The following is a 52,903-nucleotide window of genomic DNA, read 5'->3' as shown; positions in this document are numbered from 1 at the left end:
TGGATTTAACGCGAGATCAGCAAAACCGGAGCCAACGCTCTTAACAAGGGGTTAACAGGCCTGAATCGCCTGTTAACCACGAATATTCAGATCACATTAACTTTGATGACCCCGACAGCCGGAGAAATGGCGGTTTTGACCCATTTTGGCACGCTTTTTGCTTCAACCAGCCACAGTCGGCGGATGGTGCGAACGCACTATTTATAACCGCGTTCACCAAAGTGAAAATGACGTTAACTCTAAGATTTAGGACCTTGTTTACACTTTGTTCAGGGTCGTTACCGCGCGCAGTAGCGGACTACCCGGCAAGACGCTAGGAAACGGCCATGACCAGCCCAGCCGTGACCCTGTGGACCGCCGCTCTTTGCAAGCAAGACCCCGGCTATGGCGGCTGGGCGTTCGTACGGAAGACCGACGGAGAGTCGGGCGCGGCCACGATAAAGGGCGCGGCGGGCGGCGAGCGTCGCACCTCGCCCGCCAGAATGAGTCTGTCGGCCGTCATTGAGGCGCTGACCAGCCTGTCGGACCTGCCGCCCGATACGCCCGTAACGCTGCGCTTCGCCGATCCGGCCCTGGCTGGTGAACTGGTGGCCAGCGACGGCGCCTACGCCACCGCCGAGCCAGAGGCCTGGGCTGCCGCCCGCGCCCTGGTCGCCGCCCGTCCGGTGCTGAACCTCGTCCCGCTGGCGACCAGCGCGCCGCAGACCGGCTTCCTGGCCGCCTGGGCCGAGTTCGGGCTCGACACCTCCAAGAGCCGCGGCAGCTTCAAGGCCGCGATCCCCAAGCCGAACCTGATGAAGTTCCCCGCCTGACGATCCCCCTGGAGGGGGATCTTGGCCCTACTGCAACCCGCGCACCACCAGCGTCGCCGTAGCCGTATTACAGGCGAACGGAATATCGGCCAGGGTCGCCAGGCGGATCAGCGCCTTGACGTCCACGTCGTGCGGCTGGGGCGACAGCGGGTCGACGAAGAAGATCAGCATGTCCAGGCGTCCCTCGGCGATCATCGCGCCCAGTTGCTGGTCGCCGCCCAGGGGTCCGCTCTTCAGACGGGTCAGTTGCAACTGGGGGAGAGCCTCCAGCACGCGGCCGCCGGTGGTGCCGGTGCCGTACAGCACGTTCTTCTCCAGGAAAGCCGCGTTCGCCTTGGCCCAGGCCACGAGGTCGGCCTTCTTGTCGTCGTGGGCCACGAGGCCGATGGCGAGCTGGCGGGTCATGCGGGAAAGGCTCCGGTTGCGAACGCCCCTCCTATAGCGGCTGGCGAAGCGACCGCCAGCCCGACCGCGCCTCTTCCCTTTTAGCGCGCATTGCCGCTAGGATATATATTGAAACTATATCCCAAATAATGAGATCGCTTGCCTGAGCGGTCCCTGGAGGAAGCCGCCGATGACCCTCGACCGCCGCGCCTTCGCTGCGGGCCTGACCGCCCTGCCCCTGCTTTCGGCCGCGCCGATGGCGCTGGCGGCGATGCCGGGCTCCCGTCCGGGCTCATTCCTGCTGGGCGCCGACATCACCTGGATCCCACAGGACGAGGCCGACGGCGCGCAGTTCTTCGCCAATGGCCGCCGGCAGGACATCCTGGCCATCCTGGGTGACGCCGGCTTCAACGCCATCAAGATCCGCGTCTTCGTCAATCCCGAGAACGGCTATTCCGAGCGCCGCAAGACCGACCCATGGGCAGGCCTGGCCCAGACCGTCGCCATGGCCAAGCGGATCAAGGCCGCCGGCATGCACCTGACGATCAGCTTCCACTACAGCGACACCTGGGCCGACCCCCAGAAGCAGGGCAAGCCCGCCGCCTGGAAGGACATGCCGTTCGACGCCCTGGTCAAGGCGGTCGGCGACCACACCGGCCAGGTGCTGGGCGCGCTGGTGAAGGCCGGCGCCAAGCCCGACATGGTGGTGATCGGCAACGAGATCACTTTCGGCATGCTGTGGCCCGACGGCCGCGTGCCCCTGCCCGTCCCCACCGGCAACCCGGCCACGGACGCGGTGCACCTGAACGTTCCCGACGCCGGCGGCTTCGACAAGCTGGCCAGGCTGCTCAGCGCGGGCCTGGACGCCTCGCGGGAGGCGGTCCCCGGCGTGAAGACCAGCCTGCACAACCACCTGGGCCGCCACTGGACCATCGTCAGCCACTGGATGGACAGCCTGCTGGCGCGCGGCGTGCGCTTCGACGCCACCGGCTTCTCCTGCTACCAGCAGGCGGCCGAGGGCGACTGGGCCAACACCTTCGCCCGCTTCGGCGAGCGCTATCGCGACCACGGCTTCTATGTGGCCGAATATTCCAGCCGCAAGCGCTACGTGAACGACCTGGTGTTCGACGCGCCCGGCCAGCGCGGCTGGGGCACGTTCATCTGGGAGCCGACCCGGCACCAGGAGGCGATCTTCGACCAGGACGGCAAGAACGCCGGCGAGGGCCCGCGCCCCAACCTGCTGTCGCAGGGCGTCAACGCCGCCGAAGCCCCGGGCGCGGTGATCGCCGGCGCGCCGGCGCCGCATCCGGAGAAGATCAACAACGGCGGCCGCTACGACGCCAACGCCTTCATGGAGCTCTACCGCCAGATGGCGCGGGACTACGGGCTGCGGCCCGCTTGACCTTAGATAATGCGCAGCCCCGCCAGCGGGGCCGAGCATCACGCGGCCAGCACAGTGGCCCTGGTGCGGCCCGAGCGCGCCTGGACCCCGTCTGCCTGGTGGTGAAGCTGGCCGCCTGGCTGCATGGGCCGGACCCATCCCCATCGAACAGGTGCTGGCCTGGGTGGGAACCGGCCTGACCGACCAGGCGCGCTGGCTGGGCGAGCACGACCACGACCGGCCGCTAAAGCTCGCACCAGACCCATTCGCCGGGACGACTGGAACAAAATCTAAGGGTGTGTAGACTGCAATACTCCCGGTAATGAGCAGTGCCAGGCGTTAGCGTATGCGTGGGCTTCCAAGGATCTGGACTGTAGGCGTCGCGGCCCTGGTCGTGCTTTCCATCGGCTTCATCGTTTGGAAGTCGGCGTCGCCCGAAAGCGATTGGATGGCCGAGCATCTCGCCGAATTTCTCGGCTCCGTGGCCAGCGCCGTCGCCTTGGGCTTCATCGCCTACGCCGCCAGCATCCAGGCGCGCCAGGCCCGCAGCCAGGAACTGCTGACCAGTTTCCAGCTGTCGCGTCCCGATCTGGGCGGTCTGGCGCGTCGTATCGCCATGACCGCGCGGCTGGTCGTCGATGAGCGCAAGGGCGGCGCGCCCGGGAAGCTGACCGAGTATCAGGCCGCCTACGAGCTGGGAGATCATGCCGTCTTCGCCTATCTGATCAGCAGCCCCAAGCGGATCCAGGCGGCGCTGGCGGGAAGCGACGGCGAGCAACTGCGTCACCAGACCTTGCGCTACATCCGCCTGTTCGACAGCGTGACCGCCCTGACCCAGGAACGAGAGCTGGAACGGATGCTGCTGCGCCTGCCCCTGGGACGCGCCTACTGCACCCTCAAGATCGCTATCGGCGAGGACGGCGACGGACGCCTGGCCAACTGCCTGGCTTTCGACGCTGAACCGGAGCTTGGCCGACCTTGAGTGAGATCCTGTTCGATGGAAGCCTGGTGCTTCGCTGGTTGAAGAGCGACAAAGCGGAGCTTTCGCTGATCGTCGGTTGCGATCTCGACGACGACGTCAGCGGCGAACTGGTGACGGTCGCCGGGGTCGATCGGGAGCGGCAAGTCGTAATCGGCGAACGCGGCCAGCGCATGCCCTTCGCCCGGCTAGGCAAGTGCCAGCTAATCGCCTCGCCCGATCATCCAGTGGTCCCAGCGATCAAAGCCTGCGTGTCGCCCCTGGATCGACGCGACGAAGACTTGCGCAAGGTGCTGGGTCCGATGTTTCCCAGCTCTATCGCGGCGTCGGACCTTCCCGCCATCCACGCAGCCGAGTTGTCCAGGCGCGAGAACCGTCTGCTGGACAAGGATCAGCGGTACAGGGCGTTTCGCGCCTTGCAGCACAATAAGCTTCACCTTCATGGTCTCGAGATCGTGCAGGTTTGGCGCGCCGAAGCCCAGGCCAGGGGCCTGCCTTGGGCGGACATCGCCTTCCAGCTCGCCACGTTCCTGCGTGACGGGTTTCACGCCGCCAAGGCCGCCGCCGCGCAGGAGGCGCTCGACGATCCTCGCGCTGGCGCCTCACCCGCCGAACGCGCCCGGCTGGCGACCGTTCAGGCCGGAGCCCTGATCGAGAAGTTCACGCGCCGAGGCGGAGAGCAAGCCGACCTGATCGCCGCCTGGAACGCCATCGGCCTGGCCTGGGCGATCGAGAAAGAGCGCGACCACCCCGAGGTCAGGGCGGTGTATCGCAAGTTGGAAACCTTCGGCCCCGACCCGCGCTGACCCCTACCCCCGTTCCTTCGTCCGCTCGAAGCGCACCTTCGGGTAGCGCTCGGCGACGTAGCCGATCTCCCAGGACGACTTGCCCAGGAACACCGGCTGCTCGTCGATATCGCGGCCCATGGCCGACTTGTGCTTGTTCTCGAAGTCCTCGACGTCGGCGCGCTCGCCGACCAGCCAGCGGGCCTCGGCATAGGGGCTGGCCTCGAAGATCACGTCCAGCTGGTACTCGTTGGCCAGACGGTCGGCCATGACTTCGAACTGCAGCTGGCCCACGGCGCCGACGATGAAGTCGCTGCCGATCATCGGGCGGAAGAGCTGGGTGACGCCTTCCTCGGCCAGGCCTTCCAGCGCCTTCTTCAGGTGCTTGGCCTTCAGCGGATCCTTCACGCGCACGCGGCGCAGGATTTCCGGGGCGAAGTTGGGCAGGCCCGCGAAGCGCAGGCTCCCGCTCTCCGACAGGCTGTCGCCCACCCGCAGCACGCCGTGGTTGGGGATGCCGATCACGTCGCCGGCGAAGGCGTCCTCGGCCAGCTCGCGATCGCTGGCGAAGAACATGATCGGCGCGTTGACGCTCATGGCCTTGCCGGTGTTCTGGGCCTTCAGCTTCATGCCGCGGGTGAAGCGGCCGCTGGTCAGGCGCAGGAAGGCGATGCGGTCGCGGTGATTGGGGTCCATGTTGGCCTGGACCTTGAAGACGAAGCCCGAGACCTCGCTATCGCCCGGAGCGACATGGGTCTCGGCCCCGGCCTTGCTGGCCTTGGCCGGCTTGGGCGCGGGCGCATAGGCGCCGATGCCGGCCAGCAGTTGGTCGACGCCGAAGTGGCGCAGGGCCGAGCCGAAGAACACCGGCGTCATGTGGCCTTCCAGGAACGACTGCACGTCGAACGGCTTGCCAGCCTCGGTGACCAGCATGGCGTTGTCTTCCAGCTCCGAGCGCTCGTCCGGGTCGAGGTACTGGACGATGGCGTTGCCGTTGAAGGCGACGTGGTCGGGGTGCCCCTCCTCGTCCGTCGAGCTCTTCTTGGCGTAGGGGATGAACTGCTGGCTGCGCAGGTCCAGCATGCCCTTGAAGCGCCCGCCCGAACCGGCCGGCCAGTAGAGCGGCGCGGGGTCCAGGGCCAGCTTCGAGGAAACCTCGTCGAGCAGTTCGAACGGGTCCTGGGCCTCGCGGTCCATCTTGTTGATGAAGGTGATGATCGGGATGTCGCGCAGGCGGCACACCTCGAACAGCTTCAGGGTCTGCGGCTCGATGCCCTTGGCGGCGTCCAGCACCATGACGGCCGCGTCGGCGGCGGTCAGGGTGCGGTAGGTGTCTTCCGAGAAGTCTTCGTGGCCCGGTGTGTCGAGCAGGTTGAACATCAGGCCGTCGTGGTCGAACGTCATCACCGACGCCGACACCGAGATCCCGCGTTCGCGCTCGATCTTCATCCAGTCCGACTGGGTGCGGCGGGCTTGGCCGCGCGCACGCACGGCCCCGGCCGCGCGGATCGCCCCGCCGGCCAGCAGCAGGTTTTCCGTCAGCGTCGTCTTGCCGGCGTCGGGGTGGCTGATGATGGCGAAGGTGCGCCGACGGGCGGCTTCAGCGGCGGGAGAGGTGCTCATCCCGCGCAGTTACCCCCCCGACGCGTCCTTGTCACCTTCCCCCGAGGCCGCGGCCGCCTTGGCGGGGGCCAGCGCCTCGCCGTCCACCTTGCCCTCCAGTGTGGACAGCAGTTGGGCGGCCCGCCTGGCTTGGGGCCCGCCATGCGGATTTCCGGCCACCGGCTCGAGCATCTCGCGGGCGATCTCGTACTGCTTGGCGCGGATGAACAGGCGGGCGGCGTTGGTGCGGATGACCGGGTTCTGCGGCGCGATCGACGCGGCCCGGTAGACGACGTTCAGCGTGTTCTGCGAGGGCTCGCGATCCATCGACTTGGTCTCGGCATAGCCGTAGAGCGTGAGGAAGTTGTCGCCGTCGACCTTGTGGGCGCGGCCCAGATAGACGGCCGCGTCGGCGTAGATCGCCTTGGCCTGCTCGCGGTCGGCCGGGTTGCGGGCCATCCGCCGCGCGGTCTCCAGCCGGCTGTAGGCCATGATCTGCAAGGCCTCCAGGTCGGCGGGACGCTCTTCCAGCAGCGTCTTGAGGATCGCTTCGCCCTTGGCCCGGTCGCCCAGGTCGATCTCGGCGCGGGCCAGGGCCAGCCGGCTGTAGAATTCGCCCGGACGCTTGGCGGCCCCCTCCTGGAACTTGGCCAGCAGGGCCGGCGCGTCGGCCTTGGGCACGCCCCCCTTCAGGCGCTGGATCTCCAGGATCAGGTCGTCGGCCCCAGCCGGCAGGCGCGTGAAGGCGATCTGCGGCGTCGGCGGCTCGCGCGTCAGGTTCATCGCCAGCAGCGGCTTGTTCATGTAGGTGCGCAGCGCCTTTTCCAGGGCCGGCCCGTCCTGGCCATAGACCTTGGTCCAGCTGGCCATGGGATCGCCGTGGTCGCGCACCATGTCGAGATAGGTCTGCAGCTTCCTGCGGCGCTCCCTGTCGCTCCAGACGTAGTGGGTCAGCAACCAGGACTGGGCGTAGAAGGTCAGGACGTCGTCGCGCTCGAACTGCGACGGGCGCTTGGACAACAGGTCCGAGACCGGCAGCCACTTGTCGTTCAGCAGCGAATGGGCTCGCCCGCGGCTGAAATCGCCGATCTGCACCTTCTTCATCTGCAGGTCGATGGTCTTGTAGTACTCGGCCAACCCCTCGACCAGCCAGCCCGGATAGGCGTCGGGAAAGTACTGCATCATGAAATGGTGCGTGTACTCATGCAGCACCGTGTCGTCGCCGTTGTTGCGATCGTACTGGTTGCTGTCGTCGCGGATGGCCAGGACGAAGATGTCTTCCATACCCGTCAGATAGACGCCCTGCAGCCGCTCGTCGGCGCCGGGCATGACCCGCCGCAACTGGCGGGAACCGGACAGCAGATACAGCGGCAGCTTGCGCGGGGTTTCCACGTCCGTCTTCCCGTGGATCCGCCGCAGAACGCCGTCGAAGTCCTCCAGCATCGTCACGTAGCGGCGAATGAGGTTTTCGCTGCGATCCGAATAGACGATGAAATGCTCGCTCTCGCCACGGATCCAGCGCCCGGCCGGATCGGCCTGGACGACGGGCGGGGGCGGCGTCGCGCCCTGCGCCCACGCCGAACCAACCGCTCCAAGCAGCGCCGCGGCGACCGCGACGCCAACGCCCACCATACGAACAGACAATGTTGCCCCCAACGCAATCCAACGTTGAGATTGGCTGAAGCCGTCGCGACGGGCAAGGCGTGGAATGCGCGCGAACGCCTTTTGCGCCACGCGGCGACGCGCTCCCGCGTCCCGTCAGTTCGCCGCCGCCGCCTTCGGCCGCGGCCTGTCGGTCTTGCCCTCCAGCTCCTTCAGCAGCGAAGCGGCCGCCTTGGCCCCGCCGCCGCCGTGCGGATCCCCGGCGATCGGCCCCAGCATAGACCGGGCGACGCCGTAGTCGCCCGCCTGGATGAACATCTGCGCCACGTAGAACCGGACATTGGGGTTTTGCGGCGCCAGTTCGGCGGCGCGATAGGCCACCTCAAGGGTGTTCTCGGACGGCTCTTCCAGCGAACGCGACCTGGCGTAGCCATACAGCGTGATGAAGTTCTCGGGATCGGCCTTGTTGGCCTTGATGAACACACGCCCGGCCTCCTTGTAGGCGGCTTTCAGCGCGTCATGGCTCAGCTTGTCGTCCTTGTCGGCCCCGGCGAGCAGGCTGAAACCCAGGATCTGCAGGACCTCGGCGTCGTCGGGCCGTTCGACCAGCAGCGCCCTGAGCAGCTTTTCACCCGCGGCGCGGTCGCCGATCTCGCACTCGGCCCTGGCCAGGGCCACCCGGCTGTAACGCTCGTCCGGACGCTTGGCCGCGGCCGCGCGGATGACCGACAGCAGCGCCTCGGCGTCCTTGCCATCGACGCCGTTCTTCAGTTGCTGGATCTCGAGGATCAGGTCGTCGGCGCCGGCGGGCATGCGGCTGACGGTCATCGCGGGCGGCGGCGGCGGCTGGCGGGTGATGCCCTTGCCCGGCAGCCGCGAACGCAGGTAGTCGCGCAGGATCTTCTCCAGGCCCGCGGCGTCGTCGCCATAGACCTTGGTCCAGCCGGTCATCGGGTCCTCGCCGGCATGGAGCAGCTTCATGTACTCCGTCAGCTTGGCCGTGCGGCCCGGATCGCTCCAGACATAGTGGGTCAGCAGCCAGGACTGGGCGTAGAACGCGCCGACCTGCTCGCGGTCCAGCGCCGACGGCCGCTTGCCCAGCAGGTCGGACATCGAGATCCAGCGGCTGTTGAGCAGCGAATAGCTGCGCCCCTGGTTCGGCATGCCGACCACCACCTTCCTGGGCGTGATGTCGGTCAGGGCGTAGTACTCGGCCGCCCCTTCCACCAGCCAGCTGGGATAGGCGTTGGGAAAGTACTGCAGCATGAAGTGGTGCACGTACTCGTGCTGCAGCACGCCGTCGTAGACGCCCCCGTCGCGATTGGCGTCCGAGCGCATGGCCACCGCGAAGATGTCGTCGCCGTAGTGGGCGTAGAAGCCGCCCAGCTGCTCGCCCGCGGTGGGATAGGCGCGGCGCATCTGGATGGTGTTCTTGACCATGTAGACCGGCAGCTTGCGCGGGGTCTCGGTTCCGGCGCCCGGCAGCATCAGCCGCAGGATGCCGTCGAAATCCTCCAGCGTGGTCACGTACTGGCGAAGCTCGACCTCGAGCCGGTCGGAATAGACGACGAAATGGTCGCTTTCGGCCCGCAGCCAGCGTCCCGGCGCATCGGCCGGGGGAGAGGCGGCCGGAGGCGCGGCGGCCGCCGGAGCCGCCTGCCGGGCGAGGCCGGCGGACGGCAAGGCGCAGGCGATCAGCGCGGCGGCGCCGACGAACAAAAGCTTATGCGGCGACACGAAAACCCCCAGCTCAACCCCAAATGGAGGTTCGCCAATATCCTGCTGCGATGCAAGAGATCCGTCCCCGGCGCAAAAGACCCTAGGCGCCCTATGGGATTGGAGTCATGCTCACCTTGTCGCCGACGTTCGGCCCCCGAGAGCCGTCGGGGCGACGGAGGAAACGACATGGCCCTGGCCGAAGACCCTCGCGATCATATCCGTCGGCGTCCCCTGGGGCAGAGCGCGCTCTGCCTGGGCACGGTGCTGGCCGGCCTGGTGGTGATCGCCCTCGTCCTGAACATCGTGGCCGGCCTGCTGTTGTAGCGGGCAGCCGGCGCCGTCAGGCCGCCAGCCGACGCCAGACCTGGCGATCGGCTTCCAGATTGGTCAGTTGGCCGGCCTTCTGACGCTGATGCAGCGCGCCCATGACCTCGAGGCCGATCTGGGCGTAGCGCACCTGCACCTGCTCGATCAGGCAACCGCGCGCCGGCGCGATGAACAGCACCGCATTGATCTCCGGCGCCTTTGCGATGATCAGGGCCGCCAGGCGCTTGGCCTTCTCCACCTGCTTGTGATGCAGCAAGGGTTCCTCGGCGTAGAGCTCCTTGCCCAGTTCGGCGACGAAGTTCAGCGACAGGGCCGCGAAACGGTCGCGCGTCATCGGCGGCGACAGTTCGGCGGCGTCCAGGCTGAGCACGACGTCGTTCATCAGGAAGAGCATGGGCGGATGACGGGGGCTGCTTTGGAGACCTGCGACATCCTGCCGCGCTCTACTTTAGGTCTGGTTTAGCGGCAGGGTTAATGCTGTGGATCGTTGCAGGCGCGCCATGCGGCCTGTCGCCCCGGCGCCCGCTCAGCCCTCGACCGCCTCGGTGAGGAAGTGCCGGCCCTCGCGGTCCTCGATCTCCACCACCCAGACATCGGGATCGATGCGCGCCGCGCGCTCGGCATAGGCGTCCAGGTCCGGTTCGAAATCCGACTTGGTCGGCTGCATCCACACCCGCTCGCCGTCGCCGCGCGTGGCCTCGCTGTAGAGCCGCACCGTGCCGGCCTTGCGGTCGACCACCTTGACCAGCACCGCGCCCGCCCGGGCGTCGCCCTTGCGCACGACCATGGCGAAGGCCCCGCCCAGCTCGGCGCGGCGGATCAGCGCGCCCACCCAAAGATCCGTCGAAAGAAGCATTGCTAACCGAACCGCAACCAGGAGCGGCTAAGGTCCGCTCGAACATCCTCTCTCGCAGAATACGAGAAAATGGCCACCGTGAAGACCTCCGCCCCGCGAAAGCGGCGCCTGGCGGCGACGCTCGTCGCCACAGCCGTGCTCGGCGCGGCCCAGACGGCTACGGCCACCCCCTCCGACGTCTTCTACGAACGCAGCCTGATGAGCGCCGCCGGCGCCCGCTGCGGCCTGTTCAGTCCTTCGCTGTCGGGGGCCCTCGACGCCGGCCGGGCCCAGGCCCGGGGCGCGGCCCTGCGCGCCGGCGCCAGCGCCGATCAGCTCGACGGCGTGCAGCAGCGCGCCCACGCCAGGGCGGCGTCCGTACCATGCGCCTCCAAGGACCTGTCCACCGCCGCCGGCCGCGTGCGCAAGGCCTTCGAAGGCTACGCCCTGCTGCAGCGGATGAACTATCCGGGCGACCGCGCCAGTTGGCAGGCCGACCGCGCCAGCTCGGCGACCATCCCGTTCTGGCGGCTGTCGCAGACCGCCGGCTTCGGCGGCGACCGCCTGGTGTTCGGCCTGGCCGGACGCAACAACGAACTGCTGGCCGTGGCGACCTTCGCCGACGGCGCTCGGCCCTATACCGCCCGTCTGGCCATGCGCGATCCGGGCCGCACCCAGGGTCCCTACCTGAAAGCCCGTAACGGCGGCGGCCTGGCCGACAACGCCGCTCCACGAGCCGCCAGTCGGGTGTTCGGGGCCGAGACCCGCGACGCCGCCCCCGCTCCCACCCTGCTGCCGACCGGCGCCAAGACCGGCATGAGCTTCCGCTTCCCGCGCGAGGCCGGCGACGTCATCGCCCGCCTCGATCCGCGCGAGGCCATGACGGTGGAGTTCGTCTTCCAGGGGCGCGACGGCCGCGAGACCGTCCGGCGGGCCTATGTCGAGGTCGGCGACTTCGCCGCCGGCCGGGCTTTCCTGCGAGTCAGCTGACAGGTTTGGGCGCCGGGGCGTTTGGCCGACAGGCCGCATGGGCCCATATTCGGTGCACGCCCCGCATCCGCGTCATCGACCTGGAAACCGCCGGCTACGGACCGCAGGACGTCTGCGAGATCGGCTGGCAAGACGTCGTCCAGACGCCGGACGGCCGCTGGCGCGTCAACGAGGATCGCGGCGCGATGCTGGTCAATCCCGGCCGCCCGATCTCGCCGGAAACCATGGCCGTTCACCACATCCTCGACGCCGAGGTCGCTGGCGCGCCGTTCTGGAAGGAGGCCGCGCCAGGCGTGCTGAGGCCGGAAGGCGGGGTCGCGGCCTTGGCGGCGCATCGAGCCTCGTTTGAACAGCGCTACTGCACGCCGAGCCTGGCGGGCGGTGCGGCATGGATCTGCACCTGGAAGTGCGCCCTGCGCCTTTGGCCGCATCTGGCCAGCTTCTCCAACCAGATGCTGCGCTACCAGCGCATGCCGCAGGGGCTGGTCCACGCGCTCGGCCTGCCAGCCCACCGCGCCCTGCCCGACGCCTATGTGACCGCCCACCACCTGCGCGACATGCTCAACGAGGCCTCGCTGGAGCAGCTTCTGGCCTGGAGCGCCGAGCCTGGCCTGCTGCCGCGCGCGCCCAAGGGGCCCGAACGCGGCAAGGCCTGGAGTCTGCTGGGCGAGGAGGCCTTGCGAGCCCTGGCCCAGGACCGCGACCCCGACGTCCGCTTCAGCGCCGAGACCGAGCAACGCCGCCGCGGCGAGACGACGTCGGCGGGGCCGACCGAACCGTCACAGCACACGTTGCTTTAGCCGTCGCCTCTACTTTCCGGCGTCCGACGGGGCCATGCACTCCACCGGCTTGGCGCTGGCGACGTCCTCGCCATCCTTCAGCGGAGCCACCAGGCCTTCGGTCATGCCCTTGGTCCACCACTGCAAGCCCTCGCCCACATAGCGCGCGCCGCTGGCCGACATGGCCACGGTCAGGGTGCGGGTCTTGTCGCCGTATTCGACCACGGCGGTCTTCTCGTCGGGATAGGTCGCCTTCAGCACGCTCCCATCGGCGCAGGCATAGACGATCTGCTTAGCCACTGGCGCGGCGGGCGTCGCGGGCGGCGGGGTCTGGGCCAGATTGTCAGGCGTCGGCGCGGGCTTGGGCGCCTCGGTCTTCTTCTCGCAGGCGGCCAGGGCCAGGACGGCCAGGCCAGCGACGAACAGTGGGCGGATCATCGGCGAGCTCCCCGAAAAGCGAAGGTTCGGAGAGCCTATAACGTCGGCTGGCCGACGTCGTTGCCGATCATTCCCCGTCGCGATCGGCCTTCAGGCGCGCGCTCTCGGCCTTCAGCGGCCGGGAGACCGGGCAGACCTCCTGCACGAACTCGGTGAGCGTGTTGACCAGGCTGTCGCGCACCAGGCTGTAGTGGACGTACTGGCCGCGCTTGTCGCTGCTGACCAGACCCGCCGCCTCCAGGATCGAGAGGTGCTGCGACACCGCCGGCTTGGAGATCTCGAAGCGAGAGGCGATCTCGCCCGCCGTCAGGTCGGCATGGGCCAGATAGGCCAGGATCTTGCGCCGGACCGCCGACGACAGGGCTTCGAATACGCGTTGCATGGACGGGACATTTAAGCGCTTCGCTAACCGCTTGCAAATTAGCAGCGAGGTATTTAAGGAATAACTTATTCAATAAGCGGAGATCGCCATGGACCCGTCGCCACGCAATGCCCAGCCGACAAAGGGCGACGTCGCCACGGCCCTGGCGCTCGGCGTCGTGACCGGCGCCCTTCTGACGACGGCGATGGCCTTCGCCATGTCGGTGTCGACCAGCGGAAGCCTGGCCTTCTTCGTGGCCTTAGTCGCCTTCGTCGCCTCCGTCCCCGCCTGGCTGGTCGGCCTCTGCCTGCTCGGCGGCCCCCTCTGGTGGTGGCTGCATCGGCGCGGAGTGCGCTCGCCAAAGGCGGGCGCGGCGGCCGGCGCCGTGCTAACGGGCCTGGCGCTGGCGGCTGCCTTGCCATCCCACGGTCACCTCCTGCGCGCCGACATTGTGACGTCGCCCTGGGCCTTCCTCGCGGGCCTGGTCGCCATCGGCGCCCTGGTCGGCCTCCAGACCATCGCCTTCGCCTACCGGGCCAGGGCGTGAGCGGCCGGCCCCGCACCAATGGCGGCCAGGTCGTCGCCGCCGTGATCGTCGGCGCCGCGACCGGGTCGACCCTCGTGTTCGGCTGGCTGTTCATCGCGATCCTGACCGGGAAGCTTCCCGAACTGGCGCGGGTGATCGCCACGGCCGGCTTCGTCTTCGCCGTACCCCTCTGGGGCGGCGGACTGGTGCTGGTCGGCCTGCCCGTCGGGACGATCCTGCATCTCTGCGGCGCCCGCTCGCGCTCGATCGGCGCGGCGACTGGCGCGGTCCTGTCCACCCCCGCCCTCCTCACGCTCGCCTCCGCCTTGCATCCAACGATCCTGGACGACGCCTTCAGACTGACCGTCGCGCTCGCCGGCCAGGCGCTCGTCGGCGGCGCTGTCGGCTGGGTCGTCGTTCACGTCGCCTACGACCGCCAAGGAGCCCTGGCATGAACAGCCATCACGACGATCCCTACGCCGTCCATTCCATCGGCCCGGACGCCGACGGCGACGCCGTGGCGGGGCGCGTGGTCTGGGCGCCGGCGACCTCGCTGTGGCAGGGCGCGATGCTGGCCGGGACCTTGGCCGCGCCGTTCTTCTTCAGTTGGAGCGCCCTGGCCGTCTTCATCGCCCTAACCGGCGCAACCCTGCTGGTCGGACACTCGGTCGGCTTTCACCGCCGGCTGATCCACGGCAGCTTCGAGAGCCCGCGCTGGCTCGACTATCTGATGATGTGGCTGGGCACGCTGGTGGGCATGAGCGGTCCACTCGCGATGATCACCGCCCATGACCTGCGCGACTGGGGCCAGCGGCAGGCCGCCTGCCACCCCTACCTGTCCAACCGCGCCGGTTTCTGGACCGACTACGTCTGGAACCTGCACGGCCGGCTGGCGCTCGACACGCCGCCCAGCCAGGTGCTGCCGCCCCGCGTCGCCAAGGACCGCTTCTACCGCTTCCTGGAGCGCACCTGGATGCTGCAGCAGGCGCCCGTCGCCATGGCGCTCTTCGCCATGGGCGGCTGGTCCTGGCTGCTATGGGGCGTCGCCGCCCGGGTCTGCGTCTCGGTGACCGGCCACTGGTATGTCGGACGCCTGGCCCACCGCACCGGGCCGCAGAGCTGGCTGGTCGAGACCTCGGGCGTCCAGGCCCATGACGTGCCGTGGGCCGCGATCCCGACCATGGGCGAGGCCTGGCACAACAACCATCACGCCTGGCCCGGCTCGGCCCGTATCGGCCTCTATCCCGGCCAGGCCGACTGGGGCTTCGCGCTGATCCGCCTGCTGGAACGGCTGGGGCTGGCCTGGAACGTGCGCACGCCCGAGAGCCTGCCGCCCAGGCCAGAATTGGCGCGGCCGACCGCGGCATGAAGCCCCTCATGTCCACGGCGGCCGTTCTGTGGCTCATGGCCGGCTGCAGCCCGGCCGCACAGCCCGCCAGCACTCGCACCGTCGCGGCGATCGAAATTCCTTTGAAGACTAACCGGGACCACGACGACCTAGTGGCCATGCTCCACCGTCATGCGGCCGCAGATGGGCAGGACGGCATCCACGTTGATGACCGCACCGATGAATGGCTGGATCTCCAGCCCCAAGTCGAAGCCATGGCGCCCGAGGAGCGCGGCACGATAGCCGTCGCCGTCTGGCGCGGCGCCGACGACGCGTCGCTCGAGGTCCTCGTCCAAGACTGGTCTCATCCTGGTCGCGCCTGGCTGACTTTCGCACGAGGCGAACCGGCGGAACGCTCGACCCGCCTACGCGAGGGACTACTGGCCGACATCCACGCTCGCTGGCCAGACGCACAACCTCTTCCCCTGGAGAATGGGGTGATCCCATTGCCAGGAGACCTAGAGGCCGTTGATGGCGCCTACCGGACAATCCCGTCCGAGGCCGCGAAGTACGTGCGGTGAGCGCCAAGGGTCAGCGCCCAGCCGCCCCGATCGCCTTCCACACCGACAGGGCCTGGCTCATCTCGCGCACGTCGTGGACGCGAACGGCCTCCACGCCGCAGGCCGCGCCGTGCAGGTGGACGGCCAGAGATCCGCCCAGCCGGTCGCGGGCGTCCTGGGCGCGAGGGTCGATGGCGGCGATGAAGCGCTTTCGGCTGGCGCCCAGCAGGACGCGGTAGCCCAGGGCGTTCAAACGCGGCAGGGCGGCCAGCAGGGCGAGATTGTGCTCCAGCGTCTTGCCAAAGCCGATGCCGGGGTCGAGCCAGATCTTCTCGCGCTCGACCCCGGCGGCCATGGCGGTCAGGGCGCGGGCCAGCAGGAAGGCCTCGACCTCGGCCACCACGTCGTCGTAGCGCGGCTCGTCCTGCATGGTGCCCGGCTCGCCGCGCATGTGCATCAGGATCACCTCGCAGCCGAGCTCGGCGGCGACTTCCGGGGCGTCGGGCGCGAAGCGCAGGGCCGCCACGTCGTTCCAGATATGGGCCCCCGCCTCGACGGCGGCGCGCGCCACGCCCGGCTTCATGGTGTCGATCGAGATTGTCACCTCGCTCTCGGCCCGGAGGGCGCGGATCAGCGGCACGACGCGGGCGATCTCGTCGGTCTCCGACACCGGGTCGGCGCCGGGTCGGGTGCTCTCGCCGCCGATGTCCAGGATGGACGCGCCGTCGTCGATCAGCCGGTGGGCGTGGGACAGGGCGGCGGCGGGGTCGAAGAACCGGCCGCCGTCCGAGAAGCTGTCGGGCGTGACGTTGACCACGCCCATGACGCTTGGAACGGCTTGGATCATGGGGGCGGGTTTACCCCCGTGATCCCACCCCGTCACCAGCCGATGAACGTGGTGAAGTCGTCGATCATCGAGGTCCAGACGCTGAAGTCGTCGTCCAGCACCTCGATCGTCCGGCCGGCGTTGAGGTTGACGTCGTACTGGACGTAGGGGTCGCCATCGTCGTCGACATAGGCCTTCAGGTAGCGGTTGTCGCGGTTCCACTCGTTGATCTTGCCCGCCGACAGCGGCGTCTTCAGGTCGAAGCCGGCCGAGAACTGGATCGCCTTGCAGCGCGGCTTGGCCGTGCAGTCGTAGAAGTAGATGTCGAAATTGACGCCGTTGGCGGCGCTCTTGATGTGCGGGTCGCCGGTCTTGTCGGTCAGCAGCTCGGCCTTGTAGCCAGCGTCCTGCAACCACTTGACCACCTCGGGACCGGTCATGCCGTCGACGTGGATCGGCTTGGGGGCGGCGAGCGCGGCGGCGGGCGCGAGCGCCAGGGCGGCTGCGAGGAGGAGCGGCATCGACGTCTTCATCGACTTCCCTTTCGTTCAACTTCGAAGGGAAGCTCTACCGACCTTCGCCAAGGAAGGCCAGAACGGCGGCGTTGAACCGCTCGGTGCGCTCCAGATGCAGCAGATGGCCGGCGTCGAAGGCCTCGACCCGGGCGTTCTTCATGGTCGGCGCCAGGGCCTGGGCGCGGGCCAGCACGTGGCCGAACTTCGGCTTGTCCTCGGGTCGGGCGTAGCCCTTGCCCGGCGCCGTGCCGTCGCGGTCGCCGGCCAGGATCAGCACCGGGACCGACACCTTGGGCAGGTCCTGCAGGTAGGGCTGGTCGCGGATGGCGACGGCGCTGGCGGCGAAGCTGCGGGCGTAGCGCGGCCACTCGCCCGACCGCTTGAGGCCCTCGCGCAGCTCGACATAGGGCGCCATGGCCTCGCGCGGCAGGGTCAGTCCGTAGCTGGTCATCAGCTCGTTCAGATAGGCGTCCGGCCCCTTGGCCTCGTCGTCGGCGACCAGCCTGGCCAGCGGTACGGCGGGCGTGTAGAGGCGATAGTCCTCCAGCCCGACGGGGCCGTACATCACCAGACGTCCAGTGCGATCCGGATAGGCCAGGGTCCAGCGCACGCCCACATGATTGCCCATCGAATGGGCCACGACGTCGACCTTGTCGATCTTCAGGTGATCCAGCAGGGCGGCGGTGTCTTCGACCATGCGATCGAAGCTGACCGGAACATCGTCAAGCTTGGACGACTTGCCGAACTGGATCTGGTCGGGAGCGACGACGCGATAGCCGGCGGCGCTGAGGGCCTTGATCGTCGGCGCCCAATAGCCGGCCGGGAAATTGCGGCCGTGCAGCAGCAGCACCGTACGGCCGTTGGCGGCGCCGGTCGGGGAGACGTCCATATAGGCCATGCGCACCGCGTGCCCGCCGTGCTCCAGCGGCAGGAAAGCCACGGGGTGCGGATAGGCGTAGTTTTCCAGGGCGATGCCCACGGCGGCGGGCTCGGCCGCCTTCACGGCGATCGGAAACGACAAGGCCAGCATGGCGGCGACAAGAGCGGTCTTCATGGAGCTACCTAACGCGCAAAACAAAAGCCGGACCCGCGATGCGGATCCGGCTTTCGCATTATTAGCCGAGGTGATCGACCTTTAGGCCGTGACGCCCGGGGTCGAGACCGGAACCGAAGCGACCGGACCGGTCGGCTTCTTCTCCTCGGGCTCGTCGCGCTTGGGCACGACGCCCTTGGTGACGCCGATGATCTCCTCGCCGCTCAGGGTCTCGAACTCCAGCAGGGCTTTCGCCACCGAGTGCAGGTCTTCCAGCTTCTCGGTCAGGATCCGGCGGGCCTCGTCCTCGCCGCCCTTCACCAGGCGACGGATCTCGCTGTCGATCTTGATCATGGTCTCGGGGGAGACGTTCTGGGTGCGGGCGACCGAATGGCCCAGGAACACCTCTTCCTGGTTGTCGCCATAGGCCACTGTGCCCAAGTCGTCGGAGAAGCCCCAGCGGGTGACCATGTTGCGGGCCAGGTTGGTGGCCGCGCTGATGTCGCTCGACGCGCCCGAGGTGATCTTCTCCTTGCCGAAGATCAGTTCCTCGGCCACCCGGCCGGCCATCATGATGGCGAGACGCGAGGTCATCTGGTCGAAGCTCATCGAGTAGCGGTCGCCTTCCGGCAGCTGCATGACCATGCCAAGGGCGCGGCCGCGCGGCACGATGGTGGCCTTGTGGACCGGGTCGGCGACCGGGACGTTCAGGGCCACCAGGGCGTGGCCACCCTCGTGATAGGCCGTCAGCTTCTTCTCGTCCTCGCTCATGGCCATCGAGCGACGCTCGGCGCCCATCATGACCTTGTCCTTGGCGTGCTCGAAGTCGTGCATGGTGACCATGCGACGGTTCTTGCGCGCTGCGGTCAGGGCCGCCTCGTTGACCAGATTGGCCAGGTCCGCGCCCGAGAAGCCGGGGGTGCCGCGAGCCAGCGTCTTGACGTCGACGTCGGCGGCGAGCGGAACGTTCTTCATGTGGACGCGCAGGATCTTCTCGCGGCCGGCGACGTCGGGGTTGGGCACCACGACTTGGCGGTCGAAGCGGCCCGGACGCAGCAGCGCGGGGTCCAGCACGTCGGGACGGTTGGTGGCGGCGATCAGGATGATGCCTTCGTTGGCCTCGAAGCCGTCCATCTCGACCAGCAGTTGGTTGAGGGTCTGCTCGCGCTCGTCGTTGCCGCCGCCGAGACCGGCGCCGCGGTGACGGCCGACCGCGTCGATTTCGTCGATGAAGATGATGCAGGGAGCGTTCTTCTTGGCCTGTTCGAACATGTCGCGCACGCGGCTGGCGCCGACGCCGACGAACATCTCGACGAAGTCCGAACCGGAGATGGTGAAGAACGGCACGCCGGCCTCGCCCGCAACGGCGCGGGCGATCAGCGTCTTACCCGTACCGGGAGGGCCGACCAGCAGGGCGCCCTTGGGGATCTTGCCGCCCAGGCGCTGGAACTTGGCCGGGTCCTTCAGGAAGTCGACGACCTCCTGCAGTTCTTCCTTGGCCTCGTCCACGCCGGCGACGTCGTCGAACAGCACGCGGTTCTTGTTTTCGGTCAGCAGGCGGGCCTTGGACTTGCCAAAGCCCATCGCCCCCTTCGTGCCGCCCTGCATCTGGCGCATGAAGAAGATCCACACGCCGATCAGCAGAAGGATCGGCAGCATGTTCAGCAGCAGGTTGACCAGGCTGAAGCGACCGCCGTCCTGGATCTTGATCTCGGCGTTGCGCGCTTCCAGGCGCTTGATCAGGTCTTCGCTGTTGGGCGGCGCATTGACGTTGGTCGTCTTGCCGTCAGGCGCGGTGACCTTGACCTGCTGGCCGTTGATCTCGGCCGACTTGACCTGACCCGCGTCGATGTTCTTGAGCAGCTGCGAATAGCTGATCTCGCCGGCGCGCCCGGTCGGGCCGCCCTGGCGCAGGACGCTGTAGGCCATGATGAGGACGAAAACGACCCCAAGCCAGATGGCGACATTCCTCAGATTCATACGCGTCGTCTTCCCAAAGATAGCGCTCGTCGACCCAAGATAGGACGGCGGAAGGCTTTTCGCCACGCGCGCGATGTCATGTCGCGGGTTCTTGATCGATAAAGCCGGTCGCGGCCTCGAACCTTTCCCGGATCAGCACGCGCGCGCGGATCGCCCGATCCCCTGCAAGGATCGGGCTAGAGATCGCTCCGGCGGCGTCGATCGCCCCCGGCAGCACGGGGCGCACGGGGGCGGGAAACCGTTTCAGGGCCGCCGTTTCGTCCGCCGGCAGACGTCTGGCGAGGCCTGCGAGGGCGCGGATGGCGATCGCGGCCTGCGCGGTGATTTCATAGCGGCCGTCCCAGACCCCGGTCTCGCCGGCGGCCAAGGTCAGCGGCGCAAGACCGCCGCGTCCGCCCTCTCCGGCTTCGCGCACGAAAAGCGCGCCGGCCGCATCGGCGACGATCCGAGCGCCAGCCAGGGTGGCGGTGAAGGCGTCCCCCGAGCGCAGGCGGGTTACGAGGCGCTCCAGCCGGTCGCCCCGCGGCGGGGCGGTCGTGCCGGCCGCGCACAGGCAGGCGGCGGCGACCTGGGCGGCCGAAGCGTCGCGCGGCAGGCGCAGGGCGTGCTCGCCCTCAACGGCGAGGGGCGGCGAAGGATCGAGCGGGATCGGCGGAACGGCGGGATCTTCGCTCGCCAGAGCCGCCCGCGCCCGAGCGCGGGCGGAGCCAAGGTCGGCGTTGGCCGGATCCTCCAGCCAGGTCTCGCCGCGCTCAGTCAGCCAGTCGCGCAGGGCCTGGCGACGCACCGCCAGCAGCGGCCGTAGCAGGAAGACGCTCCGCCCCTCCGGCCAGGCCGGCGACGGCGCCCATTGGCGCGGATCGGAGGTGGTCGAGCCTTCGGCCCGCATCCGCGCGGCTTCCAGCCGGTCATCGGCAGTGTGACCCAGCAGCAGGACCCTGGCGCCGGCCTCGCGGGCGGCGGTCGCCAGCAAGGCGTGCCGCGCCGCCCGGGCGGCCGCCGAAAGGCCTGTCGCGGGCTTGTCGCCGGTCCAGCGCAGCGCTCGGGCGTCCGCCCCCAGGTCCCGGGCCTTGGCCAGGGCGTCGGCGGTCCAGCCCTGGCTGGCGGGATTGAGCCCGTGGTCGACGGTCAGGGCCAGCACCGGCCGGCCGCGCGCGGCGGCCCAGTCCAGGGTCAGACGCAGCAGCGCCAGGCTGTCGCCGCCGCCCGAAAAGCCGACGGCCAGGGGCGTCGTCGCCCCTGGCCGCAGTCGCCGTTGCAGGACGGCGTGAAAGTCCTCGATCAGGCCGCGCACTTGGCCTGGGTGCGGGTCGCCTTGGCCTTGGTCGTCACGTCGGCCGGCGCCTTGGGATAGCGCTTTGCCAGCTCGTCCAGCGTGCGGCAGGCGTCGGCGGGCTTCTTCAACGCCACCAGCGAGCGCGACAGCTTCAACACCGCGTTGGGCGCCCAGTTGGTCTGCGGCCAGCCGCGCACCGCGCCCAGATAGGAGCCGGCGGCGTCGCCATAGGCTTCGCGCACGAACTGGGTCTCGCCCAGCCAGTAGCGGGCCTCGGGCGCCTTGGCGTCGTCCGGATAGGCGGCGACGAAGCCGCCGAAGGCGTTCTCGGCGCCGGCGTAGTCACCGTCCAGCAGCAGCTGGCGGGCCTGCTTGAACGCCGTGGCCGGATCGGCCGGAGCGGCCGGCGGCGCGGGGATCTGGGCGGCGGCGGCGTTGGCGGCGGCGGTCTCCAACGCTCCGATCTTGCGTTCGATCGCGGCAAGGCGCTGCTCCAGCTGGTCGGCACGAGCCTTCTGCGCCTCGCCGCCGCGACGGGCCTGGTCGATGTCGTGGGTCAGGACCTCGTTCTGGCCGTTCATCTTCTGGATGGTCTGCTCCAAGTCGTTGATCCGCTCGTTGAGAGCGGCGATCTGGGCGTCGGTCTCGGCGGTCTGGACCACGACGGGCTTACCCGTGTCGCGCCCCTGGAAGACGATCGCCCGCAGTTCGCGCACGACCTTCTCCATCTTCTCGATCCGCTTGGCCGAACGGTCGTCCAGCGGATCGGGCATCGGCGTCTGGGCCAAGGCCGGCGCGGCGATGGCCAAGGCGACCGGCAGGACGGAGGCGAGGAGCGCGGTTTTCAGCTTCATGTCGACGATTATGCCCCGGTTGCGGACAAAAGTGCGGCCAGAAACGCGGCCAGAAAAAAGGCCCCCCTCCGGTAGGAGGAGGGCCTTCGTTCAGATCAGGCGTTCAGGCCTTTAGCGCGCGCCCTCGGTGATGGCGGTGCGGCTGTTGCGGTTCTTGGCCCACGCGTCTTCGGTGGTGCCCGGATCCAGCGGACGCTCCTTGCCGAACGAGATCGTCTCGATGCGCGAGGCGGCGACGCCCTGGCTGATCAGGAACTCACGCACGGCGTTGGCGCGACGGGCGCCCAGGGCCAGGTTGTATTCGCGGGTGCCGCGTTCGTCGGCGTTGCCTTCGATACGGACGCGGACGGCCGAGTAGCGGGCGAGCCACTGAGCCTGACCGGCCAGGACCGGCTGGGCGTCGGCGCGGACCGAGTAGGAGTCGGTGTCGAAGTAGACGCGGTCGCCGACATTGACGACGAAGTCCTGCACGGTGCCCGGCAGCGGACCTTGGTCCACCGGACCCGGAGGCGGCGGCGGGGTGTAGGGCTGTTGCGGCGTAGCCGGTTGCGTGGGAGCGGGCGGAGTTTCGACCGGACCCTGGGGTTTCGGGCGCGTACAAGCCGCGACCGAAGCGACGGCCAGACCGATCAGCGCCAGTCGGACGGCGCTCTTGGTGTCGAAGCTCATACAGTATCTCCTCAAGTCTAGGTACGGCCTGGGTTCAAACTCTTACCGGCGCTGCTCTTGCTCCGCCCCGCAAAAACGTTCCCTGGACCTCACAATGGCGTCAGCTGGACGCTGTTCCACCTCGTTTCACCTGTCGGGTGCCACCTTCCGGGTGAATGGCGGATGAACAGCCACGCTCCAACGCGCCGAGGCTGTGGAAAGTTGCGAAACCTTCTTGTTCGCAGCTTCCCACGCCCGGCCATCAGTCCAGCAGCGGCGACCAGGCCGGATCCGACGCCGCGCCCGGATAGGCGGCGGGACGAAGGATTCGACCGGTGATGTCGACCGTCCAGAGGCGCGGATTACCCGCCGAGCTCTCGCGGAAGAACATCAGCACGCGACCGTTCGGCGCCCAGGTCGGACCTTCATCCAGGTAGCTGGTGGTCAGCAGGCGCTCGTCGCCGCCGTCGGTGCGCATCACGCCGATGTGGAACTGGCCGCCGGTCTGCTTGGTGAAGGCGATGTAGTCGCCGCGCGGGCTCCAGACAGGCGTCGTGTAGCGCCCGCCGCCGTAGGAGATGCGGCGCACGCCCGAGCCGTCCGCGTTCATCACGTAGAGCTGGGCCTGGCCGCCGCGGTCGGAGTTGAACACGATCTTGCTGCCGTCCGGCGAGAACGACGGCGAGGTGTCGATGGCCGGGTCGGTGGTGATGCGGGTCGACTGGCGGGTGCGCAGGTCCAGCACGTAGATGTCGCTGTTGCCGCCCTTCTCGACCGAGAAGGCCACCTTCTTGCCGTCGGGCGAGAAGCGCGGGGCGAACACCATGCCGGGGAAGCGGCCGACCGTTTCCTGGCGATTGGTCTGCAGGTTCAGAAGGTAGATGCTCGACCCCGTCGGCCGCAGGGCCATGTAGGTCAGCTCCTGGCTGGTGGCCGAGAACCGCGGGGTCATCACGATCGACGAGCCGTCGGTGATGAACTGCGGGTTGGCGCCGTCCTGGTCCATGATGCCCAGACGCTTGACGCGGTTGAGCTTGGGGCCGCTTTCGGCGACGAAGGCCACGCGGGTGTCGAAATACCCCTTCTCGCCGGTCAGGCGCTCATAGACCGCGTCGCTGATCTTGTGGGCCACGCGGCGCCAGTTCTCGGCCGTCGAGGTGAACTGCAGGCCCAGCAGCTGCTGCTGGCTGAAGGTGTCCCACAGGCGGAAGTCGACGCGCAGCGAGCCGTCGGCGCCGACCGTCACCTGGCCGTTGATCAGCGCCTGGGCGCCGGTGCCCTGCCAGTCGGTGAAGCGCGGCTGCACGTTCACGTCCGTCAGCTTGTCGGGCACCCCGGCCACGTTCAGCGGCTGGAATAGACCCGAGCGTTCGAGATTGCCGCTGATGACCTGGGCGATGTCGGCGCCGCGCTGGGCGCCGGCGAAGGCCGGGATCGCCACGGGCATCGGCTTGACCGCGCCTTTGTCGATGTCGATCTCGATCTGCGCCGCCGCCACGCCCGGCAGGGCGGCCGCAAACGCGCCGCCCGTCAGGGCGAGGGTCATGGCGAGGAGCGGCGTGGCGAGGGTCCGCTTGGCGCGGGCGCTCTTGGCGATCATCGTCGGGCTTCCTTCCATTCTTCTCTTTGCGGCGTGCCTGGAACGCCTAACGCGCGGCGCAGGCGTCGCGCGCCTTGAAGTTCAGGTTCAGCTGGGTGTTGTAATAGTCGGGCGGCAGGCCTTCGAACGGCGCCGACTGGAAGACCGCGCGGATCGCCCGCTCGGCCTCGGTCTTGACGATGGCGTCGCCGGAATTCTCGGCCCCGCCAGCGGTCACCTGGCCCTGGACGCGGCCATTGCTCGCCAGCTTGAAGCTGAGCTTGATCTGCATCGAACCACCGCCCACGACCTCGCAGTTGGGGTTCCAGCGCCGCTGGATCTCGTCCTTCATGCCGCTGATGGCGGCGGCCTGCATCGCCGTCATCTGGCCCGCGCCAGGACGGGCCTGGGTCGCGGTCTCGGCACGGTTGGTCGCGCCCTTCGGCGCCGACGAAGCGGGCTTGCCAGCCGGCTTGGCGGTCTTCGACAGCGTCTTTTCCAGCGACGAGAAGAAGTCGGGCTCGGGCTTGGCCGGCGTAGGCTTCGGGGTCGGCTTGGGCTGCGGCTGCTGGGGCTTGGGCGTCGGGGTCGGCGCCGGCTTCGGAGGTGGCGTCGGTTGAGGCTTCGGCGTCGGCGCGGGCTGCGGCTTGGGCGGCGCGGGCTGGGGCTGCGGCGCCGGCGTCGGGGCCGGCGGCTCGGGCGTGGCCTCGGGCGCGGGCTCGACCGTCTCGGCCGGCTGCTCCACCGGGTCCTCGATCGCCGGACGCACGTTGGTCGGACCCTCGGTGACGATGGTCACCGGCACGCTCTCGCCGATGACGATCTTCTTGGACGTCTTCCACGGCCAGCCGATCATCACCGCCGCCACCACAGCGGCGTGAAGGGCGACCGAACCGACCAGCGCCGGCGACAGGTTGTTGCGTTCCTCGCGCATCAGCCTTCGACGTTCCCTACTGAGCCGGGCGCAGTTCGCCGCCGCCGACCGGCTGGGCGTCCTGCGGGGCGGCGCCCGAAGACGGGCCGCCGGTGTCGGTCAGCAGGTTGATCTTGGTGAAGCCAGCCTTCGACAGGGCGGCCATGACCTGGGCGACCACCTCGTAGGGCGCCTTGCCGTCGGCGCGCACGAAGATCGGCTTGTCGGCGGCGTCGCCGGCCTTGGCCGAGACGATCGCGGCGAAATCGGTGAACGGCGCCTGGTCCTCGCCGATGAAAACCGCCCCGTCGTGGCGGACCGACACGGTGATGGGCTCCTGCTCGTTCTTGAGCGCGCCGGCCTCGGTCTTGGGAAGCTCCAGCTCCACGCCGGACGTCAGCAGAGGGGCGCTGATCATGAAGATGATCAGCAGCACCAGCATCACGTCGACCAGCGGGGTGACGTTGATCTCGGACAGGGCGCCCTTGCCGCGCCGCCGACGACGGCGGCCACGACCGCCGCCCGAAGTGGCGAAGGCGTCGTTTGCGGACATCGCCATGGATCAGACCCGCTCGCTCAGGCGACGCTGGATGGCGGTGGACAGGTCGTCGGCGAAGTTCTCCAGGCGGCCGGCGTACTTGGAGGCGTCGGTCGAGAACTTGTTGTAGGCGATGTAGGCCGGGATGGCGGCGATCAGGCCGACGGCCGTGGCGAACAGCGCCTCGGCGATAGCCGGGGCCACGACGGTCAGCGAGGTGTTCTTGGCCGCGGCGATGCTCTGGAAGGCGTGCATGATGCCCCAGACGGTGCCGAACAGACCGATGAACGGCGAGGCGGTGGCCACGATGGCGAGGCTTCCCAGGCCCTCCTCGGCCTTGGCGCTCTCGCGGGCGATCTGGGTGTCGAGCACGCGGTCGATGCGCTGGCTCAGCAGGGCCACCTGGCCCTCGCTCTGCACGCCCTTGGCCTTGGCTTCGCGCCATTCCTTCAAGGCGGCCTGCAGCATGCGCGGCAGGGCGTGACGCGGGTTCGAGCCGGCCTCGCCGGCGACGTCCTCGAGCGAACGGCCCGAACCGACCTGCTCCTCGAAACGGTCGGCGGCGCGGTTCAGCGCCGAGAAGCGGAACAGCTTGTCGAGAATGACCGCCCACGAGCCCAGCGAGGCGAGGATCAGGCCGATCATCACCAGCTTGACCACCCAGTCGGCGTTCAGGAACAGCGTGATGAAGGAGAAGCTTTCGGGGCTGGCGGCGGCGTCCATGCGGGGTCCTGTTCCGTTCGGGCGTCAGTCTAAAGGGTGTCGACTCTGCGCCTTACTGCATGAAGCGGCGCAATGTTGAAACTATGACATTGGTTGCAACGGGCCCATTTTTCACGGACCGGCGATTTTTCACTGTAAGGCGGGCGATCAGCCCTCTTCAGGCGCCAGCCAGGGCGTCACCTTGGCGGTCATCTCGGCCGACGGCTTGCGCGGGCGGCCGTCCAGGCTGATGCACACCGCCTCGACATTGGCCGCGCAGACCAACTCCTGCCCGCGCGTGATCCACTGCCGGGCCAGCAGGCGCACGCCCTTGATGCGGTTCCACACCGTATGCACCACCAGGGCGTCGTCGACCCGCGCCGCGCGCTTGAAGTCGATCTCCATGCGGGTGATGGCGAAGGCCGTGTCGATCGCCGCCAGCTCGGTGTGCGACACCCCGATCATCCGGAAAAAGTCGCTGCGCCCGCGCTCGAAGTAGCGCAGGTAGTTGGCGTGATAGACGATCCCCGAAAAGTCGGTGTCCTCGTAGTAGATGCGCACGGGCAGCTGGTGCTCGCGACCTTCGAAGACGCCGGCGGTGGGTTCGATCATGGAGTCGGGTCCGACGCAGTTGGGCCAGGGCCGTTGTAGTGGCAGGTCGGTGGAATGGAAATCGAGCCGTCCCTGTTCGACGAAATCGACGACGAGGCCGCCAGCCGCTGGCGGGCCTTCTGGGCCACAGGAGCACCGCCCACTAGGCCCTGATCTCCTCCACGGGACCGCCCGCCAGCGTTTCGTTCACCTGCCGCACCAGGTCGCGGCGGCCGCTGACGATGCTCCATCGCACGATGAACGGCACGGCGCAGGCAAAGGTGAGGAAGATCGTCCCGGCGACCAGTTGATAGCCGGGAGAGTGGCGCGCGCGCATGCCCGGCACGCTGGCCTCGCCCGCGAGAAAGGCCTGGATGATGTCGGACATCCTGAAGAAACCCGTCAGGGCGACGGCGACCCAGGCGCCCACTAAGATCAGATAGAAGTGGTTTTGCAGGAAACGGCAGCTCACCTGGCTTCCGGCTTCGACGCCCTGCCAAGCCACGCGCAGCGGGAACCCCGTGCCCCCGCCCCTGTGGTGGCGTTCCTCAAGGCTGGCCTCGCCTTCGCGGGCCCAGCCGACCAGCTGTTCGCTCTCCGGATCGCCGGGCGGCCCGACGATCGCCGCGAGCCGCTCCTGCACCTCGGCGGGCGCCAAGGGGCTGTCGAACCTCCAAGACTTGCCGCGCAGCCAGCCCCCCATGCCCGTCCTATTCGTCCCCGAACAGCCCGCCCTGCGCGCCCTGCGACACGGCGGGCGGCGCGGCCGGCAGGGTCAGGCCCAGGTGCAGATAGGCCTTGCCGCATGCCATGCGGCCGCGCGGCGTGCGCTGGATGAAGCCCTGCTGCATCAGATAGGGCTCGATCACGTCCTCCACCGCGTCGCGAGCCTCGGCGATGGCGTAGGCGATGGTCTCCACGCCCACAGGCCCGCCGCCGTAGTGCTCGATCATGGCCCGCAGGTAGCGGCGGTCGAGGCTGTCGAGGCCGCTTTCGTCGACCTCCAGGCGGGCCAGGGCCATGGCCGCGGCCTTGCGGTCGATGACCTCGGCGCCGTCGGCGGTGGCGAAGTCACGCACCCGGCGCAGCAGGCGGCCGGCGACGCGGGGCGTGCCGCGGGCGCGCTTGGCGATCTCGTCGGCGCCGTCTTCCGACAGCGGCGCGCCCATCTTGCGCGCGCCGTGCAGCAGCACATGGCGCAGCTCGCGCGGGGTGTAGAACTCAAGCCGCACCGGAATGCCGAAGCGGTCGCGCAAGGGCGTGGCGAGCATCCCCGCCCTCGTCGTCGCCGCCACCAGCGTGAAGGGCGCCAGGTCGATGCGGATCGAGCGGGCCGAGGGCCCCTCCCCGATCACCAGGTCGAGCACGTGGTCCTCCATCGCCGGATAGAGGATCTCCTCCACGTTCGACGACAGCCGGTGAATCTCGTCGATGAACAGGACGTCGTTGGGCTCGAGATTGGTCAGGATCGCCGCCAGGTCGCCGGGCTTGTTCAGCACCGGGCCGGAGGTGGCGCGGAAGTTCACGCCCAGCTCGCGGGCGACGATCTGGGCCAGGGTGGTCTTGCCCAGGCCCGGCGGGCCGAACAGCAGCACGTGGTCGAGCGACTCGCCCCGCCCCTTGGCCGCCTCGATGAAGATCCGCAGGTTGGCCTTGGCCTGCTCCTGGCCGACGAACTCGGCCAGGGTCTGGGGCCGCAGGGCGCGGTCGGCAGCGCCGGGGATCTGCTCGCCGTGCTGGGCTTCGCCGGAGATGATGCGGGTCATCGACCCAGCTCCTGCAGGCCAGCCTTGATCAGGGCCTGCACGCTGGCCTCGTCTCCGAGCTTCGCCGCGGCCGCCTCGACCACGCGGCGGGCGTTCACCTCGGCCACGCCCAGGCCCATCAGGGCGGCGACGGCGTCGCCGGTGGCGGCGGGCTTGGCGGGGGCGGACGGCGCTGCGTTTGTCGAGGGCGCGGCCATGAGCACCGGACCGTCGGTGATCGGCTTGCCCTTCAGTTCGGTGATGATGCGCAGGGCGAGTTTCGGCCCCACCCCATTGGCGCGGCCGACGGCGGCCTTGTCCTCGCGCGCCACGGCGCTGGCCAGTTCGGCCGGCGACAGCACGTCGAGCACGGCCATGGCGGCCTTGGGGCCGACGCCCTGGATCGCCTGCAGCAGCACGAAGGCGCGGCGATCGTCGCGGGTGAGGAAGCCGTAGAGGCGCAGACCCTGGTTCTCGCTCCACTGGCTCTCGACATGGACCAGGGTCTCCTCGCCCAGGGCCGGCAGGCGCTGGAGCGTGCGCTGGCCGCAGCGAACGATGTAGCCGACGCCCATGACGTCGATCAGGGCCTCTTCCTCGCCGACCTCGGCGACGGCCCCGCGCAGGCGTCCGATCATGCGACTCTCCTCGCGGTGCGGGCGTGAGCGTGGGCGATCGCCACCGCAAGCGCGTCGGCGGCGTCGGCCGTAGGCGAGCCGGCGGTCGGCAGCAGGCGGGCGATCATGAAGGCGACCTGGGCCTTGTCGGCCGCGCCGGTGCCCACCACCGCCTTCTTGACCACGGGGGCCGAGTATTCGGCGACGATCAGGCCCGCGCGAGCCGGGGCGATCATTGAGGCGGCCCGAGCGTGACCCAGCTTCAGCGTCGACTGGGCGTTGGTGTTGACGAAGGTCTCTTCGACCGCGGCCTCGTCCGGCGCGTGCTGCTCGATCACCGCGCAAACGCCCTCGAACAGCGTGAGCAGGCGGTCGGAGAAGGCGGCCTTCTCGTCGGGCGCGATGACGCCGTGCGCGATGTGGGTGATGCGCGAGCCGGCCACGCCGATCACGCCCCAGCCGGTGCGGCGGAGGCCCGGATCGAGGCCGAGGATGCGCAGGGGGCGATTCGCGTTCATCATGTGTTCTCGCAGTCTCGCCCTTTCCTGTCGCCAGGAAAAGCCGCGTCATGCTTAAGCATGGGTTAACACGCAGCCCTGGTTTTCGAGCATGTGGCTTGCGCAGCGAGGCGAAGCCCGCTCCTGTTCCGGCCACGTTTTGCGACACTTGAAGGTCGGACCATGCGCCTGAAGGCTCTTTTCGCCACCACCGCGGCCCTCGCCGCCCTGCCCGTCATGGCCCACGCCCAGCCGACGCCCGGCCCCCAGGTCACGCCCCGCGCCGACCAGACGGCCTTCCGCGCGCTCTACAAGGAGCTGGTCGAGATCGACACCACCCTGTCGAAGGGCAGCTGCACCGCCGCCGCGCAGGCCATGGGCGCGCGCCTGAAGGCGGCCGGCTATCCGGAAGGCGACGTCAAGGTCGTGGTCGATCCAAAGTATCCGCGCGAGGGCAGCCTGGTGGCCGTGCTGCGCGGGGCCGACGCCAAGTCCAGGCCCATGCTGCTCCTGGCCCACATCGACGTGGTCGAGGCCAAGCGCGAGGACTGGACGCGCGACCCGTTCAAGCTGGTCGAGGAGAACGGCTACTTCTACGGACGCGGCACGTCGGACGACAAGGCCCAGGCCGCCATCTGGGCCGACACCCTGGTCCGCCTCAAGCAGAGCGGCTTCAAGCCCAAGCGCGACATCAAGATGGCGCTGACCTGCGGCGAGGAGAGCGAGGGCTATAACGGCATCGAAGACCTGGTGAAGAACCACCGTCCGCTGGTCGACGCCGAATTCGCCCTCAATGAAGGCGCCGACGGCCTGCTGGACGAGACCGGCAAGGAGATCGTGCTCGAGGTGCAGGCCGGCGAGAAGGTCTACCAGGACTTCACCCTGACGGCGACGAACGCTGGCGGCCACTCCAGCCGCCCCGTGGCCGACAACGCCATCTACCACCTGACGGCCGCCGTCGGCCGCATCGGCGCCTACCAGTTCCCGACCCGCTTCATCGACGCCACGCGCGGCTACTTCACCCAGATGCAGGCCCGCGTCCCCGCCGACCAGGCCGCCGCCATGAAGGCCCTGGTCGCCAATGTCGAGGACCCCGAAGCGCTGAAGGTGCTGACCAGGGACGCCGGCTGGAACTCGATCCTGCGCACCACCTGCGTGGCCACCATGGTCGATGCCGGCCACGCGCCCAACGCCCTGCCCCAGCGCGCCACCGCCAACATCAACTGCCGCATCCTGCCGGGCACGCCGGTCGACGAGGTGAAGGCCAAGCTGACCGAACTGGTCGCCGACCCGGCCGTGACCGTCGCCTTGGCCCACGAGGCCAAGCCGGTCTCGCCGCCGCCGGCCCTGACGCCCGCGATCATGGGCCCGATCCAGAAGAACGCCGCCAAGCAGTGGCCCGGCGTGCCGATCGTGCCGATCCTGCTGACCGGCGCCACCGACGGCGTGCATACCAACGCCGCGGGCATCCCGACCTATGGCGTCAGCGGCCTGTTCGGCAACGCTGACGGCGACGGCGTGCACGGCCTGAACGAGCGTATGCGCGTGAAGTCGCTCTATGACGGGCGCGATTTCCTCTACGGCCTGGTGAAGGACTACGCGGGCGGGAAGTAACGCTCGCTCCCCAATCCTTAAAACCCCCGCGAAAGCGGGGGCCCAGGTGTTTTATCGTCGAGCGCCCCGCGTTTCAGAAAAAGCCTGGGTCCCCGCTTTCGCGGGGATTTTACGGGAGTGGGAAAGCTCAGGCTCCCGCCATCTCCACCCAGCCGAACAGCGCCTTGAGGATCAGCGCCCGCACCGCCGGCGCATCCACAGACACGCAGACCTCGGCGTTGGGCTCGCCCTCGACGCGATCGATGCGGCCCTGGCGCTCGCCGTCCAGCACCACGCGCAGGCGCGCCGGCTCGAAGGTGAACGCCTCGGGGACCACCAGGCTGGCGGCGGCGACCGCGTCGTGCGGGTGGCAGCCGTCGGCCTGCCAGGCTTTCTGATGGAAGGCGATATAGGGACCGGCCGCGCGGCTCAGGCGCGCGGACAAGGGACTGCCGCAGCAGCGCGCGCCGCTGTCGAGGTCGGCGGCGGTGATGGTGACCAGGCTGGTGACGTCCAGCGGCACGAGGCGCGGCTTGACGCCGGCCTCCAGGATCCGGGCCAGGGCCTCGGGATCGCTCCAGCTGTTGAAGTCGGCGCCGCCGGCGGCCTTGCCCTGCACGGCGAAGGCCCCGGCCATGATGGTCGGCGACCATCCGCGAAAGGCGGCCGGATCGTCGAGCAGGCCCAGCGCCAGATTGGTCAACGGACCCAGGAACAGGCCCTTCACCCGCCGCCGCGCCAGGAAGGCCAGCAGGCTGACCCCGTGACCGCGGTCCAACTCGGGCAGTTTCCAGCGTTGCGAGAAACCCGCGCCGTTGAGGCCATCGGGACCGTGGGCGGGCCGCATACGCTCGACCCGCCGGCGGGCCAGGCCCGCGCCGGCGCCGATATAGACCTCGGCCGCGCAGCCGGCGAGACGCAGCACGCCCCGGGCGTTGGCGGCGGCCTGGTCGACATAGGTGTTGCCGAACACGGCCGAGACGGTGCCGACCTCGACGCTGTCGCGCGCCCGCGCCAGCAGCGCCAGGGCCAGGGCGTCGTCCACGCCGCAGTCGGTGTCGATATGCAGACGAAGCGCCATGACGGCGATCATAGCCCAGCCTCCCGCCGCCCCGGAAGCCGTCGGAGAGCGGCGTTCAGTCCTTTCTGGGCAGGATGTCGAACTCGACCACCCGCTCGTCTTCCTCGAGGCGCCGGGCCAGTTCGCCCAATCGCAGCGCGCCCTTGCCCGAGAACGAGCCGGCCAGCTCGAACAGGGTCCCGCCGCCGATCAGGCGCTGGTTGATGCGGCCGCCCTCCAGCTCGAAGGTCGCCAGCAGGCCGCGCAGCTGCGCCTCGTCGACCAGGGCCTCGCGGCGAAAGCGCACGGCGATCTCGGCGTAGTTCTTCTGCGGCATGTGGCGGTCCAGCCAGCGGGCGGCGCTGAGCACCACCACGCTGAGCACCGTCCCGGCGATCGCCAGATCGTACAAGCCCATGCCGAACAGCATGCCGAGCGCCGAGGTGATCCACAGCGAGGCGGCCGTGGTCAGGCCGTGAACCGACACCCCCTGCTGGAAGATCACGCCGCCGCACAGAAAGCCGACGCCGGTCAGCACGCCGTGCGCCATGCGGACGGGGTCGATGCGCACCGTCTCCAGCGGCGTGTCGCCCATCCATTTCAGCTGATGCACGGCCGCCAGCATCAGCAGGGCCGAGGCCAGCGACACCAGCATGTGGGTGCGAAGGCCGGCGGGCCGCGATCGGTATTCGCGCTCGAACCCGACCACCGCCCCGGCCGCCAGGGCTCCCAGCACGGGCAGCACATATTGCAGGGAGACGCCGTCCATCGCGATGAAACGGTCAAGCCGGCCGGAGGCTCCCCCGCAGCCAAGGCCCTTCCGCCTCCAACGGGGGGGAGAGGCGGAAGGAACCCCGGCTCGCCCGCCTCCAGGTGGGGGACGGGGGTCGACGGGCGCGCGGCGGGACGGCGCCTGCGCGGCGCCGCCTCCATGCATCAGCTACGGATCTCGCCGGACGCCGGATGCGCGCCTCCGCCGGAAAATCAGCCCAGGCCGTTGACCATCTTGCGTAGACGGCGCGCGACGTCCTCGGGACGGTCGGCGATCTGGTGGAACAGGGCCTGGACCTCGGCCTCCTCCAGGCCGGCGGCGCGCAGCGTGCGCCAGGCGCCCAGCAGCGCGGCCATGGCTACTTCCTGGCGGTCGGGAACAAAGGCGGCGGCGGACATGGCGGTGGCCTCTTCAAGAACCGGAGGCGCCACAATGTTCATTTTTTGTTCTCAATGACAAGCCCCGACGCCGAGGGTTCGACGCCGGGGCTCCAGCTTGGGGCTTTTAAGTCTTAGCGGCAGACGGTGCGTTCGTAGACCGAGCCGCTGTAGCGGTCGTAGTCGCGCGTGGTCCAGCAATCGCTGCGGTGATGACGGCGCGGACCGTAGTCGTAGCCGTAGTAGCGCGGCGGCGGGGCGCGATAGCCGTAGTCGTAGCCATAGGCCGGACGGCCGTAATAGCGATCGTTGCGGTGGTCGTTGTTCAGCGACGAGCCGATGGCCAGGCCCACGATGCCGCCGACGATGGCGGCGGCCGCGGCGTCGTTGCCGCGGTCACGGTGGTGATAGCGTCCGCGGCGCCAGTCGTCGGCCGAGGCCTGGGTGCTGGCGGCGATCATGGTCAGGGCGGCGAGGCCGGCGGCGACGCCCCCGAGGGTCTTGAGCGGTTTGAAAGCCATGTCGGCCTCCTTCGAAAAGCTTGTCCCAAGCCTGCGCCTCCGCGCCTGAACCCTGGGTGAACGGCCCTGTCAGGTGAAAAGTCTCGCCAAGGCGCCTTTTTTGTTCACCTTTCTCGGCGATGCTTTTCCTCGAACGTGGCCAGAAGGCCATCGACGCGACGAAGGCGGACGAAAGCGATGTCGAGCAACAACACGGCCTACACCCCCGGCGAAGCCCTTCAGGTTCTGTCGTTCGAGGTGGGCGCCCAGACCTACTGCGTGCCGGTCGGCACGGTGCGCGAGATCCGCGGCGTCACGCCCCCCACCCCGCTGCCCGACGCCCCGCCGCACGTGCGCGGCGTCATCAACCTGCGCGGCCAGGTGATGCCGGTCATCGACCTGTCGGCCCGGCTGGGCAAGGGCCTGGCCCAAGACGGTCCGCGTCAGGTGATCATCGTCGTCGAGAACGGCCGCGACGTCGCCGGCCTGCTGGTCGACGCGGTGTGCGACAGCTTCATTGTCGAAGCCAGCCAGATCAGCCCGCCGCCATCGGTCGGCGACGAGGCCTCGGCCCTGGTCTCGGCCGTGATCACCACCGAGACGACGATGGTCGTGCTTCTGACCGTCGACGCCATCCTGCCAGAGCGCCCGATCGACCTGGCGGCGTAGGGTTCACACTCCCCTTTCTCCCAGCCAGTTCCGCCTCCCTCGCCCCTGTGGCGAGGGTCCGTGTCGGCGACCGCTCAAACCTCGACCGTTCTGAAAGGTCTGAGCGAGGCCGGTCGAGAACACTCCTCAAACAAATGTTTCGATAGCCTCTTCCGCTCGCCCCTCCGCCGGGGCTAGGGTCTGCCGCACAACCATAAAGCGGGAGACGAGCGGATGAAGGCGGCGGTGCTGCGCGAGGTGGGCAAGCCTCTCTCGATCGAAGACGTGGCCATCGGCAAGCCCGGCCCGCGCGAGGTTCTGATCCGCACGAAGGCCGCGGGCGTCTGCCACTCCGACCTGCACTTCGTCGAGGGCTCCTACCCCCATCCCCTGCCCGCCGTACTGGGCCACGAAAGCGCCGGCATCGTCGAGGCGGTCGGCGACGAGGTGCGCACGGTCAAGGTCGGCGACCACGTCATCACCTGCCTCTCGGTCTATTGCGGCCACTGCGAGGTCTGCCTCACGGGCCACATGAGCCTGTGCACGAGCTCGGAGACCAAGCGTCCGAAGGGTTCGGAACCCCGCCTTTTCAAGGAGGATCTGAACGGTCGCGGCCCTATGGCCCAGTTCCTCAACCTGTCGTCCTTCGCCGAGCTGATGCTGGTGCACGAGCACGCGTGCGTGGCCATCCGCAAGGACATGCCCTTCGACCGCGCCGCCCTGATCGGCTGCTCGGTGACCACCGGCATCGGGGCGGTGATCCATACATCGAAAGTCCAGCCGGGCGAGACCGTCGCCGTCATCGGCTGCGGCGGCGTGGGCCTGGCCACCATCAACGGCGCGGCCATCGCCGGCGCGGGCCGCATCATCGCCATCGACCGCCAGCCTTCCAAGCTGGCCCTTGCCCGCACCTTCGGCGCGACCGACGTGATCGACGCCAATGACGGCGACGTGGTCAAGCAGGTGCAGGAGCTGACGAGCGGCGGGGTGCACCACAGCTTCGAGGCCATCGGACTGAAGGCCACCGCCGAGCAGTCGTTCAAGATGCTGCGCCGGGGCGGCACGGCCAACATCATCGGCATGATCCCCGTCGGCACGATGATCGAACTGCACGGCCCCGACTTCCTCGGCGAGAAGAAAATCCAGGGCAGCTACATGGGCTCCAACCGCTTCCCGGTCGACATGCCGCGCTTCGTCGACTTCTACATGAACGGCAAACTCAAACTCGACGAACTGATCGCCCGCCGCATCAGGCTGGAAGACGTCAACGACGCCTTCGAGGAACTGAAACGCGGCGAGCTGGCGCGCTCGGTGATCGTGTTCGACTAAGGCGCCCTCTTTCTGAGAGGGGGTTTCAGGCCCTCTTCCGCCCCGCCCGCGTCACCAGGAAGATCCCGCCGCACACCAGCGCCAGGGCGGCGGCGTTCTTCCAGGCCAGCACCGGCTCGTGAAGGAACAGCGCCGACAGCAGCACCCCGAACACCGGGATCAGGAAGTTGAACACCGCCAGCATGCCCACCGGATTGTGCTTCAGGAGCAGGCTCCAGAGGGCGAAGGCGGCCGCCGACAGGCCGGCCATGTAGGCCAGCAGGGCCAGCGAGCGGATGTCGAAGCCCTCCAGCCGGCCGCCGAAGGCGAAGCCGATCCCCAGCAGGGCCGCGCCGCCGATGGCCAGCTGCCAGCCGGTCATGACCATGGCGTCCATCTTCTGCGAGATGGTCTTGCCCCAGATGCCGGCGGCGGCCAGCACGAAGGCGGCGATGACCACGAAGCCTTCGCCCAGCAGGCTGAACTCGAAGTCCAGGCCCTTTCCGCCCAGGTTGACCGCCAGCACGCCGAGGAAGCCGAGCAGGCAGCCCAGCGCCTTGCGCGGGGTCAGGCGGTCGTTGGCGTAGAGGAAGTGGGCCAGGATCACGCCGAAGAAGGCCCCGGTGGAATTCATGATCGACGACTTCACGCCGGTGGCGTGGGCCAGGCCGATATAGAAGAACACGTACTGCACCGTGGTCTGGACGATCCCCAGCGCCACGACCTTGGGCGCCTGGTCGCGCGGCGGGACCAGCGCCTTGCCGGTCAGGCTCGCCAGCACCAGCACGATCGCCCCGGCCGCCAGGAACCGCCAGCCTGCGAACAGCATCTGCGCGGCCGTGTCGGCCTTGCCCACGTGCAGCATCGCATAGCCGGCCTTGACCGCCGGAAAGGCGCTGCCCCACAGCAGGCAGCACAGCACCGCCATGCCGATAACGAAGCGGCGGTTGCTGTAGAGGTCGGTCTTGGACGCCATGGAGCTGCCTGAACGACGAAGCCGCCCCGCCGGGCGGCGGAGCGGCTTCGAAACTTGCGAAGAGGCGTGGTCTAGGCTTTCGCGACCGCGCCTTCAACCGCGCTCGTCAGCGCAGCTTGCCCGACTGCGGCGACTTCAGCTCGGCCAGGGCCAGGCGAGGAGTATCCTTGCTGGAGGCGCCCGTGTCGGCGGCCTGGGCGTAGTTGCTGTCCTCGCGGCCGGCCTGGGCCAGCAGGGTGTCGACGCGGGCCTTCTTGGCCTTGAAGGCCGCCAGTTCGCCGCCCGACAGCACCGTGCCCTGCGGCACCTTGGCGCCGATCGGATTGACGCGCTGGCCGTTCAGCCAGACTTCGTAGTGCAGGTGCGGGCCGGTCGACATGCCGGTCGAGCCGACATAGGCGACGACCTGGCCCTGCGAGACGCGCATGCCCGGGCGGATGCCCTTGGCGTAGCGCGAGATGTGGGCGTAGCCGGTGTCCCAGTTGCCGGCGTGGCGGATGCGCAGCCAGTTGCCGTAGCCGGCCCAGCGCTTGGCCTCCAGCACTACCCCGTCGCCGGCGGCGAGAATCGGGGTGCCCGTGCCGGCGCCGAAGTCGACGCCCTTGTGGCCGCGCGCATAGCCCAGGATCGGGTGGCGGCGCATGCCGAAGGTCGAGGTGATGCGGGCCCCGTCGACCGGGGTGCGCAGCAGGAAGCCTTTGATGTTCTTGCCGCTCTCGTCGAAGAACTGGGTCTTGCCGTCACGCTCGAAGGCGTAGAACCGCTGGCCCTTGACCTCGGCGTACTCCAGGTCGCCGGCCTCGATGGTGCGGCCGCTCTCGGTGACCTTGCGGTCGAACACCAGGCAGAACTGGTCTCCGTCCTTGATGTCGCGCGAGAAATCAATCTTGTGCGAGAACAGCTTGGCGGCCTGGCTGATCACGGCCGGGCTGCCGCCGACGGCCGCCACGCTCTCGTAGAACGAGCCGTTCATGGCCCCGCACGAAACCTTGGTCTCGTCGCGGACCTCTTCCTCGATCTCGCGCAGCTTCAGCGCGCCGTCGAAGGTGCGCGACACGGTCACGGTCGAGGACGGGCTGGTGCGCATCGACAGGCCGACCAGGCGGGCCGGGCCGCGGTCGTTGTCGCGGCGGCGGGCGATGGCGGCCTCGAAGGCCATGCCGGCCTTGATGTTGACCGTGTCCATGGCGCTCTGCAGCGTGCTGACCACCTGGTTGGCCTCGTCGGCGCCGACGCCCGAGCGCTGCACGGCGCCCTGCAGGGTTTCGCCGGGACGGACCTTGACGGAAATGGTTTCGGGACGGTCGAAGCCGGGCTGGGCCTCGGCTTGAGCAAATGCAACATGCTGCAGGGCCACCATGGCGGCCGCGTCCAGCGGCGCATGGGCGGCCACGACGGCCTGCGGGGCGTCGCCCGCCGTCAGCTTCCAGCCCAGGGCCAGGGCGGCCAGGCCGGCGACGGCGGTGAACAGCCGCGGCGCGAGACGCAACGTCGGGCGTCGCGGATCAAATTCCTGCATCGGTCCCCCGTTCGGTAGCGATGCCGTTTTCGTACAGAAACGGCACGGCCGGGAAGCCCCCCAGCAATCGTCGGGCCGGAACATGACGGCGCGGAGGCCGCCGATCAAGGACTATCCGGTGCTTTGGACGTTTTGTCACGGATATGGTTAACCCGTTGTCCTGGCTCGGAAAACGCGAGCGCCCAAAGAAAAACGCCCGCTGCGAGCAGCGGGCGTCTTCTGTCGAATTTCGGGTTTCGCGCGAGCGAAAAATCAGGCGGCGTTGACCTGCTCGTTCGGGTCGCGCAGCACGTAGCCGCGGCCCCAGACGGTTTCGATGTGGTGCTTGCCCTGGGCCGAGGCCGCCAGCTTCTTGCGCAGCTTGCAGATGAAGACGTCGATGATCTTCAGTTCCGGCTCGTCCATGCCGCCGTACAGGTGGTTGAGGAACATCTCCTTGGTCAGGGTCGTGCCCTTGCGCAGGGAGAGCAGCTCCAGCATCTGGTATTCCTTGCCGGTCAGGTGAACGCGGTTGCCGTTCACTTCCACCGTCTTGGCGTCCAGGTTGACGATGATGTCGCCGGTCTTGATGACCGACTGGGCGTGACCCTTCGAACGACGGACCACCGCGTGGATGCGGGCGATCATCTCGTCCTTGTGGAAGGGCTTGGTCATGTAGTCGTCGGCGCCGCCGGCGAAGGTCTTAACCTTCGTGTCGATTTCGGCCGTGCCCGACAGGATCATGATCGGCGTGTTGACCTTGGCCACGCGCAGGGTGCGCAGCACGTCGATGCCGCTCATGTCGGGAAGGTTCAGGTCGAGCAGGATCAGGTCGTAGTCATAGATCTTGCCCAGGTCGACGCCTTCTTCGCCCAGGTCGGTCGTGTAGACGTTGAAGCCTTCCGACTTCAGCATCAGCTCGATCGTCTGCGCGGTGGCGCTGTCATCCTCGATCAACAGTACCCGCATGAAACCCTCCCCGCCCTGAGGCGGCGCTTATTCGACAGCTAGGCGGACAACCGCCGGTGAAACCCGTCCACCAGTCTGGCGGACAGTTAATTTAAGACTGGTTAATGGTGAACGCGTCGTCTGGCGAAATGGTTAATACGATTTGCGAATCGGGTGCAAGCGCCCAGAAATCCGTTGCGCACATTGGCCGCAGGCAGGTTTCGAGCGTGGCCTTGGCGTGGTGAAAAGTCAGCAAACCCAAGGGTTAACAGGGGATCGAGCGCGGTTACCGCGTTAAGAAGCCTCAAGGCGACGTTCGTCTTTAGGGCGAGATTGCGGCGTTCTGTCGCGAGAATTTCCTGGGAGTTTTTTCGCCTTCCGCGCGTGGAGAAAGCTTGGCTGGAGCGAGTCCGCGTCACCCGGTCGCGGTCGATTCCATTTCCGTCAGCCAGCCGGCCGCCCGCAGGCGGGCGACCGAGGCCCGGGCGATGGGCGCGGCCTCGCCGTCAACGAGTCGCAGCCGCAGGTTCCGGCCGTCGCGCTCGACCCCGACCACCGCCCGCCGCGCCACCCACCACGAACGGTGCACCTGCAGGCCGTCCAGGCCTGACAGCCCCGCCAGCACCCGCGCCAGGGGCCCCGCTTCCAGCCGCGATCCGGTCTCGGTGCGGACCCGTACATAGTGGTCCTCCATCTTCAGATAGAGCACGCTCGAGGCGACCAACGACGGTTCGGCCTGGTGACCTGGGATCGCCGGAACCGCGCGCGCCGCCTGCAGCCGCGCGCGCAACAGCGTGAAGCCGACGGCGATAGGACCAGAGATGGCCAGGCACTGGCCGTACCAATCCAGCGGCGACAGGCGCTTGAGAAACGGCCAAAGGGTCGAGGCCAGCGGCGCCACAACCGCCGTCTGCAGGGCGCAGGCGGCCAGGATCGCAGCCCCGACCGTCACCCAGGCGGGAACCCTGAGCCGCGCGGCCCCCGCCACGGCCAGGCGGATAGAAAGGCCGAAAATCACCGCGCCCGCCCAGAAGCAGCCCGTCCAGTAGAACGCGCGCACGAGGACAGGACCGTTGAAGTAGCTGCCGAAAGGACCGACCACGCCCAGGAACACCCCCAGCGCCGTGGCGATGGAAAGGTCGATCGCCCATTCGCGGGCGGTCCCCAGGATGGGCGGCTTTGCGGTCATGACCGATCTATAGCGCCGTTCGCCGCTTGGCGAACCCATTCGCCCGTTCACGCATGAGGCGTGGCGGCGCAAGGGTTCGGGCCGCATCGAGAGGCCATCGCCAACCGGAGCCCTTCATGCGCCGCCCTCGCCTTCTTTCCCTGCTCGCCGCCCTCGCCTTCGCCGGCGCAGCCCACGCTGCTGAGCCGCATGTCGGCTTCATGCGCCTGACCACGCCCGATCCGAAGGGCCCGCCGATCGAGGTCGGAGTCTGGTATCCCACCGATGCGGCGGAGACCGGCCCCGCCGGCGGCATGGAGGGCCTGCCCGTCGCGACCGGCGCGCCGGTCGCGGGCGATCGCTTGCCCCTAGTGGTCATGTCTCACGGCAACGGCGGCTGGTTCGGCGGCCACTACGACACCGCCGCCGCCCTGGTGAAGAAGGGCTTCGTCGTCGCCGCCCTGACCCACACCGGCGACAACTATCGTGACCAGAGCCGCGCTCTGGAGATGACCGAGCGGCCCCGTCAGCTTTCCGTACTGATCGACTACATGCTGGACGCCTCGCCGATGCGCGCGCGGATCGACGCCGCCAAGGTCGGCGCCTTCGGCTTCTCGTCGGGCGGGTTCACGGTGCTGGCCGCGGCCGGCGGCGAGCCGAACCTGGCGGCGACCTTTCCCGCTCACTGCCGCAAGCACCCGACCAACTACGACTGTCGCCTCAGCGCCGGAAAGCCGCTGCCGGCGAGCGTACAGGCGCCGACCTGGACCCACGACGCGCGGATCAAGGCCGTGGTCTCGGCCGCCCCCGCCCTGGGCTTCTCGTTCGGCCGCGAAGGCCTGAAGGGCGTCACCCAGCCGCTGCAGCTTTGGAAGGCGGCCGATGACGAGATCCTGCCGGGCGACGACTACGCCGAGGCCGTGCATCGCGCCCTGCCGGGCGCCCACGACTACCGCATCGTGCCGGGGGCGCGACATTTCGACTTCCTGGTCCCCTGCGGTCCGCAGGCGGCCAAGCAGCTGCCGCCCCCTTTGTGCGCAAGCGCTCCGGGCTTTGATCGGGTCGCTTTCCACGCCGATTTCAACGACCAGGTTGCGACATTCTTCACCACCCGCCTGGGCGTCGGCGAACGCTGAATTTCATGCCCGATTAACCATGATGGCCGAGTCTGCGCGGGTCGCTTCCAGGAGCCGTCTTGCGCAGTCTCATCGCCGCCGTCGAACGTCTAGACCCGCTGACCGTCTTTGGACGCGTGGCGGCCGTCAACGGCCTCCTGATCGAGGCTCGCGGCGGCCTGACGCGCCTGGCGGTCGGCGCCCGGGTCGAGATCGAGCGCATCGGCGCCCCGGTCCTGCCGGCCGAAGTGGTCGGCTTCCGTGAGACCCGCGCCCTGCTCATGCCCTTCGGCCCGGTCGAGGGCGTGGCCCCCGGCGCCGAGATCCGCATCATGCCCGAAGGCGCCACGGTGCGCCCGACCAAGGCTTGGCTGGGCCGCATCATCAACGCCTTCGGCGAGCCCATCGACGGTCTCGGCCCGCTGCCCCAGGGCGAGGTTCCCTATCCCCTGAAGACCCCGCCGCCGCCGGCTCACGCCCGCGGCCGGGTGGGCGAGCGCCTGGACCTTGGCGTGCGCTCGATGAACGTCTTCACCACCACCTGCCGCGGCCAGCGCCTGGGCATCTTCGCCGGCTCGGGCGTCGGCAAGTCGGTGCTGCTGTCGATGCTGGCGAAAGAGGCCACCTGCGACGCCGTCGTCGTCGGCCTGATCGGCGAACGCGGCCGCGAGGTGCGCGAGTTCATCGAGGAGACCCTGGGCGAGGAAGGCCTGCGCCGCGCCATCGTCGTGGTCGCCACCTCGGACGAGCCGGCCCTGACCCGTCGCCAGGCCGCCTACATGACCCTGGCCATCGCCGAGTTCCTGCGCGACCAGGACCAGGAAGTGCTCTGCCTGATGGACTCGGTGACCCGCTTCGCCATGGCCCAGCGCGAGATCGGCCTGGCCGCCGGCGAGCCGCCGACGACCAAGGGCTATACCCCCACCGTCTTCACCGAGCTGCCCAAGCTGCTCGAGCGTGCGGGGCCTGGGCCGATCCGCGCCGACGGCACCACGGCCGCCCCGATCACCGCCCTCTTCACGGTGCTCGTCGACGGCGATGACCACAACGAGCCGATCGCCGACGCCGCGCGCGGCATTCTCGACGGCCACATCGTCATGGAGCGCTCGATCGCCGAACGTGGCCGCTTCCCGGCCATCAACGTGCTGAAATCCATCAGCCGGACCATGCCGGGCTGCCAGCTGCCGCACGAGCGCGACATCGTCAAATCTGCCCGCCAGGTGCTGTCGGCCTATTCCAACATGGAAGAACTGATCCGCATCGGCGCCTACCGTGCCGGCGCCGATCCCACCGTCGACCGGGCCATCCAGCTCAATCCGGCGGTCGAGGCCTTCCTCAGCCAGAACCCCGACGAAGCCACGAGTCTTGACGATTCGTTCAACTTCCTCGGCCAGATTCTCCAAAGCGCCGCCTGAAGCGCGCTTTCCGTACCGAGTAAGCCAGCATGACCAAGTGGGCCGCCTCCCTGATCCGCATCTCGAACCACGAGGTCGAGACGCTGCAGAAGCGCCTGGCCGAGGTGGTCGACCGCCGCGAAGCCGCACAGGTGAAGCTGGCCACGATGGAAGCCGAAGCCGAGATCGAAATGCGCAACGCCGAGGGCGACGCCTCGGCCGGCTGGTACATGATCGGCTATCGCAAGGGCCTGGAGGTGCGTCGCGCCGAAACCTTGCTCGAGATCGACCAGATCGCCATCGAGGAGACCGGCGCCCGCGACGCCCTGTCGATGGCCTTCGAAAACCTCAAGAAATACGAGCACGTCGCCGAGACCGCCAAGGTCGCGATGATGAAGAAGGTCGGCAAGCTGGAAATGGCCGCCCTCGACGAGCTGGGCCTGCGCCGCGCAGCGATGGGCGGTCGTTAGCCATGAACCTCCCCCTGTAGGGGAGGTTCCCTTCACCCTTCCCCAACCTCCCCGTGCTTTCCTCGCGCCGATCGCCAGGGAGCCCGCCGCCATGTCCGACGTCTCACGCCGCGCCGTGCTCGGCTCCAGCCTGGCGCTCGCCGCCTGCGGCCAGAAGGCGCAGGGCCAGCCGGTTCCCGAGAACCTGCCGCCGCTGAAAGCGGTCGCGCCCTTCCGGATCGGATCCTCGGTCCAGGCCCTGCACCTGGACGACCCGGCGCTCGCCGCACTGCTGCGCCGCCAGGTCAACCAGCTGACGCCCGAGTGGCAGATGAAGATGGAATACATCGTCCAGCCGGACGGCTCTTTCCGCTTCGACGCCCCCGACAGGATCGCCGCCTTCGCCCAGGCCAACGGCATGGCGCTGCTCGGCCACGTGCTGGTCTGGTACGCCCAGGCGCCGGAGGCCTTCGAGCGGCTGGACGAGAACCGCGTCAGCTTCGAGCAGGCCTATCGCAACTACATCCTGGCCGTGGCCGGGCGCTATCGTGGCAAGGTGGTCGGCTGGGACGTCGTCAACGAGGCGGTCGCCGAAGACGGCGATGGCTGGCGCACCAGCCTCTGGTCCAAGCGCCTGGGCGACTTCGAGCACATCGCCCTGGCGTTCCGCACGGCGCGGCAGGCCGATCCCGGCGCGACCCTGCTGCTCAACGACTACAATCTCGAATACATGCCCCGCAAGCGGGCCACCTTCATGAAGCTGGCCGAGCGCCTGCTGGCGTCGGGCGCGCCGCTGACCGGGATCGGGACCCAGATGCACGTCGCCGCCGACATCCGGCCCGGCGAAATCACCACCATGATGAAGGACCTGGCGAGCCTTGGCCTGCCGATCCACGTCTCCGAGCTCGACGTCTCTCTGGTGCGATCGGACAACAAGCTCCTGGGCCGCGCCGAACTGGAGCGCCGCCAGGCCCGCACCTATGGCGAGGCGGCCGAGGCGTTCATGGCCTTGCCCGAACGCCAGCGCTTCGCCTTCACCCTGTGGGGGCTGCGCGACAAGGATTCGTGGCTGCGAGGCGAGAACGCCAGCGACGCCTCCGCGCCGTTCGACGACGTCGGCCGCGCGAAAGCGAGCGCGGCGGCGCTGGTCGAGGCCTTCAGGCGGGGTTAAGCGCCCGGACCGCGAACGCTGGAGGCCACGGCGTGGTCGGCGTCATTGGCCTGGCGCAGGGCGCGCAGGTCTTCGCTGATGCGGAAGACGGCGACGTAGAACTCGCAGAAGGCGCGCCACAGAAGCACCATGCCGGCGGCGACCAGCAGGCCGGCGATCAGCACCGGGAAGGCCAGCAGCAGCGAGGCGACGCCCTGTTCCTTCAGCGCCAGGCCCACGGCCGCGCCGACCACGGAGAACGCGAACAGGGCCACGACGCCCAGGCCGGCCCAGTAGATCAGATGGATGACCGGCCCGGTCACCAGACGGTCGAAGGTCAACAGATCCCAGAACAGCGCGCCAGAACTACGCGCCTTGGATTTCCTGGCCGGAGCCATCCGACACACCTCATGTCAGCGGACTGGCGGAGACCGCCGAAGTTTACGCTGCATCGCTAGCAGCGTGAGGCCCGCTCGGCAATGCCGGGCGGGCCTCGTGCGTGTTCGGATGAAGGGACGATGTTACTTGGGAGCGGCCGCGCCGGCCAGGGCCGCGTCGATCTGGGCCTTGGTGGCCGTGGTGCTGATGCTGCCGTCGGCGCCGGCGCTCAGGCTGGCCTTCGGCAGGGCGAACTTCTTGTCGCCGCTGCTGACCACGACGTTGGCCGAACCGTCAGCACCCGTGGAGGTGCCGCTGACCGTACCGACCACGGCGCCGGCCGGGTCCTTGATCTCGGCGCCGACCGCAACGTCGGCCGCGACGTTGGCAGATGACGGCGTGCCGGCCTGAGCGGCGGCCGCGGCGCTGCTGTCAGCAGGAGCCGTGGTGGTCGTCGTCGTGGTGCTGCTGGTGGCCGATCCCGGCGCCGGGGTGCTGGCGGCCGGCGGCTGCGCGGCAGCCGGATCGGCCGGCGGCTGAGCAGCGTCTTGAGCGTAAGCGGCGCCAGCCATCGAAAGGGTCGCGGCGGCGGCGAGATAAGCAAACTTGGTCTTCATAATGCGCTCCGTCGGAGGGCCCCTGCCCGATCAACCAACGCAGCCCGGTTTGTAACGGTTCCGAAACAACGCGTGATCGCGACCTCACGGGGTCGTGGCGACAAGCTTGGGCGCTTCCTGCACGGGGCCTTCGTCATCCTTCAGGCTGGCCGCCTTCATCGCCCCCTTCAGCGTGTAGATTGAGGGATCCTTGCTGGTGGAGAAGGCCAGCTCGGCGGTCAGGGCCGGGTTCTCGGCCTCGTTGGCGAAGCCGCCCTCGCGCACGCCGTTGAAGGCCACCGCATAGCTCTTGCCCGGCTTGGTGCTGCAGAGCAGGACGAAGGTGCGTCCATCGTTCAGCAGGCGCGGGGCGCGCACGCATTCGGGCTTCTCGCCGCCAGCGGCGGCCGCGTAGTTCCAGGCCCCGGGCGACATCTTCTGGTCGAAGCTGACCTTCAGCACCAGGATGCCCGGCGCGACCGTCTCGCCAGCCGCCGGCCAGGTGGTCGTCACCTTGGGCGGCAGGGTCGGCGGCATCACCGTCACGGGCGAGACCGGGGTCGGCTCGGGTCGCGACGCCTGGGGCGGATTGCTTTGCGCGAACGCGCCGCCCGCAACGGTGAGGACGGCCAGGACGGGAAGGGCGAGAACGGCGGTGCGCATGAGCTGACAATGGCGATCAAGCGCGGCCTTCTCAAGGCGCCGTTCGCCGAAGCCCGACCGCCTTTGATTACAAGGTTTTCATTCAGGTGACGTTCACGCGCCGCGATACTAGCTTGGCCGCATCAACCGGCCTCGACGCCGGCCTTTCGGGAGACCACGCCATGCGCACCGCCCTCGCCCTGATTGTCGCGACGAGCGCCCTCGCCGCCACGGCCGCCCCTGCTCTCGCCCAAGGCCCCGGCCGCGGCGACCGCTATGAGGAGCGCCCGCGCGGCTCCTACGAGCAGAGCTGCCGCAACATCACCGTCCGCCGGGGCGAGGTCAGCGCCGAATGCCGCGACCGTCGCGGCCGGTGGCAGTGGTCGACCGCCAGCGCCGACTGCCGCGAGATGGAGAACCAGGACGGCCGCCTGGTCTGCACCCGGGGCGGCGGTCGTCCGGGCGGTCCTGGCGGCTCGGGCGGTCCGGGCTGGGGCGGCGGTCGCGGCGCCGACGCGGTGCTGTTCGAGCATGCCGGCTACGGCGGCCGCGCCTACGAGGTTCGCGGCGACATGCCCGATTTCGTGCAGATCGGCTTCAACGACAGGGCCTCGTCGATCCAGATCCGTCGCGGCGAATGGGAACTGTGCGACGACGCCTACTACCGCGGCCGCTGCTGGCGCGTGTCGGCCGACATGGGCGTCTTCCCGCGCGACATGAACGACCGTATCAGCTCGATCCGCCGGATCCGCTGATACGGACCGAATTCGCCCGCCCTAATTTGGTCGAGAACTCGACCTTGAAGCGGCGCGCGGGGCGGCTAAGCTCCGCGCGCCTTTTCATCTGGGGAGCGCCCATGCGCAAGATCATCGTCCTCGCCGCCGCCGCGGCCGCCCTGCTGGTCTCGGCCTGCAACACCATCGAAGGCGTGGGCCGCGACGTCTCGGCCGCCGGCCGTGCGGTCGCCGACACCGCTCGCGACGCCAAATAGGGTCCTTGGGTCTTCGGCGCGCGTTTTGTCGCATGGCAGGCGCGCCGCCTCGCCCAATACCGGCCGCAATGGCGCGCCAGGTTCGCCGCCGTCGAGCCAAGTAACCCCCGTGACATCGTTCGACATCCAAAGCTTAACCGGAAGCCGCCCACCATTAACCCTGCTGGCAGATTCATTCGCGCGCGACACGCGCAGAGGATGAAGTCTTTCGGCAATCGCCCAGTTCAGGGCTGAATATCTGCTTCCAAAGCGCACATGCGACCGAAAGTGCTATTTGCACCAAGCGTCGCCGGAGCCATATGGACGCCATGACCGACCGCCCTGTACCCAGCGTTCTGACCGGCATGAAAAGAGGCGTCCGCCATCGCTGCCCCAACTGCGGCGAGGGCAAGCTGTATTCACGCTACCTGAAGGTCGAGTTCGACTGCGAGGCCTGCGGCCACCACCTGGCCGCCTACCCGGCCGACGACGGTCCCGCCTACTTCACGATCCTGATCGTCGGCCACCTGTTCGTGGCGCCGCTGCTGCTGTTCCCGTTCATCTGGCAGGCCTCGCCCTGGCTGGTCGCGCCTCTGACCATCCTGCCGCTGGCGGCCCTGACCCTGATGCTGCTGCCCCGGGTCAAGGGCGCGGTGATCGGAGCCCTGTGGGCCAACGGCCTGCGCAAGGCCGAGGACGCCCCCGGCGGCTGACCGAAAAAGCGGCGGCGGAACCCTCGCCGCACAGCTTGCATTCCCTCCCCGAAGTCCAGGCGCGCCGAACGCGGTTCGCCGGTCAGACAGGAGATCCGAATGCTCGGCACCATCCTCATCATCATCCTGATCCTGGCGCTGATCGGCGCCCTGCCCACCTGGGGCCACAGCCGTTCGTGGGGCTACTTCCCCAGCGGCGGCCTGGGCCTCGTCCTGGTGATCATCATCATCCTGGTGCTGATCGGCAGGATCTGACGCCGACGCTTGGTCGGCGGCGCTAAACTCGCCTAAGCTCCCCTCAACGGCCTCGGGCCGACGAGGGGAGCCCGCATGACCGACGCCGCTGCGCCGCCGCCCGCCGCCGTGACCCTGACCCCGGCGCAGCGCGCCCGGGCGATCCTCGGCGGTTCGGCCGGCAACCTCGTCGAGTGGTACGACTGGTTCGCCTACGCCGCCTTCACCCTCTATTTCGCCCCGCACTTCTTCCCCAAGGGCGACCAGACCGTGCAGTTGCTGCAGGCGGCGGCGGTGTTCTTCCTGGGATTCGTGGCCCGCCCCGTGGGGGCCTGGCTGATGGGCCACTACGCCGACCGGGCCGGACGCCGCGCGGCGCTATCGGTCTCGGTGTCGCTGATGTGCGCCGGGGCCCTGATCATCGCCATCACCCCCGACTACAAGACCATCGGCCTGTTCGCCCCGGCCGTGCTGCTGCTCGCCCGCGTGCTGCAAGGCCTGTCGGTAGGCGGCGAGTACGGCGCCAGCGCCACCTATATGAGCGAAATGGCCGGCAGAAGCCGGCGCGGTTTCTGGTCCAGCTTCCACTACGTGACCCTGATCGCCGGCCAGCTGATCGCGCTCGCCGTGCTGATCATCCTGCAGCGCCTGCTGCACAAGGACGACCTGGCCGCCTGGGGCTGGCGCATTCCGTTCGTCATCGGCGCCCTGCTGGCCGTGGTGGTGTTCTGGATCCGCCGGGGTCTCGATGAAAGCGCCTCGTTCAAGGCCGCCGACAAGCTGGCCGAGGGCATCGGCTCGGGCCAGCGCAACCTCGCCAGCCTGTTCTTCGTGCTGACCCTGGCGGCCGGCGGCTGGGCGCTGGCCCGGCCGGGCCTTGCCCCGCAGGTGCTGGCCGGCGCCTTTCTGGTCGCCTTCTTCGCAACCCTGATCGCGCCGCTGCTTCGCAGACATCCGCGCGAGACGCTGATGATCATGGGCCTGACGGCTGGCGGCTCGCTGACCTTCTACGTCTACACCACCTACATGCAGAAGTTCCTGGTCAACACCGCCGGGTTCGACAAGGCCGCCGCTTCCGAGATCAGCGCCATCAGCATGATCGTCTTCATGCTGATGCAGCCGCTCGCCGGCTGGCTGTCGGACAAGGTGGGCCGCAAGCCGCTGCTGATCGCCGCCTATGCCGGCGGCGCGCTGACCATCTGGCCGATCATGAGCGGAATCGCCGCCACCGACTCCATCGGCGTCGCCCTGGCCCTCATCATCGTCGGCATGACCTTCCAGTCGGGCTACACCTCGATCAGCGCCGTGGTGAAGGCCGAGCTCTTTCCCGCCCATGTGCGGGCGCTGGGCGTGGCCCTGCCCTACGCGGTCGCCAACGTGCTGTTCGGCGGCACCGCCGAGATGGTCGGCCTGGCCTTCAAGCACGGCGGGATCGAGAGCGGCTTCTACCTCTATGTCGCCGCGGTCATGACCGTGGGGCTGGTCGTCGCGGTCCTGTTGCGTGACACCGCCCGACACAGCCTGATCGCCGAGGATTGACCCGCGCGCCCCGCCCGATATCCCCTGTCGTCGACTCCCGTTCCTTCGCAGCGTAGCCCATGCCGATTCTCGACATCCTGGCCCTTGGCCTCTTCGTCTTCGCCTGGCTGTTCTACGAGCCGCTGCTGCGGCGCCTGGGCCAGGGCAAGAACCTGATCAACACCGACATGACGGTGATCCGCCGCCGGTGGATGACCGAGATGGCGGTGCGCGAGGTCGCCCTGCTGGACGGCCAGCTCCTGGGCCACGCCATCAATTCGGCCAGCTTCTTCGCCTCGTCGAACCTGATCCTGATCGCCGCCGCAGCCGGCGTGCTGTTCGGCGGCGACGCGGCGCTGAAAAGCGTCGAGGGCCTGAAGGTGCTGGCCGAGACCACGCCGGTGATGTTCCAGATCAAGCTGGGCCTCGTCCTGCTGACGCTGGCCCGGGGCCTGCTCGACTTCATCTGGGCGCTGCGCCAGATGAACTACTGCCTGGCCGCCATCGGCGCGACGCCGATGTGGGCCCCGCCTTCGGTGCTGGCCGAATACGCCGAGGCCGCCGGCGGCATCCTCAACCCGGCCCTGTCGGCTTTCAACGCCGGGGTTCGCGGCTACTACTTCGCCCTGGCGGCGGCCGCCTGGCTGCTGGGTCCCTACGCCTTCCTGGCCGCCAGCATCGGCGCTCTGGTCCTGCTGGTCTGGCGCCAGCGCCGCAGCCGCGCCTCAGTGGCGGTCCGCAGGGTGCGCCAGATCCTCGAACGCCAGCCGGTGGTGCACGGTCCGCACATGCGCGGCCTGGCGGGCGATCCGCCGGAGGACCGGATTTAAGGAGAGGAACCTCCCCCTGTGGGGGAGGGGATCGCGAAGCGATCGGTGGGGGGCGTGGCTGCGAAGCCCGCCACTCTGAGGAAGCTGAAAACGTCCCCCCAACCGGCCTTCGGCCGCCTCCCCCACAAGGGGAGGTTCTCTTAAAGCCGCAACTCAGCCCGAGCCTTCTTCGTCAGCTTGGCCGAGACCAGGGCGTGGGCGGTCTTCAGCCAGTCGGCCACCTCGGCGTCGTCGAACGAGGCCAGGTCCGCGATCTTCACCCACTTGGCCCGGGCCAGATAAGGCGCGGCTATGGCCCGGCCGGTCTCGATCAGCACCTCGTAGGCGACGTCGGAGACCTTGAACGAGGCGCCGCCGCCATGGGTGACGCCGGTCCCGATGACGGCGAACATCTTGCCGCCGACCTTGTAGACCTGGTCATCGCCCCACTGGACGGTCATGGTCGCCGCCGGCAGCGCCATGGCCGCCTCGTGAAAGGCCTTGGGCGTCATCAGGCCTCGACGCCCACGCCGATCGGGCAGGTCACGCCGGTGCCGCCGATGCCGCAATAGCCGCCCGGGTTCTTGGCCAGGTACTGCTGGTGATAGTCCTCGGCGAAGTAGAACGGTCCAGCCGCGGCGATCTCGGTGGTGATCTCGCCCAGGCCCTGGGCCGACAGCGCGACCTGGTAGGCTTCCTTGCTGGCCACGGCCGCGGCGGCCTGGGCGTCGCTGGTCGCATAGATGCCCGAGCGATACTGGGTGCCGATGTCATTGCCCTGGCGCATGCCCTGGGTCGGGTCGTGGTTCTCCCAGAACACCTTCAGCAGCGCCTCATAGGTGACGACCTTGGGGTCGAACACCACCAGCACCACCTCGGTGTGGCCGGTGCGGCCCGAGCAGACCTCTTCATAGGTCGGGTTGGGGGTAATGCCCGCGGCGTAGCCGGCGGCGGTCACCAGCACGCCCGGAACCTTCCAGAACACGCGCTCGACGCCCCAGAAGCAGCCCATGGCGAACACGGCCGTCTCCAGGCCGTCCGCATAGGGCCCCTTCAGCTGAGCGCCGTTGACGAAGTGGGTCTGCGCGGTCGGAATCGCCGCCTCGCGCCCAGGCAGGGCGGTGTCGACGGTCGGCATCTCGAGGCTTTTCTTGAACAGCATGGCGGGGCCTTTCGGAGGCGGGAGTTCTTCGGTCGTCGATATAAGTCGTCGCAGCGCCAGTTTCACCCCGTAACGGCGCTTGCTACGAGTCGCTGCCTGAGTATATTGCGCCCCTTCCCGCGCCGGGGGTCTCAACCGCCCCCGACCCGAGTGCGCTGGTGAGGTGGCCGAGTGGTTGAAGGCGCACGCCTGGAACGCGTGTATAGGGGAAACTCTATCGAGGGTTCGAATCCCTCTCTCACCGCCACTACTCCCTCCCGAAATCATCGTTCCGTCGAGTTTCGTGGCCGCCCGCGTGCGTCCGGCGTAGAACCGCGCAATGATCCGCGCCGCCGTTCTCACCGCCGCCCTGAGTCTCGCCATGACGACCGCCGCCCTGGCCGCCCCCACCGTGGTGACCTCGCCGCAGGCCCTGCCTGCCGCGCATGACAGGCCGCGCGTGTTCCTGGGCGGCAGCATCGACATGGGCAAGGCCGTCGACTGGCAGAGCCAGATGATCGCCGCCCTGGCCGACCAGGACGTGGTGATCCTCAATCCGCGCCGCCCCGACTGGAACCCGGCCTGGAAGCCGGTCGCCGACGAGCCGGAGTTCCGCCGCCAGGTCGAATGGGAACTGGCGGCCCTGGAAAGCGCCGACGTCATCGTCCTCTACCTGACGCCTGGCTCGCAGGCGCCGATCAGCCTGCTGGAGATGGGCCTGCACGCCCGCACGGGGAAGCTGGTGGTGCTGTGCCCCGAGGGCTTCTGGCGCAAGGGCAATGTCGACATCACTGCGCAGAAGTACGGGGTCAGGCAGGTCGAGACGCTGGATGCGCTGATCGCCGAGGTGAAGGCGCGGTTGGCGAAATAGGCCCCCTCGGCTTGCGACAGGCGATGGCGGCCGAAACCGCCGAATGAAGGGTCGGGAACGCTGTCCGCAAGGTGCCGAGCCCGCCCTTTGGGAGGCCGCCCCCCCCATGAAGGTCTCCGCCAGGTGGCCGGTTGGCGGATCAGTATTCCAGCGCGAACCGATGCTTGGCGTGCAGGCGCATGACAATCTGCTCGCCAGAACCGCGTCATAGAAGATTGGCTCGACACAAATTCCGAATTGTTGCTAGAGCGCGCTTGGATTTGATTGAATCGGGGATTCCGGGTTTGAGCGGATCGTGATTCAACATGGAGGCTGGTGCGGGAGGCCAGCCTGGATGGTTCGACCCTATTCGAT

Annotated in this window: 62 protein-coding genes and 1 tRNA gene; 25 read left to right on the top strand and 38 right to left on the bottom strand. The window is 68.7% G+C overall.

Annotated features, from left to right (window positions below):
* Positions 1–326: 326 nt before the first annotated feature.
* Positions 327–812: a ribonuclease H family protein gene (locus tag DDF67_RS10760; protein ID WP_109100895.1), complete on the top strand. Its 486-nt coding sequence runs from the start codon at positions 327–329 to the stop codon at positions 810–812.
* A gap of 27 nt (positions 813–839) precedes the next feature.
* Here the strand turns inward: DDF67_RS10760 and DDF67_RS10755 are convergent, their stop codons facing one another.
* Complete coding sequence (locus DDF67_RS10755; RefSeq protein WP_109100894.1) at positions 840–1,217, bottom strand: methylglyoxal synthase; 378 nt, start codon at positions 1,215–1,217, stop codon at positions 840–842.
* Between the two features lie 169 nt (positions 1,218–1,386).
* Between DDF67_RS10755 and DDF67_RS10750 the strand changes: the two genes are divergently transcribed.
* The 3 genes from DDF67_RS10750 (at position 1,387) to DDF67_RS10740 (ending at position 4,362) form a co-directional block, all read left to right on the top strand.
* Positions 1,387–2,598, top strand: a complete 1,212-nt coding sequence (locus DDF67_RS10750; protein ID WP_109100893.1) for a glycosyl hydrolase 53 family protein — start codon at positions 1,387–1,389, stop codon at positions 2,596–2,598.
* A 427-nt stretch (positions 2,599–3,025) separates the two neighbouring features.
* The gene (locus DDF67_RS10745) at positions 3,026–3,559 is read left to right on the top strand and encodes a hypothetical protein (protein WP_146198014.1); all 534 of its coding nucleotides are present in this window, start codon (positions 3,026–3,028) and stop codon (positions 3,557–3,559) included.
* Positions 3,556–4,362, top strand: a complete 807-nt coding sequence (locus tag DDF67_RS10740; protein ID WP_109100891.1) for a hypothetical protein — start codon at positions 3,556–3,558, stop codon at positions 4,360–4,362. The genes DDF67_RS10745 and DDF67_RS10740 overlap by 4 nt, the downstream gene beginning before the upstream one ends.
* 3 nt (positions 4,363–4,365) lie before the next feature.
* Here the strand turns inward: DDF67_RS10740 and DDF67_RS10735 are convergent, their stop codons facing one another.
* The 3 genes from DDF67_RS10735 to DDF67_RS10725 form a co-directional block, all read right to left on the bottom strand.
* Positions 4,366–5,964, bottom strand: coding sequence for a peptide chain release factor 3 (locus tag DDF67_RS10735; protein ID WP_109100890.1), 1,599 nt, complete (start codon positions 5,962–5,964; stop codon positions 4,366–4,368).
* 9 nt (positions 5,965–5,973) lie between these two features.
* A complete protein-coding gene (locus DDF67_RS10730; protein ID WP_146198013.1) occupies positions 5,974–7,587 on the bottom strand; it encodes a hypothetical protein in 1,614 nt (537 codons plus the stop codon).
* Positions 7,588–7,701: 114 nt separating this feature from the next.
* The gene (locus tag DDF67_RS10725) at positions 7,702–9,282 is read right to left on the bottom strand and encodes a tetratricopeptide repeat protein (protein ID WP_146198012.1); all 1,581 of its coding nucleotides are present in this window, start codon (positions 9,280–9,282) and stop codon (positions 7,702–7,704) included.
* Between the two features lie 168 nt (positions 9,283–9,450).
* Here DDF67_RS10725 and DDF67_RS25525 point away from each other — a divergent pair, with 168 nt between their 5' ends.
* The gene (locus DDF67_RS25525) at positions 9,451–9,588 is read left to right on the top strand and encodes a hypothetical protein (protein WP_158278030.1); all 138 of its coding nucleotides are present in this window, start codon (positions 9,451–9,453) and stop codon (positions 9,586–9,588) included.
* Positions 9,589–9,604: 16 nt separating this feature from the next.
* On the opposite strand, the gene DDF67_RS10720 is transcribed toward DDF67_RS25525, so the two are convergent.
* Both DDF67_RS10720 and DDF67_RS10715 read right to left on the bottom strand, forming a co-directional pair.
* Positions 9,605–9,985 carry a hypothetical protein gene (locus DDF67_RS10720; RefSeq protein ID WP_109100887.1) on the bottom strand — a complete coding sequence of 127 codons (381 nt, stop codon included), beginning with the start codon at positions 9,983–9,985 and terminating at the stop codon, positions 9,605–9,607.
* A gap of 132 nt (positions 9,986–10,117) precedes the next feature.
* Complete coding sequence (locus tag DDF67_RS10715; protein WP_109100886.1) at positions 10,118–10,447, bottom strand: DUF1491 family protein; 330 nt, start codon at positions 10,445–10,447, stop codon at positions 10,118–10,120.
* Between the two features lie 69 nt (positions 10,448–10,516).
* On the opposite strand from DDF67_RS10715, the gene DDF67_RS10710 reads away from it, so the two are divergent.
* Both DDF67_RS10710 and DDF67_RS10705 read left to right on the top strand, forming a co-directional pair.
* On the top strand, positions 10,517–11,416 hold the full coding sequence (locus DDF67_RS10710) for a hypothetical protein (protein ID WP_233247615.1): 900 nt from the start codon (positions 10,517–10,519) through the stop codon (positions 11,414–11,416).
* A gap of 5 nt (positions 11,417–11,421) precedes the next feature.
* Positions 11,422–12,216 (top strand): DNA polymerase III subunit epsilon, encoded by a 795-nt coding sequence (locus DDF67_RS10705; protein WP_233247614.1) that lies wholly within the window; start codon positions 11,422–11,424, stop codon positions 12,214–12,216.
* 9 nt (positions 12,217–12,225) lie between these two features.
* Here DDF67_RS10705 and DDF67_RS10700 read toward each other — a convergent pair whose 3' ends face one another.
* Both DDF67_RS10700 and DDF67_RS10695 read right to left on the bottom strand, forming a co-directional pair.
* Complete coding sequence (locus DDF67_RS10700; protein ID WP_109100885.1) at positions 12,226–12,633, bottom strand: MliC family protein; 408 nt, start codon at positions 12,631–12,633, stop codon at positions 12,226–12,228.
* Between the two features lie 67 nt (positions 12,634–12,700).
* Entirely contained in the window at positions 12,701–13,015 is a 315-nt protein-coding gene (locus DDF67_RS10695; protein ID WP_109100884.1) for a metalloregulator ArsR/SmtB family transcription factor, read from the bottom strand.
* A gap of 88 nt (positions 13,016–13,103) precedes the next feature.
* Between DDF67_RS10695 and DDF67_RS10690 the strand changes: the two genes are divergently transcribed.
* The 3 genes from DDF67_RS10690 to DDF67_RS10680 are packed head-to-tail and all read left to right on the top strand — an operon-like array spanning position 13,104 to position 14,889.
* Positions 13,104–13,541, top strand: coding sequence for a hypothetical protein (locus tag DDF67_RS10690; protein ID WP_109100883.1), 438 nt, complete (start codon positions 13,104–13,106; stop codon positions 13,539–13,541).
* Positions 13,538–13,975 (top strand): hypothetical protein, encoded by a 438-nt coding sequence (locus DDF67_RS10685; protein ID WP_109100882.1) that lies wholly within the window; start codon positions 13,538–13,540, stop codon positions 13,973–13,975. The genes DDF67_RS10690 and DDF67_RS10685 overlap by 4 nt, the downstream gene beginning before the upstream one ends.
* On the top strand, positions 13,972–14,889 hold the full coding sequence (locus tag DDF67_RS10680; protein WP_109100881.1) for an acyl-CoA desaturase: 918 nt from the start codon (positions 13,972–13,974) through the stop codon (positions 14,887–14,889). The genes DDF67_RS10685 and DDF67_RS10680 overlap by 4 nt, the downstream gene beginning before the upstream one ends.
* 128 nt (positions 14,890–15,017) lie before the next feature.
* On the opposite strand, the gene DDF67_RS25520 is transcribed toward DDF67_RS10680, so the two are convergent.
* The 17 genes from DDF67_RS25520 to ruvC form a co-directional block, all read right to left on the bottom strand.
* Positions 15,018–15,203 carry a hypothetical protein gene (locus DDF67_RS25520; protein WP_158278029.1) on the bottom strand — a complete coding sequence of 62 codons (186 nt, stop codon included), beginning with the start codon at positions 15,201–15,203 and terminating at the stop codon, positions 15,018–15,020.
* Between the two features lie 235 nt (positions 15,204–15,438).
* Positions 15,439–16,254, bottom strand: coding sequence for a dihydropteroate synthase (gene folP / locus DDF67_RS10670; RefSeq protein WP_109100879.1), 816 nt, complete (start codon positions 16,252–16,254; stop codon positions 15,439–15,441).
* 32 nt (positions 16,255–16,286) lie between these two features.
* Complete coding sequence (locus DDF67_RS10665) at positions 16,287–16,754, bottom strand: YbjN domain-containing protein (RefSeq protein WP_233247613.1); 468 nt, start codon at positions 16,752–16,754, stop codon at positions 16,287–16,289.
* A 46-nt stretch (positions 16,755–16,800) separates the two neighbouring features.
* A complete protein-coding gene (locus tag DDF67_RS10660; RefSeq protein ID WP_109100877.1) occupies positions 16,801–17,802 on the bottom strand; it encodes an alpha/beta fold hydrolase in 1,002 nt (333 codons plus the stop codon).
* Positions 17,803–17,883: 81 nt separating this feature from the next.
* Complete coding sequence (gene ftsH / locus DDF67_RS10655) at positions 17,884–19,761, bottom strand: ATP-dependent zinc metalloprotease FtsH (RefSeq protein ID WP_109100876.1); 1,878 nt, start codon at positions 19,759–19,761, stop codon at positions 17,884–17,886.
* A 76-nt stretch (positions 19,762–19,837) separates the two neighbouring features.
* Complete coding sequence (gene tilS / locus DDF67_RS10650; protein WP_109101007.1) at positions 19,838–21,046, bottom strand: tRNA lysidine(34) synthetase TilS; 1,209 nt, start codon at positions 21,044–21,046, stop codon at positions 19,838–19,840.
* Positions 21,043–21,891: a tol-pal system protein YbgF gene (gene ybgF / locus DDF67_RS10645; RefSeq protein ID WP_109100875.1), complete on the bottom strand. Its 849-nt coding sequence runs from the start codon at positions 21,889–21,891 to the stop codon at positions 21,043–21,045. The genes tilS and ybgF overlap by 4 nt, the downstream gene beginning before the upstream one ends.
* 111 nt (positions 21,892–22,002) lie before the next feature.
* Entirely contained in the window at positions 22,003–22,575 is a 573-nt protein-coding gene (gene pal / locus DDF67_RS10640; protein WP_109100874.1) for a peptidoglycan-associated lipoprotein Pal, read from the bottom strand.
* A 226-nt stretch (positions 22,576–22,801) separates the two neighbouring features.
* Positions 22,802–24,139, bottom strand: coding sequence for a Tol-Pal system beta propeller repeat protein TolB (tolB, locus tag DDF67_RS10635; RefSeq protein WP_408608605.1), 1,338 nt, complete (start codon positions 24,137–24,139; stop codon positions 22,802–22,804).
* A gap of 46 nt (positions 24,140–24,185) precedes the next feature.
* Positions 24,186–25,052, bottom strand: a complete 867-nt coding sequence (locus tag DDF67_RS10630) for a cell envelope biogenesis protein TolA (protein ID WP_109100873.1) — start codon at positions 25,050–25,052, stop codon at positions 24,186–24,188.
* A 16-nt stretch (positions 25,053–25,068) separates the two neighbouring features.
* Positions 25,069–25,590, bottom strand: a complete 522-nt coding sequence (locus tag DDF67_RS10625) for an ExbD/TolR family protein (protein ID WP_109100872.1) — start codon at positions 25,588–25,590, stop codon at positions 25,069–25,071.
* A gap of 3 nt (positions 25,591–25,593) precedes the next feature.
* On the bottom strand, positions 25,594–26,292 hold the full coding sequence (gene tolQ / locus DDF67_RS10620; RefSeq protein ID WP_109100871.1) for a protein TolQ: 699 nt from the start codon (positions 26,290–26,292) through the stop codon (positions 25,594–25,596).
* Between the two features lie 147 nt (positions 26,293–26,439).
* Positions 26,440–26,883, bottom strand: a complete 444-nt coding sequence (locus tag DDF67_RS10615; RefSeq protein WP_109100870.1) for a YbgC/FadM family acyl-CoA thioesterase — start codon at positions 26,881–26,883, stop codon at positions 26,440–26,442.
* A 142-nt stretch (positions 26,884–27,025) separates the two neighbouring features.
* Entirely contained in the window at positions 27,026–27,520 is a 495-nt protein-coding gene (locus DDF67_RS10610) for a hypothetical protein (protein WP_146198011.1), read from the bottom strand.
* Positions 27,521–27,572: 52 nt separating this feature from the next.
* Positions 27,573–28,628: a Holliday junction branch migration DNA helicase RuvB gene (ruvB, locus tag DDF67_RS10605; RefSeq protein WP_109100868.1), complete on the bottom strand. Its 1,056-nt coding sequence runs from the start codon at positions 28,626–28,628 to the stop codon at positions 27,573–27,575.
* On the bottom strand, positions 28,625–29,245 hold the full coding sequence (gene ruvA / locus DDF67_RS10600; protein WP_109100867.1) for a Holliday junction branch migration protein RuvA: 621 nt from the start codon (positions 29,243–29,245) through the stop codon (positions 28,625–28,627). The genes ruvB and ruvA overlap by 4 nt, the downstream gene beginning before the upstream one ends.
* Positions 29,242–29,757 (bottom strand): crossover junction endodeoxyribonuclease RuvC, encoded by a 516-nt coding sequence (gene ruvC, locus DDF67_RS10595; RefSeq protein ID WP_199229210.1) that lies wholly within the window; start codon positions 29,755–29,757, stop codon positions 29,242–29,244. Before ruvC ends, ruvA begins: the two co-directional genes overlap by 4 nt.
* Positions 29,758–29,904: 147 nt before the next feature.
* Between ruvC and DDF67_RS10590 the strand changes: the two genes are divergently transcribed.
* Complete coding sequence (locus tag DDF67_RS10590; protein WP_408608604.1) at positions 29,905–31,335, top strand: M20/M25/M40 family metallo-hydrolase; 1,431 nt, start codon at positions 29,905–29,907, stop codon at positions 31,333–31,335.
* 127 nt (positions 31,336–31,462) lie between these two features.
* Here DDF67_RS10590 and DDF67_RS10585 read toward each other — a convergent pair whose 3' ends face one another.
* From DDF67_RS10585 to DDF67_RS10570, 4 genes are all read right to left on the bottom strand, one after another.
* A complete protein-coding gene (locus DDF67_RS10585) occupies positions 31,463–32,407 on the bottom strand; it encodes a nucleoside hydrolase (protein ID WP_233247612.1) in 945 nt (314 codons plus the stop codon).
* Positions 32,408–32,450: 43 nt separating this feature from the next.
* Entirely contained in the window at positions 32,451–33,143 is a 693-nt protein-coding gene (locus DDF67_RS10580) for an MgtC/SapB family protein (protein ID WP_109100866.1), read from the bottom strand.
* A 215-nt stretch (positions 33,144–33,358) separates the two neighbouring features.
* Positions 33,359–33,544 (bottom strand): hypothetical protein, encoded by a 186-nt coding sequence (locus tag DDF67_RS10575; protein WP_146198010.1) that lies wholly within the window; start codon positions 33,542–33,544, stop codon positions 33,359–33,361.
* A gap of 113 nt (positions 33,545–33,657) precedes the next feature.
* Positions 33,658–34,044, bottom strand: coding sequence for a hypothetical protein (locus tag DDF67_RS10570; protein ID WP_109100864.1), 387 nt, complete (start codon positions 34,042–34,044; stop codon positions 33,658–33,660).
* Positions 34,045–34,221: 177 nt separating this feature from the next.
* On the opposite strand from DDF67_RS10570, the gene DDF67_RS10565 reads away from it, so the two are divergent.
* Together DDF67_RS10565 and DDF67_RS10560 are read left to right on the top strand one after the other, a co-directional pair.
* Positions 34,222–34,692, top strand: a complete 471-nt coding sequence (locus DDF67_RS10565) for a chemotaxis protein CheW (RefSeq protein ID WP_109100863.1) — start codon at positions 34,222–34,224, stop codon at positions 34,690–34,692.
* Positions 34,693–34,905: 213 nt separating this feature from the next.
* On the top strand, positions 34,906–36,000 hold the full coding sequence (locus tag DDF67_RS10560) for a Zn-dependent alcohol dehydrogenase (RefSeq protein ID WP_109100862.1): 1,095 nt from the start codon (positions 34,906–34,908) through the stop codon (positions 35,998–36,000).
* 25 nt (positions 36,001–36,025) lie between these two features.
* Here DDF67_RS10560 and DDF67_RS10555 read toward each other — a convergent pair whose 3' ends face one another.
* The 4 genes from DDF67_RS10555 to DDF67_RS10540 all read right to left on the bottom strand — a co-directional run bounded on the left by DDF67_RS10555 (position 36,026) and on the right by DDF67_RS10540 (position 40,590).
* Positions 36,026–36,955 carry a DMT family transporter gene (locus DDF67_RS10555; protein ID WP_109100861.1) on the bottom strand — a complete coding sequence of 310 codons (930 nt, stop codon included), beginning with the start codon at positions 36,953–36,955 and terminating at the stop codon, positions 36,026–36,028.
* Positions 36,956–37,061: 106 nt separating this feature from the next.
* The gene (locus tag DDF67_RS10550; protein WP_109100860.1) at positions 37,062–38,474 is read right to left on the bottom strand and encodes a M23 family metallopeptidase; all 1,413 of its coding nucleotides are present in this window, start codon (positions 38,472–38,474) and stop codon (positions 37,062–37,064) included.
* A 252-nt stretch (positions 38,475–38,726) separates the two neighbouring features.
* Positions 38,727–39,422, bottom strand: a complete 696-nt coding sequence (gene ctrA, locus DDF67_RS10545) for a response regulator transcription factor CtrA (protein ID WP_109100859.1) — start codon at positions 39,420–39,422, stop codon at positions 38,727–38,729.
* A 394-nt stretch (positions 39,423–39,816) separates the two neighbouring features.
* A complete protein-coding gene (locus tag DDF67_RS10540; protein ID WP_109100858.1) occupies positions 39,817–40,590 on the bottom strand; it encodes a LytTR family DNA-binding domain-containing protein in 774 nt (257 codons plus the stop codon).
* A 116-nt stretch (positions 40,591–40,706) separates the two neighbouring features.
* Here DDF67_RS10540 and DDF67_RS10535 point away from each other — a divergent pair, with 116 nt between their 5' ends.
* From DDF67_RS10535 to DDF67_RS10520, 4 genes are all read left to right on the top strand, one after another.
* Positions 40,707–41,705: an alpha/beta hydrolase family protein gene (locus DDF67_RS10535; RefSeq protein ID WP_109100857.1), complete on the top strand. Its 999-nt coding sequence runs from the start codon at positions 40,707–40,709 to the stop codon at positions 41,703–41,705.
* 59 nt (positions 41,706–41,764) lie between these two features.
* Positions 41,765–43,099 (top strand): flagellar protein export ATPase FliI, encoded by a 1,335-nt coding sequence (gene fliI, locus DDF67_RS10530; protein ID WP_109100856.1) that lies wholly within the window; start codon positions 41,765–41,767, stop codon positions 43,097–43,099.
* 29 nt (positions 43,100–43,128) lie between these two features.
* A complete protein-coding gene (locus DDF67_RS10525) occupies positions 43,129–43,548 on the top strand; it encodes a flagellar export protein FliJ (protein WP_109100855.1) in 420 nt (139 codons plus the stop codon).
* A 91-nt stretch (positions 43,549–43,639) separates the two neighbouring features.
* On the top strand, positions 43,640–44,698 hold the full coding sequence (locus DDF67_RS10520) for an endo-1,4-beta-xylanase (RefSeq protein ID WP_109100854.1): 1,059 nt from the start codon (positions 43,640–43,642) through the stop codon (positions 44,696–44,698).
* Here the strand turns inward: DDF67_RS10520 and DDF67_RS10515 are convergent.
* From DDF67_RS10515 to DDF67_RS10505, 3 genes are all read right to left on the bottom strand, one after another.
* On the bottom strand, positions 44,695–45,075 hold the full coding sequence (locus DDF67_RS10515) for a DUF4282 domain-containing protein (RefSeq protein WP_109100853.1): 381 nt from the start codon (positions 45,073–45,075) through the stop codon (positions 44,695–44,697). The two genes, DDF67_RS10520 and DDF67_RS10515, sit on opposite strands and share 4 nt — an antisense overlap.
* A 123-nt stretch (positions 45,076–45,198) precedes the next feature.
* Entirely contained in the window at positions 45,199–45,672 is a 474-nt protein-coding gene (locus DDF67_RS10510; protein ID WP_109100852.1) for a hypothetical protein, read from the bottom strand.
* A gap of 84 nt (positions 45,673–45,756) precedes the next feature.
* A complete protein-coding gene (locus DDF67_RS10505) occupies positions 45,757–46,314 on the bottom strand; it encodes a hypothetical protein (RefSeq protein WP_109100851.1) in 558 nt (185 codons plus the stop codon).
* A 161-nt stretch (positions 46,315–46,475) separates the two neighbouring features.
* On the opposite strand from DDF67_RS10505, the gene DDF67_RS10500 reads away from it, so the two are divergent.
* The 6 genes from DDF67_RS10500 to DDF67_RS10475 all read left to right on the top strand — a co-directional run bounded on the left by DDF67_RS10500 (position 46,476) and on the right by DDF67_RS10475 (position 50,558).
* Positions 46,476–47,048 (top strand): beta/gamma crystallin-related protein, encoded by a 573-nt coding sequence (locus tag DDF67_RS10500; RefSeq protein WP_109100850.1) that lies wholly within the window; start codon positions 46,476–46,478, stop codon positions 47,046–47,048.
* A gap of 101 nt (positions 47,049–47,149) precedes the next feature.
* Positions 47,150–47,284 carry an entericidin A/B family lipoprotein gene (locus DDF67_RS10495; protein WP_101712307.1) on the top strand — a complete coding sequence of 45 codons (135 nt, stop codon included), beginning with the start codon at positions 47,150–47,152 and terminating at the stop codon, positions 47,282–47,284.
* 299 nt (positions 47,285–47,583) lie between these two features.
* Entirely contained in the window at positions 47,584–47,976 is a 393-nt protein-coding gene (locus tag DDF67_RS10490; RefSeq protein ID WP_109100849.1) for a DUF983 domain-containing protein, read from the top strand.
* A 99-nt stretch (positions 47,977–48,075) separates the two neighbouring features.
* Positions 48,076–48,231: a DUF3309 family protein gene (locus DDF67_RS10485; protein ID WP_058347217.1), complete on the top strand. Its 156-nt coding sequence runs from the start codon at positions 48,076–48,078 to the stop codon at positions 48,229–48,231.
* Between the two features lie 75 nt (positions 48,232–48,306).
* Entirely contained in the window at positions 48,307–49,749 is a 1,443-nt protein-coding gene (locus tag DDF67_RS10480; protein ID WP_109100848.1) for an MFS transporter, read from the top strand.
* A 59-nt stretch (positions 49,750–49,808) separates the two neighbouring features.
* The gene (locus DDF67_RS10475; protein WP_109100847.1) at positions 49,809–50,558 is read left to right on the top strand and encodes a DUF599 domain-containing protein; all 750 of its coding nucleotides are present in this window, start codon (positions 49,809–49,811) and stop codon (positions 50,556–50,558) included.
* A gap of 140 nt (positions 50,559–50,698) precedes the next feature.
* Here the strand turns inward: DDF67_RS10475 and DDF67_RS10470 are convergent, their stop codons facing one another.
* Both DDF67_RS10470 and msrA read right to left on the bottom strand, forming a co-directional pair.
* A complete protein-coding gene (locus DDF67_RS10470; RefSeq protein WP_109100846.1) occupies positions 50,699–51,049 on the bottom strand; it encodes an MmcQ/YjbR family DNA-binding protein in 351 nt (116 codons plus the stop codon).
* Positions 51,049–51,699 (bottom strand): peptide-methionine (S)-S-oxide reductase MsrA, encoded by a 651-nt coding sequence (msrA, locus tag DDF67_RS10465; RefSeq protein ID WP_109100845.1) that lies wholly within the window; start codon positions 51,697–51,699, stop codon positions 51,049–51,051. The genes DDF67_RS10470 and msrA overlap by 1 nt, the downstream gene beginning before the upstream one ends.
* A 157-nt stretch (positions 51,700–51,856) precedes the next feature.
* On the opposite strand from msrA, the gene DDF67_RS10460 reads away from it, so the two are divergent.
* Both DDF67_RS10460 and DDF67_RS10455 read left to right on the top strand, forming a co-directional pair.
* Positions 51,857–51,946: transfer RNA gene (locus DDF67_RS10460), tRNA-Ser, on the top strand.
* Between the two features lie 72 nt (positions 51,947–52,018).
* A complete protein-coding gene (locus DDF67_RS10455; RefSeq protein WP_109100844.1) occupies positions 52,019–52,549 on the top strand; it encodes a nucleoside 2-deoxyribosyltransferase domain-containing protein in 531 nt (176 codons plus the stop codon).
* Positions 52,550–52,903 lie beyond the last annotated feature (354 nt).

Source organism: Caulobacter endophyticus, assembly GCF_003116815.1.
In the GTDB taxonomy this organism is placed as follows: domain Bacteria; phylum Pseudomonadota; class Alphaproteobacteria; order Caulobacterales; family Caulobacteraceae; genus Caulobacter; species Caulobacter endophyticus.
Note: the sequence above shows the minus strand (reverse complement) of the source record. Positions and strands in the feature narration are given on the sequence as shown.

What these genes read in the sequence shown, in the direction of transcription:
- DDF67_RS10760 (WP_109100895.1), top strand. Translation starts at nt 327, where the DNA reads ATGACCAGCCCAGCCGTGACCCTGTGGACCGCCGCTCTTTGCAAGCAA.
- DDF67_RS10755 (WP_109100894.1), bottom strand. Translation starts at nt 1,217, where the DNA reads ATGACCCGCCAGCTCGCCATCGGCCTCGTGGCCCACGACGACAAGAAG.
- DDF67_RS10750 (WP_109100893.1), top strand. Translation starts at nt 1,387, where the DNA reads ATGACCCTCGACCGCCGCGCCTTCGCTGCGGGCCTGACCGCCCTGCCC.
- DDF67_RS10745 (WP_146198014.1), top strand. Translation starts at nt 3,026, where the DNA reads ATGGCCGAGCATCTCGCCGAATTTCTCGGCTCCGTGGCCAGCGCCGTC.
- DDF67_RS10735 (WP_109100890.1), bottom strand. Translation starts at nt 5,964, where the DNA reads ATGAGCACCTCTCCCGCCGCTGAAGCCGCCCGTCGGCGCACCTTCGCC.
- DDF67_RS25525 (WP_158278030.1), top strand. Translation starts at nt 9,451, where the DNA reads ATGGCCCTGGCCGAAGACCCTCGCGATCATATCCGTCGGCGTCCCCTG.
- DDF67_RS10720 (WP_109100887.1), bottom strand. Translation starts at nt 9,985, where the DNA reads ATGCTCTTCCTGATGAACGACGTCGTGCTCAGCCTGGACGCCGCCGAA.
- DDF67_RS10715 (WP_109100886.1), bottom strand. Translation starts at nt 10,447, where the DNA reads ATGCTTCTTTCGACGGATCTTTGGGTGGGCGCGCTGATCCGCCGCGCC.
- DDF67_RS10710 (WP_233247615.1), top strand. Translation starts at nt 10,517, where the DNA reads ATGGCCACCGTGAAGACCTCCGCCCCGCGAAAGCGGCGCCTGGCGGCG.
- DDF67_RS10700 (WP_109100885.1), bottom strand. Translation starts at nt 12,633, where the DNA reads ATGATCCGCCCACTGTTCGTCGCTGGCCTGGCCGTCCTGGCCCTGGCC.
- DDF67_RS10695 (WP_109100884.1), bottom strand. Translation starts at nt 13,015, where the DNA reads ATGCAACGCGTATTCGAAGCCCTGTCGTCGGCGGTCCGGCGCAAGATC.
- DDF67_RS10690 (WP_109100883.1), top strand. Translation starts at nt 13,104, where the DNA reads ATGGACCCGTCGCCACGCAATGCCCAGCCGACAAAGGGCGACGTCGCC.
- DDF67_RS10680 (WP_109100881.1), top strand. Translation starts at nt 13,972, where the DNA reads ATGAACAGCCATCACGACGATCCCTACGCCGTCCATTCCATCGGCCCG.
- folP (WP_109100879.1), bottom strand. Translation starts at nt 16,254, where the DNA reads ATGATCCAAGCCGTTCCAAGCGTCATGGGCGTGGTCAACGTCACGCCC.
- DDF67_RS10665 (WP_233247613.1), bottom strand. Translation starts at nt 16,754, where the DNA reads ATGCCGCTCCTCCTCGCAGCCGCCCTGGCGCTCGCGCCCGCCGCCGCG.
- DDF67_RS10660 (WP_109100877.1), bottom strand. Translation starts at nt 17,802, where the DNA reads ATGAAGACCGCTCTTGTCGCCGCCATGCTGGCCTTGTCGTTTCCGATC.
- ftsH (WP_109100876.1), bottom strand. Translation starts at nt 19,761, where the DNA reads ATGAATCTGAGGAATGTCGCCATCTGGCTTGGGGTCGTTTTCGTCCTC.
- ybgF (WP_109100875.1), bottom strand. Translation starts at nt 21,891, where the DNA reads ATGAAGCTGAAAACCGCGCTCCTCGCCTCCGTCCTGCCGGTCGCCTTG.
- tolB (WP_408608605.1), bottom strand. Translation starts at nt 24,139, where the DNA reads ATGATCGCCAAGAGCGCCCGCGCCAAGCGGACCCTCGCCACGCCGCTC.
- DDF67_RS10630 (WP_109100873.1), bottom strand. Translation starts at nt 25,052, where the DNA reads ATGCGCGAGGAACGCAACAACCTGTCGCCGGCGCTGGTCGGTTCGGTC.
- DDF67_RS10625 (WP_109100872.1), bottom strand. Translation starts at nt 25,590, where the DNA reads ATGGCGATGTCCGCAAACGACGCCTTCGCCACTTCGGGCGGCGGTCGT.
- tolQ (WP_109100871.1), bottom strand. Translation starts at nt 26,292, where the DNA reads ATGGACGCCGCCGCCAGCCCCGAAAGCTTCTCCTTCATCACGCTGTTC.
- DDF67_RS10615 (WP_109100870.1), bottom strand. Translation starts at nt 26,883, where the DNA reads ATGATCGAACCCACCGCCGGCGTCTTCGAAGGTCGCGAGCACCAGCTG.
- ruvB (WP_109100868.1), bottom strand. Translation starts at nt 28,628, where the DNA reads ATGACCCGCATCATCTCCGGCGAAGCCCAGCACGGCGAGCAGATCCCC.
- ruvA (WP_109100867.1), bottom strand. Translation starts at nt 29,245, where the DNA reads ATGATCGGACGCCTGCGCGGGGCCGTCGCCGAGGTCGGCGAGGAAGAG.
- DDF67_RS10590 (WP_408608604.1), top strand. Translation starts at nt 29,905, where the DNA reads ATGCGCCTGAAGGCTCTTTTCGCCACCACCGCGGCCCTCGCCGCCCTG.
- DDF67_RS10585 (WP_233247612.1), bottom strand. Translation starts at nt 32,407, where the DNA reads ATGATCGCCGTCATGGCGCTTCGTCTGCATATCGACACCGACTGCGGC.
- DDF67_RS10580 (WP_109100866.1), bottom strand. Translation starts at nt 33,143, where the DNA reads ATGGACGGCGTCTCCCTGCAATATGTGCTGCCCGTGCTGGGAGCCCTG.
- DDF67_RS10575 (WP_146198010.1), bottom strand. Translation starts at nt 33,544, where the DNA reads ATGTCCGCCGCCGCCTTTGTTCCCGACCGCCAGGAAGTAGCCATGGCC.
- DDF67_RS10570 (WP_109100864.1), bottom strand. Translation starts at nt 34,044, where the DNA reads ATGGCTTTCAAACCGCTCAAGACCCTCGGGGGCGTCGCCGCCGGCCTC.
- DDF67_RS10565 (WP_109100863.1), top strand. Translation starts at nt 34,222, where the DNA reads ATGTCGAGCAACAACACGGCCTACACCCCCGGCGAAGCCCTTCAGGTT.
- DDF67_RS10560 (WP_109100862.1), top strand. Translation starts at nt 34,906, where the DNA reads ATGAAGGCGGCGGTGCTGCGCGAGGTGGGCAAGCCTCTCTCGATCGAA.
- DDF67_RS10555 (WP_109100861.1), bottom strand. Translation starts at nt 36,955, where the DNA reads ATGGCGTCCAAGACCGACCTCTACAGCAACCGCCGCTTCGTTATCGGC.
- DDF67_RS10550 (WP_109100860.1), bottom strand. Translation starts at nt 38,474, where the DNA reads ATGCAGGAATTTGATCCGCGACGCCCGACGTTGCGTCTCGCGCCGCGG.
- ctrA (WP_109100859.1), bottom strand. Translation starts at nt 39,422, where the DNA reads ATGCGGGTACTGTTGATCGAGGATGACAGCGCCACCGCGCAGACGATC.
- DDF67_RS10540 (WP_109100858.1), bottom strand. Translation starts at nt 40,590, where the DNA reads ATGACCGCAAAGCCGCCCATCCTGGGGACCGCCCGCGAATGGGCGATC.
- DDF67_RS10535 (WP_109100857.1), top strand. Translation starts at nt 40,707, where the DNA reads ATGCGCCGCCCTCGCCTTCTTTCCCTGCTCGCCGCCCTCGCCTTCGCC.
- DDF67_RS10525 (WP_109100855.1), top strand. Translation starts at nt 43,129, where the DNA reads ATGACCAAGTGGGCCGCCTCCCTGATCCGCATCTCGAACCACGAGGTC.
- DDF67_RS10520 (WP_109100854.1), top strand. Translation starts at nt 43,640, where the DNA reads ATGTCCGACGTCTCACGCCGCGCCGTGCTCGGCTCCAGCCTGGCGCTC.
- DDF67_RS10515 (WP_109100853.1), bottom strand. Translation starts at nt 45,075, where the DNA reads ATGGCTCCGGCCAGGAAATCCAAGGCGCGTAGTTCTGGCGCGCTGTTC.
- DDF67_RS10510 (WP_109100852.1), bottom strand. Translation starts at nt 45,672, where the DNA reads ATGAAGACCAAGTTTGCTTATCTCGCCGCCGCCGCGACCCTTTCGATG.
- DDF67_RS10505 (WP_109100851.1), bottom strand. Translation starts at nt 46,314, where the DNA reads ATGCGCACCGCCGTTCTCGCCCTTCCCGTCCTGGCCGTCCTCACCGTT.
- DDF67_RS10500 (WP_109100850.1), top strand. Translation starts at nt 46,476, where the DNA reads ATGCGCACCGCCCTCGCCCTGATTGTCGCGACGAGCGCCCTCGCCGCC.
- DDF67_RS10495 (WP_101712307.1), top strand. Translation starts at nt 47,150, where the DNA reads ATGCGCAAGATCATCGTCCTCGCCGCCGCCGCGGCCGCCCTGCTGGTC.
- DDF67_RS10490 (WP_109100849.1), top strand. Translation starts at nt 47,584, where the DNA reads ATGGACGCCATGACCGACCGCCCTGTACCCAGCGTTCTGACCGGCATG.
- DDF67_RS10485 (WP_058347217.1), top strand. Translation starts at nt 48,076, where the DNA reads ATGCTCGGCACCATCCTCATCATCATCCTGATCCTGGCGCTGATCGGC.
- DDF67_RS10480 (WP_109100848.1), top strand. Translation starts at nt 48,307, where the DNA reads ATGACCGACGCCGCTGCGCCGCCGCCCGCCGCCGTGACCCTGACCCCG.
- DDF67_RS10475 (WP_109100847.1), top strand. Translation starts at nt 49,809, where the DNA reads ATGCCGATTCTCGACATCCTGGCCCTTGGCCTCTTCGTCTTCGCCTGG.
- DDF67_RS10470 (WP_109100846.1), bottom strand. Translation starts at nt 51,049, where the DNA reads ATGACGCCCAAGGCCTTTCACGAGGCGGCCATGGCGCTGCCGGCGGCG.
- msrA (WP_109100845.1), bottom strand. Translation starts at nt 51,699, where the DNA reads ATGCTGTTCAAGAAAAGCCTCGAGATGCCGACCGTCGACACCGCCCTG.
- DDF67_RS10455 (WP_109100844.1), top strand. Translation starts at nt 52,019, where the DNA reads ATGATCCGCGCCGCCGTTCTCACCGCCGCCCTGAGTCTCGCCATGACG.